This is a genomic window from Arenibacter sp. 6A1, from assembly GCF_012272855.1.
Classification (GTDB): domain Bacteria; phylum Bacteroidota; class Bacteroidia; order Flavobacteriales; family Flavobacteriaceae; genus Arenibacter.
Map to the genome: position 1 here is coordinate 115,343 of NZ_JAAXCQ010000006.1, position 57,671 is coordinate 173,013.

Here is a 57,671-nt window from a genome sequence, read left to right on the forward strand (position 1 = left end):
TGATGGTGCCAAAAACAAAATCTTTCATTAAAAAGGCTACAGTTGCGATGATCACTATCGCAAAAACAGATCTTATGATATGCCATCTTAATTCTTCTAAATGGTCTAAGAAAGACATTTCATTCGGGGTCTTCAATTTTTTTGTCATTATAATATGCCTTCGTTTATTAGGTTGTGCAAATGTACTATTCCTCTGTAATTATCGCCTTCCACGGCTAGTAATTGTGATATTCCCTTGTCTTGCATTAATTCCAGAGCCTTAACAGCCAATACATCGGTGGCTACGGTCTTGGGATTAGTGCTCATAATATCTTTAGCGGTCAAGCCGCTGATATTGTCATGTTTGTTCAACATACGACGGATATCGCCATCAGTGACCACGCCCACTATTTTATTGTCTTGCAATACCGCAGTAATGCCCAACATTTTTTCGGAAATTTCTACGATGACCGTTTTAACATCGGCATCGATATCTACTTGTGGTATCAAATTATTGCTGGCAATATCGGAAACTCTTAAATATAATTTTTTTCCTAAGGCACCACCAGGGTGGTACTTTGCAAAATCGTTACTGTCAAATCCTTTTAATTCCAATAGGCATATGGCCAAAGCGTCGCCCATTACTAATTGAGCCGTGGTACTCGAGGTAGGGGCCAAATTATTGGGGCAGGCTTCTTTTTCCACAAAAGTATTTAAGACAAAATCGGCCTGGTTGGCCAAAAATGATTCGCTATTACCGGTCATCCCTATTAATTTGTTGCCGCCATTTTTGATGAGGGGGACCAATACCTTGATTTCTGGGGTATTTCCGCTTTTAGAAATGCAGATAACCACATCTTGGTTTTGTATGGTGCCTAAATCCCCGTGAATGGCGTCCGCGGCATGCATAAAAATAGCAGGAGTGCCCGTAGAGTTTAGGGTCGCTACGATTTTGGACGCGATGATAGCGCTTTTTCCTATCCCAGAGATGATAACACGTCCCTGAGATTGGCGAATACACTCCACAGCACTGGAAAACTCCTCGTTTAAATAAGAAGCCAATTGATGTATTGCATTGGCCTCCGTTTCAATAGTTTTTTTAGCTGTAGCCAATATAGCTTTGGTGTCGCTCAAAGTAATTTATGATTAATGGTGATTTTTCTTTAAAGAAATCTTATATTTAGTGTACAAAATTACATAAACTTAAGTTTATAGAATATTTAAAATTTCAACAAATTTATTTATAATAAAAATTGGAGTTAAAGTTCCAAAACTTATTAAAGCATCTTATTTTTGCAGTTGCTGTAACATGAGTTTATAAAATGGTCAAGTACTGTATGGAATTAAATGAAATTGATTTACGTGTCTCTTTGAAAAAGTATTTTGGGTTCTCCCAATTTAAAGGCTTACAAGAACAGGTCGTTAAAACTATATTACAGGGAGAGAATACCTTTGTGATTATGCCAACCGGTGGAGGAAAATCGCTCTGTTACCAATTGCCTGCCCTGATGCAGGAAGGAACGGCCATTGTAGTGTCTCCCTTAATAGCCTTGATGAAAAACCAAGTAGATGCCATCCGTGGGTTGTCTTCGGAAATGGGGGTTGCTCATGTGTTGAACTCATCCTTGACTAAAACAGAGATAAAGCAGGTGAAAAAAGATATTAGTAGTGGCGTCACTAAGCTGTTGTATGTGGCACCAGAGTCGCTTACAAAGGAAGAGTACGTGGACTTCTTGCAAAAGGAAAAAATTTCTTTCGTAGCGGTAGATGAAGCGCATTGTATTTCAGAATGGGGTCACGATTTTAGACCCGAATATCGAAATTTAAAAGCGATTGTCAATAGGCTGGGAGATAATATACCCCTAATAGCCCTTACAGCTACCGCAACGCCAAAAGTTCAAGAAGATATCATTAAAAACTTGGGCATAAACGATGCTAAAATATTTTTAGCAAGTTTTAACAGGCCTAATTTGTACTATGAAGTACGACCAAAAACTCAAAATGTCGACAGTGATATTATTCGGTTCGTAAAACAAAATTCGGGGAAATCTGGAATTATTTATTGTTTAAGCAGAAAACGGGTCGAGGAGTTGGCACAAGTGTTACAGGTAAACGGGATTAGTGCGGTGCCTTATCATGCCGGTTTTGATGCTAAAACAAGGTCAAAGCACCAGGATATGTTCCTAATGGAAGACGTAGATGTCGTTGTAGCTACTATAGCCTTCGGAATGGGGATTGATAAACCCGATGTACGCTTTGTAATCCACCACGATATTCCCAAGAGTATAGAGAGCTATTATCAAGAAACTGGTAGAGCTGGAAGAGATGGGGGAGAAGGACATTGTTTAGCTTTTTACTCCTATAAGGATGTAGAAAAACTAGAGAAGTTCATGTCCGGGAAACCTGTGGCCGAACAAGAAATCGGCAACGCCCTATTGCAAGAAATAGTGGGATATGCCGAAACTTCAATCTCACGTAGAAAATTTATTTTACATTATTTTGGAGAGGAGTTTGATGAGGTGAATGGTGAAGGCGCCGATATGGATGACAATACCAGAAATCCTAAAGAAAAACACGAGGCCAAAGACAATGTCGTTAAATTGATCAGTGTCGTTAAAGGTACCAGTGAGAAATTTAAATCGAAAGAAATTGTCAAGGCCTTGACAGGGAAAGTAAACGCCTTGATTGCTTCCCATAAAACCGATGAAAAAGAATTCTTCGGTATCGGAAAAGATCGGGATAAAGGATATTGGATGGCCCTGATACGCCAAGTCTTGGTAGCTGGTTTACTTAAAAAAGAAATTGAACAATACGGAATACTACATCTTACGCCCAAAGGGGAAGAGTTTTTAAAAAATCCTACCTCATTTATGATGACCCGCGATCATGTGTATAACAAAGCGGCAGACGATGCTATCGTTAGTGCAGCAAAAACTGCAGGAGGTGTCGCCGATGATAAGTTGTTGAGGATTCTTAAGGATTTAAGAAAAAAGCAAGCGCAAAAATTAGGAGTGCCTCCCTTTGTAATCTTTCAAGATCCTTCCTTGGAAGATATGGCCTTGAAATATCCGATATCTATAGAAGAACTAGTGAATATTTATGGAGTAGGGGATGGGAAAGCTAAAAAATATGGTAAACCTTTTGTGGCCGAAATCGCTACCTATGTAGAAGAGAACGATATCCTAAGACCCGATGATTTGGTGGTGAAAAGTACAGGGGCCAATTCTGCCCTTAAACTTTATATCATTCAAAATGTCGATAGGAAATTGCCTTTGGACGATATTGCTTCGGCAAAAGGACTAGAATTGAATGAGCTTATAAAAGAAATGGAACAGATCGTTTTTAGTGGAACGAAATTGAATATAGATTATTGGATCGAAGAAATCTTGGATGAAGATCAGCAAGAAGAGATTCATGACTATTTCTTAGAAGCCACTACAGATGATTTACAGGTGGCCTTAAAAGAGTTCGACGGAGACTACGAAGAAGAAGAACTGAGACTATATCGCTTAAAGTTTATTAGCGAGGTAGCCAACTAACGGCTACCTTGATTGAAGTGAAGCTTTAATCGTCAAAATAATTTTAAAACAACCGCTCCTAATCGTAGGGGCGGTTTTGTTTTTAGGGGGTGTTGTTAAAATGTGTGACAGCTATAAACGCACAAGCCACTATCTTTTTAAGGTAGAACTGGTTTTTCTAATATTTCCAAGTGTATCTTTTCACTGTCCAAGCGAGCCGTTGCCCCAATAGGAAAGGTGAAGTTGTTGTCTATATGGCCAAAGGTCATGCCGTAAACCGCAGGAATTCCTAATGGTTTAATCCTATCCAAGATTACCTCCTTTAAGGTAAACTTATGGCGGTTTGGTGGGGTATCGCAACCGGCAAATACACCCATCACTATCCCAGAGGCCTTATAAAAGGTTTTGCTTTGCATTAATTGGGTCAACATTCGGTCTATGCGGTAGGGGGCTTCTTCTATTTCTTCTAGGCATATAATAGTATTGGTAAAATCTATCTCATGTGGGGTTCCCATAAGGGAAGTGACCAGGGTTAGACTTCCTCCTACCAATTTTCCGCTCGCTATTCCGGGAGTAATAGTATATCGGTCGTACTGCGGATGTCTGTATTTTTTTTCACCGCTCAAGTCCTTATTTTCCAATGCCTGAAATTCCAAAGGGGCCATGATTGCCTTTTGTAGTTGCGCTATACTGTACTCGTGGTTAAGCGTGCTTCCTACGGGGCCATGGAAAGTAATTAAGCCTGTTTTTTGGTTGATGGCGTTCAATAAGACTGTAATATCACTAAAGCCAATAAAGGCTTTGGGATTTTGTCTTATATTTTCGTAATCTATCAAATTCATAATCCGAGTGCATCCGTAACCTCCTCTGGCACAAAGGATGCCGTCGATATTGGGGTTGGAGAACATTTCATTAAGGTCCTTGATCCTTTCCTCGTCCGTATTGCTAAAATAACCATGATTCCCAATAATACGGTCAGTATGATAGGGGATAAACCCCATGCCGATCAGGGTAGCCTTGGCCTCTTCCAAAATCTCCGGCTTAACAGAGTATCCTGGGGCTACTAGTCCAATAGTATCGCCCTTTTTCAAGGCCTTTGCCCTAACAGGGGCTGTGTCCGGTCGATTTTCGGGGGTGGAAGTAGCGAATATGGTAGAGGGGAGTAGGCTAGCTACAGAAGCTCCCAAAGCTGTTTTAAAAAACTGTCTCCTTTTTTTCATGCTTGTAGTGTCAATGGGCTAAATTTACAACATTGCCCATAAAGATATGACTGTCAATTTAGCAGATTGATATTTACAACCGCGAGAAGGGTAGTTATAGGACGTCCGTTCTTATTTGGCGCTAGATTTTTTTAATTGTCTTTGGATTTTTTTGATGGCAGATTCTATGGATTTTTCTGGTTCAATAATATTGTATTCGCCCCAAAAATCAGGGTCCGAAAATCCAGAAGCCTCATCCGACATAATGATTGATGATTTTAATCGGTTTCTTGCTTTAGGAACTTCACCCGAAGGGTTTTCACTCCAGTCAGTAATAGCCATTTCTGCAGTTAAGGAATAAACGGAATTGAATAGCTTATCGTCCCAATTTATCTTAAACTCCAATAGTACATTGCTATAGCCATAATACCATTTTCCGTTTTTTTCGCGATAGTCTACTCTATAGGCTACATCGGTGGGCCATACCCTTGCCTTGGCAGGTTTTTTTCGGACAAAGAGTTTGGCCGCTTCGTCTTTGTTGGTAATATTTAATGAATATACGGCGTTGGTTAGAATTTTGTTTTCCGCGTCTATATATAGTTTTCCTTGATATAATTGGTCTTCAATAGTCTCTTTTTGCTTAAAATTGATAATGAAAATTAATTTGTCCTGTACCATGGTAGAACTAGATACCGTAAAATCATAATAGTCCAATGTTTCTTCGGTAAATATATATTGGGGATATTTTACCATGTCTACAAATAAGGTATTAAAGGGGCCGCCCTGAAGTTTTAGGGTAAGGGTGTCTAACTTGCTATAATCTGTACTTTTTCTGGACTTATACATTTCAACTACATCCTTGCGGTCATTAGTATAGGCTGCTTTGTATATAGTGACCACAGCTTCGGACAAGGAAACATTTTTTCTTCTCTTTTTAATCGTTTCCCTATAAAAGGCGGTCATAAGAGTTGGCTTGTCAAAATAATGGTCCCCTCTTTTTTTAAGGGTTTCCCGGACGAGGTTCGCGGCATTTTTTGGGATCGCAAGGCTCACTTCTCTAAGTTCGGTGATGGAGGTCTCTAAAGCTATTTTGTTTTTATCGGAGCTTAACTCTTCTAATGAAAGATGCTTGGTTTTATATCCTAAAAACGATACGATAAGGTTCTCTTTGGCCAGGGCCTTGGGAACCTTAAGAATAAATTCGCCCTCGGTATTGCTAACCGTGCTGATATTGGTGTTCTCAACGGTTAGGGAAGCAAATACTAAGGGTTTATTGGTTTCTCCATCTACGATTTTTCCTCTGTATTGATTGTAAAGGCTTTCTTGTTCCTGTAAATCCTGAACCAAAGGGGCAGCAGATAAAAAATGTGGAGCACTAATGAACAACAATATAAATATGGCTGTTAGTAAGGTGTTTTTCTTGTAGATATTGATCATGATTAGTTCCTTATTATTAATACAATTGGTCAATCAGTCAGCTTATTTCTAAGTTAATGATTTATAGGATGATATGCTATTGAATTAACGTTTTTAATTGAAGGGGGAGGCTTATGTGTTTGGTAGGTTTAACTTGTTAAACAGCATTAAAGGTGTGGCGTTTTTTGATGCATATTTAATTTTTTCGCGTTAGGGATCGCAGCGGCATCCCCGCAGCAGCGCAAGGGATATAGCGAAGAGCCCGCCCGACGCAGGAGGGAACGCCCTAAGAAAAAGATAAAGGCCACACGAAATTGGACTGCCTACCTAGGAAACAACCTTCCAAGGGCTTTTAGACTATTGGTTGAAAAATAGCGAAAGGTCCTAAAAAGGGAGGTGTTTTTTTAAATAGTAGGCGAAAATTAGAGAATATGGCTGATAGATCTAGGCTCTAGCGGCTGCTTTTCGCATGCGTTTAGGGCCAAGCCATAACCAAAACCCGGTGGCGGTAAAAAGAAATAGGGAAATGCCCATGATGGTAGAATATACAAGTTTAATGAGACCCGTTCCCGTATCTAGGAATTTATCTAGGATGGAGCCGTCGTGTAATTGCTCTATAAAATCGCCACGCCTTCTTTCTATATGTAGTAGTTTTCCAGTGGCACCATCGAGCTGTATGCCCCAATAGCCCTCCTCAAAAATGAATTTGACCATGCCCTTGTCCTTTTTAACATCTACACGGTCTAGGGCTAATGAATGGGTGCTGGAAATAGAGTCCTGGAAAATTTTAACGGCATTGGTGTGGAGATCGTCCAAGGGGAGCCAATCCTTAAGATCGGTGGAAATTCCCTGACGAGATTTGGACAATATTAAATCGCCACTGTGTTTTTTCCAGCCCAATAGTAAGCCCGAAATGGAGATGATAAAAAAGAAGACAAATAACAGTGCGCCCGACGTTCTGTGAATTTTTCTGAATGTTCTTAGAATTTTGGCCTGGTTTTGTCTTTTTTTTTGCACGGTGTATATATGGTTGTTGGCTATTATGAATTGGTTTGTTGGGAAATAAAAAGGGAATCCAAGTTATAGAACAATTGGATTCCCATAGGTAAGTACTTATTTTTTGCTTAGCTGAAACAGGTCTACTCTTCTGTCTCTAAGGTTTCGTACGCTTCCAAACTGATTGAGTTGTCTTAGAAGGTCCAAATCTACATCGACAATTAGGATCATTTCAGTATTTGGTGTGGTTTCTGCTTTCACCCCATTGGAAGGAAAAGCAAAGTCACAGGGGGTAAAAACCATGGATTGGGCATATTGAATATCCATATTATGAACCTTGGGCAAGTTCCCAACGCTTCCGGCGATGGCTACATAACATTCGTTTTCTATGGCTCTGGCCTGGGCGCAATGTCTAACTCTAGAAAAACCATTTTGAGTATCGGTAAGGAAGGGGACGAATAAAATATCCATGCCTTCATCTGCCAAAAGTCTGCTTAGTTCCGGAAACTCGGAATCATAACAGATAAGGACGCCTATCTTTCCACAATCGGTATCGATAATTTTAATCTCGGATCCTCCTTGCAAGCCCCACACTTTAGCCTCGTCCGGGGTGACATGGAGTTTTTCATAGCGTTCCTTGGTTCCGTCACGCTTACAGACATACCCTACATTATAGAGCATTCCGTTCTGGATTTCGGGCATGCTTCCGCTAATGATATTGATGTTATAGGAAATGGCCAATTCCGAGAACCTTTGTATAATGGTAGCGGTGTGCTTCGCAAGTTCCCGAATGGCATCGGGCTCGGACATATGATTGTTTTCGGCCATCAGAGGCGCATTGAAAAACTCGGGAAACAAGGCAAAATCCGAACGGTAGCCAGAAACGGCATCTATAAAGTATTCGGCCTGCTGCAATACCTCCTCTAAGTTTTTATACGGGCGCATTTGCCACTGTATGAGCCCCAAGCGTACGATCTTTTTGGTCGCCGTGGCATTTTTGTTCTTTTTCTCGTAATAAATATTGTTCCATTCCATCAGAACTGCATAGTCGTTGGAATCCGAATCTCCTTCCAAATAGTTCTTTAGGATTTTGCTGGGATGGAAATCGTTGGAAATCTGAAAATTTAGCACCGGGTCATGAATTTCCTTGCGCTTCACTTTTTCTATATAGGCCTTTGGAGACAAGGTGTCCATATATTTGTGATAGTTTGGTATTCTTCCCCCAAAAGCGACTCTTTTAAGGTTTAATCGTTCACACAATTCCTTTCTGTAATCGTATAATCTACGTCCTAGCCTAAGTCCTCTGAATTCGGGTTTTATAAAAACTTCTATACCATAAAGGGTGTCTCCGTCTGCAGTATGTGTGTTAAAAGTGTAGTTTCCCGTAATCTGCTCATAGGTGTGGTGGTCATCGAGCTTCTCGTAATCCAAGATAATAGAGAGGGCACATCCCGCAATTTGATCGTTTACCTTTATAACGACCTGGCCCTCGGGGAATTCGTTGATCAGAGTTTCAATCTGATTTTCTCTCCAATAAGCATTGGGCATAGAGCTGTAGGAGGCTATCATGACTTTTTTTAACTCTTGATAGTCGTCTAGACTCAAATAGGTTAATTCAACATTTTCAATATCTTCCATATTCATGATAATAGCCTTTAAAAGGGGGTGTTGCTGGTTGGTATACTGTTATTATTTGTGGTGGGTCTTTTGGGAGTCCGAAATTAAGTCGTCCAGGTCTTTAAGTTCCTTTTCGGTTAAATCGCGCCACTTTCCTACTGGGACATCCAATTCTATATTCATAATTCTTATCCGCTTTAGGGCCACTACATTATAGTTGAAGTATTCGCACATTCTTCGAATTTGGCGGTTTAGCCCTTGTGATAAGATAATTTTAAATTGGTATTTACTTATTTTTTCTAAATGGCATTTTCGAGTAACCCGATCTAAAATAGGGACCCCGTTGCTCATTTTTTCCAAAAAATCTTGTGTAATAGGTCTGTCAACCTCTACGATATATTCCTTTTCGTGATTGTTTCTTGCCCTAAGTATTTTATTGACAATATCGCCATCATTGGTCAAAAGAATAAGGCCTTCACTAGGTTTGTCCAATCGGCCAATAGGGAAAATACGACTGGGATAATTAATGTAATCTATAATATTGTCTTTTTCTACCCTTGTATCCGTAGTACAAACAATGCCCAAAGGCTTGTTAAAGGCTATATAAACGCGTTTATCTTTCTCTTCGGAAATAAGCTTCCCATCTACCCGGATTTCATCCGCAATGGTGATTTTTGTCCCCATTTCCGGAACCTTTCCATTAATGGTTACACGCCCCTGATCTATGAGTTTGTCTGCAGCCCTGCGGGAACAATACCCCATTTCGCTTAAAAACTTATTAATTCTTTTGCCCTCCTTCTCTTCCATATTTACACTCCTAATTCTCTATATATTGCGTTATCGGTTCTTGAACCTTTTAGCTGAAATGGTTCAGAAACTAATAGCAAATTTATGGCTTTTTTTGATTGGTTACGCTATTAAAAAATTACGGGTACGCCTGTAATTATGTCAAAATTATAAAGCCATAGCTGTCATAAATATCCAACCTAGTTCTTACTAGGAACTAGGTTGGATAGAAATGGTTTTATTTTTTTAAAGCATCTGAGTTCTCCATATAAACTTCCTTATTCATCTCCTGATTTAATTTTTCGAAGAACAGTATTTCCGCATAAAATTGCCAGTCAAAATTTAAGGATTGGTTGGCCAAATGAACGTGATGGTCCTGATCTAAAATATAGTTGTCTGGTTTTGATAAGATACGCGTTTTTCCATAAACCTCCTCTAATTCCCTTCTCAAGGATGTGAATGTTTTTTGCAATTCTTTTAAATTAGTAGCTGCCAGTGCTAATTGTTCTTGGTTCTCGGCATTGTCGTACGCTTGTAAGGCTAAAAGGATTTGTGGACTAAATTGGGCCAATTTGTTTACTTGCTCATAGACTTCTAAGTTATAAATGTTTCTTAGGGCTTTGGCTTTAGAGGCTTCAATTTTCTTAGCGATGCTATCCGTCGTTTGTTTTATTTCGGATGCTTGTTGTAGGCGCTCGGCATATTTTGTGCTCCAGGCACCTTTATTGTTTGGGTCTGGAAAATCTATGACTGCCTTCTCCAATGCGTTTTTCATAGAAGGAAGGTAATTGCGCTGATTGCCTTGGAGCAAAGCATTTTTCCAGAAGGCAACAGGTTGTTCAAGCTCGGTAATAAAACTGTTCTCTTCCCCAGCCATAGTGTAACCATATTGTCTATGTCTAATGGCAGTTTTTAAAGCATCCTTAGATTGTTTGTCTCCAGACCAACCGTATTCTGAAAAAGCCAAAATACCACGCATATATAATTCAAAATGTGGGGAATCGTCGTCCCATAAGGTCAATAATAATCCGTCAAGGCCACTTTTAATAGAACTCTCGGCAAAGGACCTGATATTTTCTATATTGCCGTCTTCTTGTGGCATGAGTACCCACCTGGTTTGTCCGGCAGTGGCTCCCATAACCTGTAAGTCGTGACTAGAAAACCATTGCATAGCCTTGATGTTTCCCAATGCTTGTGGCGAGTTATAGTTCCAACGCATATAGATACAGTTCTTTGGAAATAGGTCTAAAAACTCCAGTAGCTTATGCTCGTTTTCTTCCCAAACCTTGTCTACCTCTTCTTGGGTCAAATCCTTGTTAAACATGGGGCTATAAACATCTGCTTGTTGCAAGGGCATGTCGTCCCAGAAAATAGGGGTTCTTCCGTGTTCTTCGGCAAATTTGGCAACTTTATTTAACCAGGTCAACTGAAGTTTTAAGGCGGGTTCTTTGCTGCCCCTTCCTGTAGTGTGTACTTCATCGCCACCTACGTGTAAATACTTTCCGTGAGGAAAGGCTTCCATAGCGTCTAAATATAGGTCAAACTGTACCTCGTATGTTTTTGGGTCGAGCGGATTAAAAGCCCAGTCGCTTTCTAAGTTATCTCGAAGGTTTTTATATTCGTCGTGCTTTAAAATAAAAGAGGCGTGTCCCAGTCCTTGTACCAAAGGGCTGATTTCTATATGGCGCTCCTTGGCGTAATCGCTTAATTTTCGCCATTCCTCGATACTCCAAGCATCGGCAGAGGCCACCACAGGTTGCCGTTTGAATTTTAATTTGTCCTCTATTTCAATAATGATTCCATTAACCTTATAACCGGCTAGTTTGTCCATTAACTGATAGTAGTAATCTCTTTTTTCCAAATGATGTTTTACATCTAATTGTATAGATCTATACGCTAAGGCGGGGTAATCCGTAACCTTGCAAAGTGGAAGGTTTACCTTTTGGTCCCTAGCATCGATAAAGAGTTGTTCTAAGGTTTTAAAAGCATAAAAGAGTCCGGCTTTATCTTTACTGTTAATAATGATTTCGTTGTCCGTGATATTTAAAGTGTAGCCTTGAGGTTTCACACCAAGGGTTTCATCAATAGAGAATTTTAGCAGCGTAGGAGTACCGTCGGTCGTTTCCTTAAGAAGAATCAATTCCTTGTTAACAATAGGAAGTTCCGAAGAGGATGCTGCCTGATAGGTTAAGGGAGTGTCAAAGGAAATTGAACTTACCCCGTTAATTTCAAATTCTTGAGGTAAGGGTAAAATTTTAAAATCTCCTAATTTGTTTTCTTTTGGTGTGCACGAGAACATCAGAGCAACAATGGTCAAAAGATAAATGCAATTAATTTTGTTCATAATGGATTAATATTTGGTAATTAGAATTTCTGTCCGTAGGATTTTAACTCTTAAAAAGCTAGGATTTAGTTTTAAAACGACTGCTGAAGATACGTTCTTTTAAAAAAAGGAACAAAAACAATTTAATATTAGGCGATAAAGATTTGAAAACAAAAATGTAATCCATTAGCTATAAGATGTGCTTATACGCCAAATTGGCTTAAATGATGGTCTAGGTGTTTGTAACATAAATTGCTCCATTCTGTCTTGGTTAAAGGGCCAAAAGAATGCGATTCCTTTAAATGGAAGTGTGTTTCTCCAAGTTCTTGAGTCTTGATAAGGTAGTCGATAAGGCGTTTTTTTTCGGCTTCAAAATCCCTTTCGCCTGCAATTACAAATTGCGGAGCGGTTTTGGTGTTTTTTTTATAGGGCTTCTCATTAACGACCATAGGTTTTACTATAAGGGTAAGAATGAATCGCATGAATGAATTGGGCTTGGGATGTTTGTCGGTATAGATCATTTCGTAGGTGACGTTGCAATGAGCTAGCATTTGGCCTACATTCATTGTGCCCCAAAGGTTATTGCTTTGTGGACTAAGCAGCTGTATTCTATCGATTAATTCTGTAAGATCGTTTTTGTCAAAAACATTTTTCATAGTAAAGAGGATGGTAAGTTGTGAGTATAATGTTGGGCCAATCTGAAAACAAGCCGAGCTTTATATGTCCAATATAGGAGTGTATTTCTTTTGAAGGATAGGTGAGCAAGCTTATTCTGGGTAAAAAACCAAAAGAATTTTTTAGCCAAAGAGGAGTTTTATCAATTTTAGTTTGAAATTGGTATGGGGGTAATATTTTATACTGGGTTCTAACCAGGTGGGTTTGTCCAAGACGCCCTTGTAATGCGAAAAAGCTTTAAAGCCATACTCGCCATGGTACGATCCTATGCCGCTTTCGCCGACACCACCAAACCCCATATTGCTATTGGTAATATGCATAAGCGCATCATTTATGGCGCCTCCGCCAAAAGAAATTTCATTTAAGACCTTCTGCTTAGTTTTATTATCATTGGTAAAAACATAACAGGACAAAGGTTTAGGGCGCAATTTTATTTGTTGCAGAATGTCTTCTAAGTTGTCATATTCTAGAACGGGTAAAATAGGGCCGAAAATTTCGTCTTGCATGACCTTGTCCTCAAAGGTAACATCGGTCATAATCGTGGGCGATAATAGCCTGTTTTCTATGTCGTGTTTACCACCATAGAATAGCTTGTCCGTATCAATTAAAGCCAGCAGCCGTTCCAGGTTTTTTTGGTTGATGATCTGTACATAGTTATCGGCTTCGATCAAAAAATTGGATGCTTCGATTTCTTTTTTCGCCAATGCTAAGAATTCAGCTTTTTTCGAAGCATGGACCACCACATAATCTGGGGCTATACAGGTTTGGCCGGCATTTAAAAACTTGGCCCAAATAAGGCGTTTTACGGATACCTTTAGGTCGCAGTTTTCCGTGATAATGGCCGGACTTTTTCCACCGAGTTCCAAGGTAACCGGGATGAGGTTTTTAGCTGCTGCCTGGTAGACTATTTTGCCTACTTGTACGCTGCCCGTAAAGAATATTTTGTCGAATGCTTGTTTTAGCAGGGCTGAAGTTTCTGGGACACCTCCCTCAACGACCTTAAAGAATGAAGGGTCAAAATTTTCATTGATAAGTTTGGCCATCGCATTACTGGTGTGTATGGGCAGTTCGCTTGGTTTTAATATAACCGTGTTTCCCGCAGCAATAGCGGCAATGGCCGGAGCAAGGGAAAGTTGGTAGGGATAGTTCCAAGCCCCAATGATAAGGGTTACGCCTAAGGGCTCGGGAATGATATACGATTTGGCGGGAAAATTGGCCAGATTGGTCTTTACCCTTTTAACGGCCGACCACTTTTTAACCTTTTTTATGGCTTGCTGTATATCGTGATAAAGCAAACTTAACTCAGCCGTATAGTTCTCAAAGGCCGATTTTTTAAAATCGGCATAGATAGCCCGATGCAAGACTTCTTCATTGGCCTTGAGTAAGGATTGCAATTTTTTTAACTGTGCTATTCTAAAGCGAATGTCCTTGGAGGCGTTGGTGTTGAAGAATGTTTTTTGTAAGTCTACTAGTTCTTGCATCTTGTTTCTTGTTACACTGTGATCTTATGGTTATTGAATTGAAATTTAGCGTTTTATTTTTATTGAACCATGAATAGGGCGTTTACAAAGAATAGTTTGCCATTTTCCCAAAACCCTCTAAATACCGGATTGTCTACCATGTATATAATTTGTCCTCTTCCATATTCTTCTACGCCAAAAACAAGGGTGTTTCCAATTTTTTTCTTGGCTTCGCTCCCTGCAAAACCAGAAACTGGCTGCGGGTCGTTCTCCAAATAAACCACGGTGCCGCGATCCAAATATTCATAGGCATCCTGCCCGAGTTTTAAACTGAAGTAGGTGTCGTCATACCCATAGGCCAAAGGATGGGTGTGGTCTACCTTGGTTTTAAAAATGGCGCCAGTAATCATGTTTTTAATCCCTTCTCGTTCTGTTGCGGCGTACGGCAGTAGCGTAGCTGTGCTGTCTGTTTTGTAATCTCTTTCTTGTATTTGAAATCCATCGTCGCCCTTAAAGGCATTAATGGCACCTTCCATGGCAATGATTTTACCGCCATTTTGAACATACTCCTTTAAATTGGCCAACAGCTCTTGATCTATAAAACTACTGTAATTACCATTGGGTAAAATAAGAATATCATAGGCAGATAAATTAATGCCTTTAAAATAATCGGCGTCTAGTACAGCAATGGGATATTCTAATTGTTGCTCAAAAAAGTGCCAAACTTCACCAAATTGTAGCGTGTTTGTAGGTGCTCCCGATAGCACCGCTACTTTGTTGTGCGGAATCATAGAAACAGAGCTAGAGCCAAAATCTTTCCCTTTTTCTACCCATGAAGTATTGCTTGCCGCCAAGTTTATGTGATGCTTTTGAGCAATCTCGGTGAGGGATTTAAGAAAGTTGGGGTTTGATTTGTTGTCGGCGCGATTGATGATTAAACTTCCTCTTCTGAACTCTTTTCCCTCTATTGTAAAAGGCTCCTTGGCATGGCGTACCCGTATTTTGTTTTTAAGAAGATCGCTTAAGAATCGGGCATCGTTCATACTGCTCCAATCCGTTAAATAGGCGAGTGCATTTTCAGGGAGGGTTTTATTTGATATAGGTATGTTCCAATTATCTACAGCATCGGCTGAAACCTTGCTTTCTGAAGCAATAGCGTCCAATCCATAGGCATAGGGTAGGGACCAAGCCGTAATGTCATAAGTAAGGGAGTCACTTAGTTTGGTGTTTGGTTCCATCAATACCTTAACCAAGGTTCCTTTGGTCTGGTCGGTCGAAATCACCATGCTATTAGAGGTGGTTTTGTGAGTAGAAGTCTTTCCATTACGGTAATCATATCCTTTTACAGATCCAGATTTGGCACGGCCATAGGTAATTTCATGTTGGTTTAATAGGTGGGCAAGGGCGTTCATTTTATCGTCATCGCCACTTAAAACATAGCTCTTGTATTTGAAATTTTTATGCTGGTAGAATTTCTTAAACTCTTCGTTTAATACCTTGCTATGGTTGGCGGCTACTTCTACGGTTGATAGGCCCGTAGTGATATGGTGAATCATCCGATCCTTTAAGGTTAAGACATCGCCTATGCTAGTAGTTATCCCTAGTCCGGCACGTCCGCTGCCGCCCTGTTCGTAGGTCATGCCAATTCCCCCATTGTAGGTAGGGTAGGTGTCTCCATAACTAGGGTATAAGAGGTCAAAAACCTCCTTTGTAAAATAAAACCATCCTTGGGCATCAAAGTATTTGGCGTGGTTATTGCCTACGGTTTCTTGAAACGCTCGCTGAAAATCGGTCACCACTTCGTGAAAGGGTTCGGCCGCAGGAGCAAAGAAATAAGGGTTATCTACCCCTTGTTCGTGAAAATCGACATGGATGTGCGGCAACCATTGGTTGTAAAGCTTAATCCTTTGTTGGCTCTCTATTTGGGTGAGCCATGCCCAATCTCGGTTAAGATCGAACATATAATGGTTGGGACGCCCATTTAGCCAGCCTTCATGGTGTTCCTTACTATTTGGGTCTATGTTAAAAGGAGTGTTTTTATATTGATAGTACCAATTGACATAGCGGTCGCGTCCATCAGGGTTTATACAAGGATCCATAATAACCACGGTGTTCTCTAAATAAGAGGTATTGGTAGTCAATAGCTCATAGATAGTCTGCATGGCTGCCTCAGTACTAGTGCTTTCATTGCCGTGTACATTATAGCTCAACCAAACAATGGACTTATTCGCGTTCCCTTGCCCTTGGGTGGCTTTTAAGTGTTCTGACCGTATGCTTTCTAGATTTTCGATGTTTTCGGCCGAAGAAATATAGGCCAATAGCAAAGGTCGTCGTTCATTGGTTTTACCGTATTCTATTAATTTTACCCTATCCGATGCGTTTTTAGAAATATGATTGAAGTACGCAACAACCTCGTGGTGACGTGTAAATTCGGATCCCAGTTCATACCCTAAAAATTCGGAAGGGGAACTGATGGTTTGAGAAATTCCGAATGTTGAGATAAAAAGGATAAGGACAATGAATAGATTTTTCATGTTAATTTTCTTGATAGACTTTTTATCAAAACTAAGAAATATAAGTGATAACAAAACTAAGGGTAGGGAGAAAGCTACACCTTTCTTACTATGGAGTGTTTATGTATAAAACACTGTAAGACAATGGTTGGAAGTCTTGGGGAGTCATAAGGTATGGATAATTAAACTTCTTAACGTATTTTTAGGCTTTCAAAAAAGGGATAATTTTACCTTTACGCGACAATTAGTAACGTTTCCATTAAATGAGCATGACCCAAAACTGGTCCCAAATACCAATGAAGAAATGCGAATTACATATGACCGTTAAAAAACAAGAAATATCTGCATATGAAAGTTAAAGGCATACCTTTTAAAAACACTGGCTATTTTTCCGATTTAATATGTGATTATCTAAATGGGAAAGAAGCTTTGTCTCCATTTTATAATAGGCAGCCTACCTTAGCACAGTTTAAGGAACAGATAAAAGAGAAGAACAGTTTTTCACAAAACAACAGGGATGTTTTGCACGATGCGCTTATTGGGCAGTACGCAAACACCCAGACTTCTGCAGATACAGCAACTAATATCTCTTTGCTCAAAGCACCCTCTACTTTTACGGTGGTTACCGGGCACCAGTTGAATTTGTTCACCGGACCCTTGTATTTCCTATATAAAATTATATCGACCATTAATCTAGCGAAGGAATTAAAGCGCGATAATCCCGAATATAATTTTGTGCCCATTTATTGGATGGCTACCGAAGACCACGATTTCGAAGAAATCAACTATTTTAATTTTAGGGGAAAGAAATTACAGTGGAATAAAAAATCTTCTGGAGCAGTAGGGGTTTTGGAAACCGATGGTTTGGAAGCAATATTAGAGGCCTTTTCCAATGAAATAGGGAATAGCCATCATGCTAATAAGTTAAAGGAAATGTTCCAAAAGGCCTATCTGGAGCATAATACCCTAACGGATGCTACCCGCTTTTTGGCCAATGAGCTCTTTGGAGAGTATGGCTTGGTGATTTTGGATGGTGACGATAGAGCATTGAAGCAGTTAATGGTGCCCTATATAAAGAAGGATTTGCTGGCAAAAACCTCCTTCGAAAACGTAAAGACGACCATAGAAAAACTTCAGGCCTTACCAGAAAATTATGGGATACAGGTAAACCCTAGGGAGATAAATTACTTTTATATAAAGGATGGTCTCCGGGAGCGGATTATAGAACAATCAGGAAGATTTTATGTGAATGATACCAAAATAGAATTCTCCCAAGACGAAATTCTAACAGAACTTAACAATCACCCCGAGCGGTTTTCGCCAAATGTAATCTGTAGGCCCTTATTTCAAGAGGTGATATTGCCAAACCTTTGCTATATCGGTGGTGGGGGAGAACTGGCGTATTGGTTAGAACTAAAAGAGGCCTTTTCGGCCATGGAAGTGCCTTTTCCAATATTATTGTTGCGTAACTCGGCCTTGGTGATTACAGAGAAGCAATTTGGAAAACTAGAGCGAATGGGAATTTCCTTAACCGATATATTTCTAAAACAGAGCAGTTTTATCAATAAAAAAATCCGGGAAATTTCGAATATCGATATCGATTTTACTCCACAAAAAAATCTCCTAAAAGAACAGTTTACAGGAATGTACGAACTGGCAGCTCAAACAGACCCTTCCTTCACTGGAGCCGTAAAAGCTCAGGAAATTAAACAATTGAAGGGATTAGAACACTTGGAGAAGCGGTTGTTGAAAGCCCAAAAGCGAAAATTGGAAGATCAGGTGAAACGTATGACGGCACTTCAGAACGAACTTTTTCCTAACAAATCCCTGCAAGAGCGGAACCTTAATTTTTCTGAACTGTACCTAGAATATGGTCAAGAGTTGATTCCAGTCCTAATGAACGCCCTACAGCCATTGTCTGGTGAGTTTTCTATCGTAATAATGGATTAAATTTATGCTGAGCTTCACTTAAATCTAGTGTTGAGCTTAATTTTATTAGGGTAAATTATTAATTGTCGGTGTTACTGTAAGCATATCGGAGTATTAGTTTGTGTTTGGGCTTCTAAAATTTTTCAAAAAGTTATCTTTGGTGAAAACTCAACGAATCCATGCATAAAGTAGATTTTGAAATGGTGGAAATGACCTTAGATGTCATGAAATACGCCATCGGTAGAATAACGCATCCTTCACCAGAATTAGGAAAACCCAAAAAAGAAACGGAATTAAAGGCTTTGGTAGGTGAAACCATTACTGAAGCGGGAATTGGAGGAGAAAAAGCTTTTCAATTGTTCAAGGATGTGTTGGTAAAAGCCACCGTTCCTATAGATCACCCACGACACTTGGCCTTTGTACCGGCCTCCCCGACAAGGGCAGCAGTGATGTTCGATTTGGTAACCTCGGCTTCCAGTATCCATGGAGCCTATTGGATGGAGGGTGCCGGAGGTATCTTCTGTGAGAATGAAGCGATGAAATGGTTGGTGTCCCTTACCGGAATGCCCAAGGGGGCTTTCGGAGTTTTTACGAGCGGCGGTACCGCGGCCAATCTTTCGGCAATGGTAACGGCAAGGGAGAACTGGCGTAAAAATCCAAAACACCAAAACGAAAAAGGCTTGATCATAACCTCAAGCGGGGCCCATTCTTCGGTAAAATCAATGGCAAAAGTGATCGATTGCGATGTGCTTTTGGTAGAAACCGAAGAGGAGATGACAGCTGTGGCTTTGCAAGAGAAAATAACCTCCCTAGACCCACAACAACGACATAGGTTATTTGCCGTGGTGGGAACAGGCGGGACTACAAATGCAGGGATCATCGATGATTTGTCCGGGATCGCCGCGATTTGTGAACAGGAAAACCTTTGGTTTCATGTCGATGCCGCCTATGGAGGTGGTGCTTTGGCCTCTACTTCTAGCAAACATTTGTTTAACGGAATAGAAAGGGCAGATAGTATTACTATTGATCCCCATAAATGGCTCTTTTCCCCATATGATTGTGGGGCCATATTGTATAAAAACCCTGAACTCGCCAAGGAAGCCCATGCACAAGAAGGTTCTTATTTGGATATTTTTAAAGATGAGGGCGCACACGGATTTAATCCATCCGATTACCAGATTCAATTAACACGACGGGTAAGGGGCTTGCCGCTTTGGTTCTCCTTGGCCATGCATGGGACCGACAAATATGCCTGGGCCGTAGATAAGGGAATCGAATTAGCTAATTTAGCAGGGAAACTTATCCAAGAACACCCTTTGGTAGAACTGGTCAGAGAACCTAGTCTGTCTTGTGTTTTATTCCGTAGAAAAGGATGGTCGCCCTCGGATTATACCAACTGGACCTATAAAAACCATAGAGAAGGTTTTGCCTTGGTAACCCCTACCAAATATAAAAAGGACGGAGTGTACGAAACCGTAGCACGGTTTTGTTTTATCAATCCAGATACCAAAGAAGAAGATATTACCATGATTTTGGCGTCAATGGAGGCGTAAAGAATATACAAATATGGGGGGAGTGGGTTTAAGGAACGATAAACTCCCCCTCCCAATGGGTTTCGGTCCTGGAAAAGCGAACACGGATATGGTTGGGTTGGGCCAATTGTAAATACTCCATTTTAAAAGGAATGATCTCCACAGTGCAAAAATGATTTTCATCGTTTAAAAACTCAAGATTCTGAGGGTTTGTAAGGGCGCTGCCAGGGGCCATGCTGGTGGTATATGCTTTTTTGGCAGCTGGGGTTATGGTAGACCAAAATTGCGCTTTTGTCCCTTCGTCGTCCTTATAAGTGGCAATGCCTTCTATTTTTAACTGTAGCATTTTTGCGGGGTTGTAAAAAAGGAGGCTTACTTTTTTGTTTTCTTTGATATGGGTGATTTTTTTGGAACGCTTATCCGTAAAGAAAGTGAGTGTTAAGTCCTTGCTTACTTTCCGCAATACGACCGTGCGCAATCGGGCAACCTGATCTAGGCCGACTGTGGCGAAAGTGAAATATCGGAATGGATGGTTTGCTTCCGTTGGTCCCTTTTGTAGTTCGTCCTTAATTTGCTCAAAAAAATGACTTGTCATCCTTGGAAAATTTTAATGTATATAAAGGTAAAAATAAAAGTTGGTGCGAGGCATATCATAGACTGGCTTTCTGAGGAGAAATTAAAGGCCTGCTAAAGCGAAAAAAGGAAAGATCAAAGTAGGTGTTTTGATTATTGGCGGCGGCGATTTGACGGTGTTGCACTATTTTTTCTGATTATGAAGTGCATGATCGGCATTATTGTGAGAATTTTTTTGCTGAAAAGATCTTTAAAAGCCCTAAAAAACAGTGGTATTAACATATAATTAAAAATTAACTTCCTATGTTTGTTGGTTTTAATACTTAATAGCAAAAAAAATGCTAAAGATATTTTTACAAAATTTTCAAATGACTATTTTTGCCCATGCAAAATAACGTCCTCATATTAGATTTTGGTTCCCAGTATACTCAACTCATAGCTAGAAGGGTTAGGGAGCTTAATATTTTCTGCGAAATAAAACCATTTAACCACCTGCCCGAAGACTTGTCGGCGTATAAGGCGGTAATCCTTTCGGGATCTCCATTTTCTGTTAGAGCCGAAGATGCCCCTCATCCGGACTTGTCCCAAATAAAGGGAAAAAAGCCATTGTTGGCCGTTTGTTATGGCGCACAATATTTGGCCCATTTTAATGGTGGTAATGTAGCACCTTCCAATACTAGGGAATACGGAAGGGCAAAATTGTCTTTTGTGGAAGATAACGAGCCTTTTTTCAACGGAATATCCGTAGGTAGTCAGGTATGGATGAGTCATAGCGATACCATTAAAAGCTTGCCTACAGGCGCTAAAAAATTAGCCAGTACGCACGATGTAGAAAATGCAGCCTACAGAATTGAAGGCGAAGATACATATGCTATTCAATTTCACCCAGAAGTGTATCATTCTACAGACGGGAAACAATTGTTAGAAAATTTCTTGGTTACTATAGCCGGCGTAGCTCAAAGCTGGACACCAGATTCTTTCGTAGAAACTACGGTTGCCGAGTTGAAGGAAAAAATCGGTAATGAAAAGGTAATCCTTGGTTTGTCTGGTGGAGTAGATTCTACTGTGGCTGCCGTGTTGTTGCACAAGGCCATCGGGAAAAATTTACACTGTATTTTTGTAAATAACGGCTTGTTGCGTAAAAATGAGTTCCAAGGCGTATTGGATCAATACGAAGGAATGGGACTAAATGTGAAAGGTGTAGACGCTTCGGCACGCTTTTTGGAGAACTTGGCAGGAGAAAGTGATCCAGAGAAAAAAAGAAAAGCCATTGGAAGAGTCTTTATCGAAGTCTTCGATGACGAATCGCACTTGGTGGAAGATGCACAATGGTTGGCGCAAGGAACAATCTATCCAGATGTGATAGAATCTGTTTCGGCAACCGGAGGCCCATCGGCAACAATTAAGAGCCATCATAACGTTGGTGGTTTGCCAGATTATATGAAATTAAAGGTCGTAGAGCCTTTGCGAATGTTATTTAAGGATGAGGTTCGTAGAGTAGGTGCTAGTTTAGGCATAGATCCAGAACTTTTAGGGAGACACCCTTTCCCAGGTCCTGGTTTGGCTATTCGTATCTTGGGCGATATTACCGCTGAAAAAGTTGCTATTCTACAAGAAGTTGATGCTATTTTTATCAATGGATTGAAAGAATGGGGACTTTATGATAAAGTTTGGCAGGCAGGAGCAATGCTTCTTCCTGTAAACAGTGTAGGAGTTATGGGCGATGAACGTACCTATGAAAAATGTGTAGCATTACGTGCGGTAGAAAGTACCGATGGGATGACTGCAGATTGGGTGAATTTGCCATATGAGTTTTTACAGAAAACATCGAACGATATTATCAATAAGGTAAGAGGGGTCAATAGAGTTGTTTATGATATAAGCTCTAAACCACCGGCTACCATTGAATGGGAATAAATACGATGTGGGTAAAACCAAAACAAACAATTCCTTTTTAGAAGGAATTGTTTGTTTATGGAGGTCTGTAAGAATTAGGACCGGAGCATTTTTAGCTTCTCGGATTTTAATTAGATTAGTGTTCTTATAATTTTTTAAATAAAAACGTGTGAAAATTTACAGGAAAACATTTTTGTCAACGGTGCTCGTATTGTTGTTGAGTGGTAGTCTTTTTGCTCAGGAATTTAAGACCCATGCCGTAAAACAAGGCGAAACATTAGAAAGTATTGCCAAACAATACAAGGTGTCGCAGGAGTCAATATTAAAATTAAATAGGGAAATCCAAAGAGGTGGAGCTGTTAAGGCCAATACCATTTTAGTAATTCCTGTTAGTAATGAGCCTGTGACAAATGTGGTTTCTGTGCGTTCTATGTTACAAGAAATTACAGGGAAGGAAAAGGCCGAAAAACAAAAAGTTCCCGTAGGTTTTTATACACACAAAACCCGTAGAAAGGAAACCTTGTATGGTATCTCTAAGAAATACAAGGTATCCGAAGACGATTTAAAGCGCTACAATACGGAATTGTATTCTATTCAGTTGAAAAAAGGAATGGAATTAAGAATTCCTAAATTTCGTAGCGAAACCTCAAAAGAACAGCAGATTAATGAGGCCGACTATGAGATTTATACCGTACAGCCCAAAGAAACACGCTGGAGTATAGCTCATAAATACGGGATTACAATTGATAGTTTATTGGTGTTAAACCCTGTGTTGTCCAAGACTTCCAACTATATTGCCGGTGGTCAACAATTGTTGCTTCCTAAAATAGGTACCGAAGGGGCAAAAGCTCAAAGTCCACAAAAATATATATGGTACACCGTACCGGCAAAACAAACATTTTACAGCCTTGAGAAAAAGTTTGGAATAGCGTCTAACGATATTATTGCTCTAAATCCCGAAATAAAGGAAAGAGGAGGCTTAAAGGAAGGAATGGTGTTGCGCATTCCTGATAAATCGTCTGAAATAGCTACTGGGGTTACCACGGAAAATTTTATATTTTACGAGGTTAAAGCCAAGGAAACACAGTTTTCCCTTTCTAGGAAATTAGGGATTGGGTATGGCGAACTGCTTGCCCTGAACCCCGATTTAAAGGATGGGCTGAAAGAAGGAATGATCTTAAAATTACCGAAAACCCAAACGGGTGATTTCGATGTTAGAAACGCTCTTATTTTAGATAAAATATCTTTGTTAGACAGTATTCATTCAGGGAATAGGGCCAAATTACTTTATTTGTTGCCTTTCAGATTAGATCGTTTAAATGTCTCTGATAAGGAAAGCACTATGTTGGCCATAGAAAACAGAAAAGATGTCAACTATAGTCTCGGACTGTATTCAGGAGCTATGGTGGCGTTGGATTCTATCGCTAAATTAGGAGTTTCTGTCGATGTAAAGACCATTGATACGCAGTTAGATGCGACGCATGTTAGAGGGGTGTTGCAGAGGGAAAATTTAAATGGTGTTTCGGCTGTATTTGGTCCTTTGGAACCAAAAATGTTGAATGAGGTTGCTGCCCAAGTGGCGTCTTATAATATACCGGTCATTGCGCCTTTGGCAGATGGTGCCGCTCAAAGTCCCGCTAATGTGTTTTTTGCCATGCCTTCCGAAAAGGTGTTGCGAGAGCAAATGCTTGCTTATATCGCAAGGGTGAAGACTAATGAGAACATCATTATTATTGCAGATCAAAAAAATAAAGGCATAGAACAAGTTTTAGTAAGTAAATTTCCACAGGCTAAGACCGTGGTCCTAAAAGACGATCGTACCCTGAGTATAGATAAGTTGAATCAAATGTTCGCCTTGGATCGTGAGAACTGGATTTTCCTGGAAACAGATCAGGCAAATTTGGTGTACCATGTAGGTTCTGTATTGAATTCTTCGATCAGTAAGGATGTAAAATTAAGGTTGTTTACCACGAATAAGAACAAAGCTTTTGATGCAGAAGTGGTTTCCTATTCCCATTTGTCCAATCTTAGGTTTACCTATCCTTCGGCGTCTAGGGAAGTTACATCTAACGGATTTATAGCAGCCTACAAGAAGCGGTTTGGCGCCGAACCCGATGCCTTTGCGGTACGTGGTTTTGACCTGACCATGGATATTCTTTTAAAAATTGCTTATAAAAATGACTTTATCGGAGCCACCAATACCATTGGGGAGACTAGTTATACTGGGAATAAATTTAATTTTGTGAAAGAATTCAATTCGGGTTATTTTAACAAAGGCGGGTATATCCTAGGTTTCGATAAGATGCGTATTGTAGAAATAAAAGAGTAGTTTAGTTCTACAGGATAAGAAGATAGTTTACTATTTCTTAAGGGGAATATTTAGGGCGTTCCCTCCTTCGTCGGTCGGGCACTTGGCTATATCCCTTGCGCTGCTGCGGGGATGCCGCCGCGGTCCCTAACGCAAAAATTTAGCAGTGTGTTATACTGCCTATAAAAAAAGGAGCATTTTGCTCCTTTTTTTTATAGACTGACTTTTTAAATATCACAGATAGTGACCCCTTCTTTTAAGGCGGCAATTTTATCGGGCCAAGTAGGGATAAATTCCTGGGCCACATATCCCTTATAGCCGGTTTTATGAATAGCCTTCATAATGGCAGGGTAGTTTAATTCCTGACTGTCGTTAATTTCATTTCTTCCAGGGTTTCCTCCGGTGTGGTAATGTCCAATATAAGCATGGTTTTCTTGTATGGTCCTAATAATATCCCCTTCCATAATTTGCATATGGTATATATCGTATAGAAGTTTAAAATTATCAGACCCCAGTCTCTTGCAGAGCGCAACGCCCCATTCGGTCTTATCGCACATATAATCTTCGTGGTCTACCTTGGCATTTAGTAACTCCATATGTATAATTACACCATGTTGTTCGGCCAGGGGAAGGATCTGTTGTAATCCTTGTACACAATGTTCTAATCCTTCCTTGTCATTCATACCTCTCCGGTTTCCACTAAAACAAATAAGGTTGGTATATCCTGCATGGGCCACCTTAGGAATCATCTTGGTGTAATTGGCGATCAGGGTTTCATGGTATTTAGGATCGCACCATCCCTCGGTAAGGCTAATTTCGGCCCCATTGCACATAGCGCTATCAATGTTGTATTTTTTCAGTAAAGGCCAATCCTTTTCGCCAATTAAATCAATACCCTTTATTCCAAGTCCATTCAAAGAAATTAAAAAATCTTCTAGGGGAATGCTGTCGTAACACCAATAACATACACTTTGGTTGATATTGTATTTTAAGAGGTTTTCTGTTTTTGGTTTCATTATATTTCTGTTTTTTAGGTAAATATGGCAACAGAAACCACAGTCACTGTGCCAGTAAAGGTGTTGTTTTTTATATTAAATGTATTTTTTACATGAATAAAGATACTAGAATTGGAATTAAGGCGGAGTGCTTCGAAAAAAAAATAATGGAAGCCAATGTTGGCAATACGTTTATTTCTGTCAAAAATTGATAGGGTTACTAAGGTGTAGTTAGTATATTTGAAGATATATTTAATAATGAATATCACTCCAGATTACAAGCAGTTAATTGAGTTGGCACATTATAGGATGCCTTTTGGGAAGTATAAGGGCAGGTATTTGGTAGAGCTTCCAGAGCCGTATTTGATATGGTTTCAACAGAGTGGATTTCCACCAGGGAAGCTTGGGCTCTTATTAAGATCTATGTTGGAAATTAAAATAAATGGGCTGGAAGGTTTAATTCGAAAAATTCAAAAAGATTTTCCCAAGTAATATCGGTAAATTGTACTAGTAATTCGTATTTTTGCTCGCGTTACGAATTCAACCTAACGCTTCATGTCACAAACGAAATATATTTTTGTAACCGGTGGGGTTACTTCTTCTCTTGGAAAAGGGATAATAGCAGCCTCTCTTGCCAAATTATTACAGGCCAGAGGTTATAAAACAACTATCCAGAAATTAGACCCGTATATCAATGTTGATCCGGGAACTTTAAATCCTTATGAACATGGCGAATGCTATGTAACCGAAGATGGTGCCGAAACCGACTTGGATTTAGGTCATTACGAGCGGTTCTTAAACGTAAGAACCTCCCAAGCTAACAATGTTACAACTGGAAGAATTTACCAAAGCGTTATTGAAAAAGAACGAAGAGGCGAGTTTTTAGGTAAAACCGTTCAGGTTGTACCTCACATTACCAATGAAATAAAGGAACGTATTCAGCTTTTGGGAAAAAGTGGCGAATACGATATTGTTATTACCGAAATTGGTGGTACTGTCGGAGATATTGAATCTTTGCCTTATATCGAATCTGTACGTCAACTTTTATGGGAGCTGGGCGATAACAATGCGATTGTTATTCACCTAACCCTTGTCCCATATTTGTCTGCTGCAGGGGAGTTAAAAACAAAACCTACCCAGCATTCCGTAAAAACTTTAATGGAGAGCGGAATAAAGGCCGACATTTTAGTGTGTAGAACAGAGCATGAGATCTCTGATGAGATCAAAGGAAAGCTAGCCCTTTTCTGTAATGTTAAAAGAGAGGCTGTGATTCAGTCTATCGATGCTTCTACGATATACGATGTGCCACTTCTTATGCAAGAAGAAGGCCTGGATACGGTGACGCTTAAAAAATTGGACCTACCAGATAATGTTGTTCCGGACCTTACCAAATGGAACCAGTTTTTGGAATGGCATAAAAACCCTAAGAACGAAGTAACTATCGGTCTTATTGGAAAGTATGTAGAATTACAGGATTCTTATAAGTCAATCTTGGAGTCCTTTATACATGCAGGTGCTGTAAACCAAGTAAAGGTAAAGGTAAAATCTATTCACTCCGAGCACCTTACGGTTAAGAACGTAGCTGGTAAAATGGCAGGATTAGACGGTATTCTTGTCGCTCCTGGTTTTGGAGAGCGTGGTATCGAAGGAAAAATAAAAGCCGTACAGTTTGCTAGAGAAAATAAGATTCCATTCTTAGGAATTTGTTTGGGAATGCAAATGGCCGTGATAGAATATTCGAGAAATGTACTTGGACTAACCGAGGCCTGTTCAACCGAAATGAAACCGAACACTCCCTATCCTGTAATCAGTATTATGGAAGAGCAAAAGAGTATCACCGATAAAGGAGGTACTATGCGTCTTGGAGCTTGGGATTGTCATTTAGAAGACGGTACCTTGGTTCAGAAGGTGTACGATGGGGCTTCAGAAATCTCAGAAAGACATCGTCATAGATACGAGTTTAACAACGAGTTTAAAAAACAGTTGGAGGAAGCAGGTCTAAAAGCCTCTGGAATCAATAAGAAAACTGGATTGGTAGAAATTGTAGAAGTACCTGCCCACCCTTGGTTTGTAGGAGTACAATACCATCCAGAATACAAGAGTACGGTAGATAACCCACATCCGTTGTTTGTAAGCTTCGTAAAGGCTGCTTTAGAATATCAACAACAATAAACTTACGCCACTTTGGCATAAAGTTTACAATTGGGCATATATTTGCACATTATTTAGACCTATTGAAAGCCTGTTCTTAGTGGAGTGCTTCTTCAATAGGTCTCATAAAATTATAAATTAGATGGAAGAAAAGAAGTTAGATATTAATTCCATAATCGGCTTTGTGCTGATTTTCGGGATTCTTATTTTTATGTTTTGGCAAAATCAGCCAACCCCTGAAGAGCTTGAAGCCCAAAAGGCTAAACAAGAACAATTGCAAGCTGCGAAAAAAGCAGAGGAGGCCGCAGGGGAATTTAAAATCGCTGAGCCTAAAGAAATAAATCTACAGGATTCTACGGCAATAGCCAATTACAAAAGTGCTATTGGAGCATTTGGCTTTACAGCTCCGTCCAATGAGACTACCATATTAGAAAATGACTTGGTATACTTAGAGATAAGTAATAAAGGTGGACAGATCATTGAAGCAAAGATGAAGGAATTTGTGACCTACGATTCTATTCCTGTTTATCTTGTCAAGGATGGTAATGCCAATTTTGGACTTACTTTTACCACTACGGACAATAGATTGTTAAATACAAATGATCTGTATTTTGAGCCTACCCTTACTACCGTTGGTGATAACCAAGTGCTTTCTATGAAAGCAAAGGTGGCTTCTGATAAGTTTTTGGAATATCGTTACGAAATGAAATCCGATGAGTATTTGGTCGGATTTACGGTGCGTTCCCAAGGGTTGAACCAGGTGATCAATAATACCAATCCTATTAAATTAGATTGGAAACTTAAGGCAATACGCCACTCTAAAAGTATTCAGTACGAAAACCGTTATACTAGGCTAACCTACAACCACGATGACGGTAAAATTAGTAAATTATCGGAGGGAAGTGAAGATGAGGAATTAGAGAAAGATGTTAAATGGTTGTCGTACAGACAGCATTTTTTCAGCTCTATTCTTACAACAGATGAAGCTTTTGAGTCCGCCAAGCTAAATTCTATCAATTTGGTAGAAGATGATAGCAAAACCCAAGGGTATACCAAAGAATTTGCTGCCGAAGTACCTCTAAAACTAAAAGGAGGAGAACTAGCTTATAATTTTAATTGGTTCTATGGTCCTACCGATGTAAAGGTGTTGGCACAATATAAAGAACTGGGACTCGAAGATTCTATCCCATTTGGATGGGGAATATTTGGATGGATTAACAGATATATCTTTACCCCTTTATATGCCTTGTTAAGTTCGTTCTTACCATTTGGTATTGCTATTGTAGTAATGACTATTTTGGTTAGATTGTTAATGTCTCCAGTAACTTATAAATCATACTTGTCGCAGGCCAAGATGAAGGTTTTAAAGCCCGAAATCACGGAATTGAACGAAAAGTTCAAGGACAATGCCATGAAAAAACAGCAAGAGACCATGAAATTGTATAATAAGGCCGGAGTAAGCCCTATGAGCGGTTGTGTACCTGCTTTGTTGCAGATGCCGATTTTCTACGCCTTGTTTATGTTTTTCCCCACCTCTTTTGCATTGAGACAAAAGTCGTTCCTATGGGCAGAAGATCTTTCTTCTTATGATGCTATTGCTCAATTGCCTTTTACAATACCATTTTACGGAGATCATATTAGTTTGTTCCCTATCCTGGCTTCCGTGGCTATCTTCTTTTATATGATGATGACTACAGGGCAGAATATGCCTACCCAACCGGGAATGCCAAATATGAAATTTATACTGTATTTGTCTCCATTAATGATGTTGGTTTTCTTTAACAACTATGCAAGTGGATTGAGTTTGTATTATTTTGTATCCAACTTAATTACCATCTTTATAATGTTGGCTATTAAGAATTTTATTTTGGACGAGGATAAAATTCATGCTCAGATTCAGGAGAACAAAAAGAAACCTAAAAAAGAGAATAAATTTCAGCGTAAAATGAGAGAGATGATGGAACAGGCTGAAGAACAAAAAAAACTAGGTAAGAAATAATTCAAGAAACTTGAACTTCTTATAAAAGTTAAGCTCCTTAATGCGCATCGGAAGATTTGCTTTAAGGAGCTTTTTTTTACCTAGGTTTAGTTTGGTAACATTTGGGATTACAAATATTGTCAATCTGTAGGGAGCATTAAACTAATAGTTGTCTACGCTTACTTTTTGTATGTTAGGGAGTATACATTTGTGGTTTAAGGATCATGGAAAATAAAAGCCCCTTGGTAAGTTTGGTACCAAGGGGCTTTTGTAATTAGTAAGGAAACAATTTAAGGAACATCTTACAGAGATGCCACAAAATCTAGTGCCGATTGCGGCAGCAACACCTTATCTATTACATGAACGACTCCGTTGGAGGCATCTATATCTACGGCAGTAATATTGGCGTCTGTGTCCGAGGCGTCTCCTATTACAAAGGTATCCCCAGTAGCGATTACTTCAATGCTATTACCCGTAAATGCAGTTTCGACACTCCCTTCGGCTAGCGCATGAGAAAATACTTCTACAGGAAGCACATGATACAATAGAATATCTCTAAGAAGATCTTTTTCTTCTTGAGTATCAAAATCGCTCAAGCTGTTATAATTGTCTCCCAAGGCGGCCAACAAAGCGGTAAAGGCCGCGTTGGTAGGGGCAAATACAGTATAGGTGCCCTCGGCGCTCAAGGTTTCTACCAAGTCGGCATCGGCCTGTTGCAAAGCAGCTACCAAAACACTTAAATCATCGGTGGCTACCGCTAGTTCCACAATGGTCTTGGCGTTCAAGGAGGCTACAAAGTCTATGGCTGACTGAGGTAGCAACACTTTATCTATTAGGTGAACTACTCCATTAGAAGCATCGACATCCACAGCAGTAATGTTGGCGTCGGTGTCCGAGGCATCTCCTATTACAAAGGTTTCCCCAGAAGCGATCACATCTATACTATTGCCGGTAAAGGCCGTTGCAACACTTCCTTCAGAAAGCGCAGAGGAAAATACTTCTATAGGAAGCACATGGTACAATAGAATATCTCTAAGAAGGTCTTTTTCTTCTTGAGTATCAAAATCTTGTAAACTGTTATACTCGTCTCCCAGGGCAGCAAGCAAGGCTGTAAATGCCGCGTTGGTAGGGGCAAAAACGGTATAAGTGCCCTCGGCGCTCAAGGTTTCAACCAAACCGGCATCGGCCTGTTGCAGAGCAGCTACCAAAACACTTAAATCATCGGTGGCTACCGCTAGTTCTACAATAGTCTTGGCATTCAAGGAGGCTACAAAGTCTATGGCCGACTGCGGTAGTAGTACCTTGTCAATGGTATGGGCTACACCGTTAGTAGCCAAAATATCAGTGGCAGTAATATTTGCGTCTGTATCAGAGGCGTCTCCTATTACAAAGGTATCGCCAGAAGCAATCACTTCAATACTATTATTGACATAGGCGGTAGCTACCATCCCTGGCGCCAAATCAGCAGCCAATACCTGTACAGGAAGAACGTGGTATAGCAATATGTCTTTCAATAACATGATTTCGGCTTCCGTGTCAAAATCATCCAAACTATTGTAATCATCACCAAGTACATTTAATAAAGCCACAAAAGCATCATCGGTTGGGGCAAAAACGGTAAAGGGACCGTCACCACTTAATGTAGTTGCTAAATCGGCTTTAATAACCGCTGCTTCTAAAATGGATAGACTTTCAGTGGCTACTACAATTTCTACAAGGTTATTGGTGGGCTCTTCTTCATTTAAGGCGTCCAAAACGCTTTGCGGAACCAATACCTTATCTATAATATGTACAATACCATTGTTAGCGACAATATCGGCAGAAATAACTTTGGCATCCGTATCGGTTGCATCATCTATAAATATGTCAGTACTGATACCTACGGTAAGTTTTTCGCCCTGAACGGTCGTCAGTTCTTGGCCATTGGTTAGGATGGATGAATCTGCGGCTGCGCCAGCAATAACATGATAGGTCAGGATTTCTGCCAACAAGGCTCTTTTTTCATCGGTATCAAAATCCTCCAAACTATTATAATCGTCTAAACTCGCCAAGAGAGCGTCAAAAGCTTCATTGGTGGGAGCAAATACGGTAAAGGGCCCTTCGCCACTTAAGGTAGCGACTAAATCGTTGGCAGTGCTCTCGTCTGCCTTTAGCAAAGCTTTCACTAATAGGTTTAGTGAAGACGCGCCTTGAGCTGTTTGTACTATGTTTTTAGTTTGTGGAAAGTCGGTGTTGGCATTGTCGTCATTGTCGCAAGAGAAGACTAGTAACGCCATGAGCATTAAGGAAACAGCTTTGAGTAATCCAAATAAATTTTTCATGAGATTGTTTTTAAAGGTTTACAATATATATTGTTTAATAAAATCGAGGGAATGTTAAACAAAAATAATAATAAATAAAACAACAACGATAGTGTTTGATAATAAATATTTTATAACTGACTAAAAATTAACATTATATGGGTGTTTTTTAAGATATGTGAGGGTGTTTTTTGCAAAACGTGTGCTAGTTGGAAGGGAAAGAAGGTACTTATGATTGCTAACGACAAGTGTATGGAAAATGGATAGAAGATATTTTTTAGGGTATTCAAGTTCCATTTTTGTATTTTTGCATATTGTATTTGCTACAATATAACAAATATGTCTAGGGGCCAGCAGGAGTGTTATTTTTATTGATCACCATGAAAATCAGGAAATTATAAAGAGCTTCGGCAAAGGGCTTGGGCAATATAAATATTATAAATAAATAGATGAAAAAAGTTGTTGTCGGTCTTTCGGGGGGCGTAGATTCTAGTGTTACTGCATATCTTTTGCAGCAACAGGGCTATGAGGTGATTGGGCTTTTTATGAAGAATTGGCACGATGATTCCGTGACAATATCCAATGAATGTCCATGGTTGGAAGATAGTAATGATGCACTTATAGTAGCCGAAAAGTTAGGTATTCCCTTTCAAACCGTAGATTTAAGTGAACAATATCAGGAACGTATTGTAGATTATATGTTTAAGGAGTACGAAAAGGGGAGGACTCCCAATCCGGACGTACTTTGCAATAGGGAAATAAAATTCGATGTTTTTATGAAGATAGCCCTGCAACTGGGAGCCGATTATGTGGCGACAGGTCATTATTGCAGAAAGGGTGTTATTGTTCATGAAGATGGTTCTGAAACCTATCAGTTATTGGCAGGAGCCGATAATAATAAGGATCAGTCTTATTTCCTTTGCCAACTTTCCCAAGAGCAGTTGGCCAAAACATTGTTTCCTATTGGGGAACTTTTAAAGCCCGAGGTTCGTAAAATTGCAGCAGAAAATGACTTGATCACGGCTGATAAGAAAGATTCTCAAGGGCTGTGTTTTATAGGAAAGGTTCGGTTGCCCGATTTTTTACAGCAAAAATTAAAGCCTAAAAAAGGAGTCATTGTAGAGGTGCCAGCTGTAAACGAACTATATCACCATACCGTTCCTTCTTTTGCAGGAAAGGAAGAAGAATTGGCCTTTTATGCAGAAAAACCTACCTATCAGCTTAGCGATGGAAAAGTGGTGGGCGAGCATCAAGGAGCTCATTATTTTACGAAAGGTCAGCGAAAAGGATTGGACGTAGGAGGAACCAAAGAACCCTTATTTGTGATAGAAACCGATGTAGCTGAAAATGTGATCTATACGGGCCAGGGAAAAAGTCACCCAGGGCTGTATCGCAGAACCTTGTTCGTGGGTAATGATGAACTGCATTGGGTACGTAAGGACTTGGCATTGGATATAGATGAGACCATGGAAGTAATGGCTAGGATTAGATACCGACAGCCGCTACAGAAGGCCACCCTATATAAGGTGAATGGTGGATTGTATGTGGATTTTGACGAAAAACAGTCGGCTATTACCGAAGGTCAATTTGTAGCTTGGTACATAAAAGATGAACTCATAGGCTCTGGAGTAATCTCCTAATTACGAGAAGTACCCTGTCAATGTCAAGGTGTTATGGTTCAATTTAGTTGCGTAGAAAATTGACTAGTAGTCGGTAGATGGCAAGAATATAAGAACTGCTGTTTAAGAAACATAAACTTATAGAAACAGCCCGTTTACAAGGTGTTAAGAGAATAATTTTTATTCCTTGACCTTTTATAAACGGGCTGTTTTTTTTTGCGTTAGGGACCGCGGCGGCATCCCCGTAGCAGAGCGAGGGATATAGCCAAGGGCCTGCCCGACGAAGGAGGGAACGCCCAAAGCATAGACCATCAAATATAGAAAAACCCTGACCTTGCTATTGTCCTCCAATACTTGCCGATCTTAATACTATTACAGCGTTCCATACTAAAAACCTATCGTTTTCCAGATAGGGAATGTGTTTTTTAGCGGTTGTAATCCAAAGTAGGAAACCGTATCTTGGAATCCACAAAAGTTGAAGTCAAGGCTTAATTTTCGAAGAATATTTTAGGAGTGCGTCTCCTAATATTGAGCCATGGGATAGCTTTATGGAAGGTTTAAATTTAGCAAGAACAGATGGAAAATAGGATTACAAAACTTTTCGGTATTCAGTATCCGATAGTACAGGCAGGTATGGTTTGGGCAAGTGGATGGCGATTGGCCTCTGCAGTATCCAATGCTGGAGGCTTGGGTATTATCGGGGCCGGTTCTATGTATCCGGAGGTGTTGCGAGAGCATATTCTAAAATGTCAAAAAGCAACGGACAAGCCATTTGGGGTCAATATCCCCATGTTATATCCGGATATTGATAAATTGATGGAAATTATTGTAGCATTAGGGGTTAAGATTGTTTTTACATCGGCAGGAAACCCGAAGACCTGGACCTCCTTTTTAAAAGAAAAAGGCATTACCGTGGTGCATGTGGTAAGCAGTGTCAAGTTTGCCCAAAAGGCGCAAGAAGCAGGGGTAGATGCGATTGTGGCCGAAGGTTTTGAGGCTGGTGGGCATAACGGACGGGACGAAACAACAACCATGACCCTTATTCCTGCCGTCAAAGAAAAGATTTCTATTCCTTTAATCGCCGCTGGAGGTATTGCTACCGGGGCCGCGATGTTGGCGGCCATGGTGCTTGGTGCCGATGGGGTGCAGGTAGGAAGTAGGTTTGTTGCCAGTGAGGAAGCTTCGTCTCATCCCTCATTTAAACAAAAAGTGGTAGAGGCAGGGGAAGGAGATACGCAGCTGACGCTAAAGGAATTGGCGCCTGTAAGACTTTTGAAAAATAAATTTTATCAAGATATTCAACAACTCTATGCCAAAGGACCTTCTGTGGAAGAACTAAAGGCTTTATTGGGGCGTGCTCGTGCCAAAAAAGGAATGTTCGAAGGGGATATGGAAGAGGGGGAACTAGAAATTGGTCAGGTTGCCGCTTTAATCCACAATATTAAACCCGCAGCAGGGATTGTAGCGGATATGATGGCAGAGTTTTCATCGGCAAAAAATAATGTTCTAATGCTTTAATATCGTTGGTATTCCTTGTGATGGGCTAGTTTTTTCACGAATCTATGTCGGTTGCAATACACGAACGGTAACCAGTAATTGCCCAATATGGCGTTGACTGTGTTCTGCGGCGTGAAATAAAAGACCCAGTACCGTAGAAGGCAATTTTTTTCGACCGACGGTTCGGGGCAGAGTGAGTTCCGACTCTGGTAGTTGTTGGAAAAATAAAAGCGCTTCTTCTACCTTTTTATCAAAATTGCTTACCAGATCGGCAAGGGTTATTTGTGGGTTTGGATCGCCTTCTTGTCTTAGATACTGAAATTGTTGTTCGGAGAGCGATTTCTCTTGTGCATAGCTAAGCATCCGGTCCAAGACCCCGGTGATATGCTGCATATGAAATCCTACCGAGGCACAACCGGAAGGTTTTTCCCAAAGTAAACTGTCCGGGAAATCGGTGGTGTATTTGCCGAGTTCTTCCCTAGATTGCAGCAAAGCATGGGCTGCTGGTTGTAATACGGCAGGAATCCCGTCAAGGGGACCCCTAAGCCAAAATTCGGGCTGTTGTGGAATGGGGGTTTTGGTCATAGGGATTATTGAGAATCTATAGCGGCTAGTATTTTTTGGACAAGGTTCTTGGCTTTGTCTGCTTCCGTAAGCTGGACATAAATTTCTAGATCTCCCTGCATTGGAGAAGCAAAGCCGGCCAGCCGTCCTGATTCCGACTCGTCTTTTACTATCGGATTGATCCCGGATAGTTTTAATTCTGCTATAATCCGACTTGCAATAATAAAATTGCCGGAAAAAATATGGTTGTAATCGGAATTCATAGGTTGCTGTTTTAATCTGCGAGGATCTTCCCTTATAAATGTACAAAAAATTACAGGTCTCCAAAACTAAAAACTCCGTCTTACACAAGTATAGTAGGTAGAATGGAATACTTTTCCTTTTTATGAAATCTATGGTGGGCTATATATTATAGCTGCTCTTGGTCTATAGGCTACTTGCTTTACGCTAAAGAGTAGGGAATGCTTTTAGAGTAATCCTCTTGCTTTTATTTCCAGATACTTGTTAATCGTATCGATGGTCAGGTTTTCGGGTTTGGTGAGGATGGTTTGTATCCCGTGTTTCCGCAATTCGTTTACGATCAATTTCTTTTCATAAACGAATTTTTCAGCGATCGTTTTTTCAAATATTTGATGGGTAGTTTGTGCTTTTTCATTCATAAAAGCTGTCAGGGCCGAGTTTTCGAAAAAAATAACCACCAATAAATGTTGTTTTGAAATCCCTTGCAAATAAGGGAGCTGCCTTTGTAAGGCGTCCAAGGTTTCAAAATTTGTATAGAGGAGTAATAAACTTCGGTGAGTAAGACGTCGCTTAATTTGGGCGTATAGTCTACCGTAATCGCTCTCGACAAAGTTGGTTTTTAAATTGTACAAGGTCTCTAGAATAAGATTCATTTGCGAACTGCGTCTTTCGGCTACCACTACATTTTCTATGGTATAGCTAAAGGCAAACATACCGGCTTTATCTTGCTTTTTTAGGGCAATATTAGAGATAACTAAGGTGGCGTTTATGGCATAGTCCAATAAGCTTAGCCCCTCAAAAGGCATCTTCATAATCCGACCCTTGTCGATAACCGAATAAATGGGCTGCGATTTTTCGTCCTGATATTGGTTCACCATCAACTGACCTTTTTTGGCGGTCGCCTTCCAATTGATGTTTCGTATGTCATCGCCCTGGACATAATCTTTAATATGCTCAAATTCCATCGTATGGCCTATACGTCTTATTTTTTTTAAGCCGTGCTCAAAAAGGCGGTTCGAAAATGCCAATAATCCATATTTGCGCAATTGTAAAAAAGAGGGGTAAACAGCTAGTTGTTGTTCCTTGTTAAAAGGAAATTTTTTAGAAACCAATCCAATAGGCGATTTCGCAAAGACATTTAGGAAACCGAAGGTGTATACACCTCTTTCCGTAGGACGTAGAGAGTAGGTGAATGTTTTATGTTCGCCCTTTTTAAGGCTTGTTTTTATTTTAAAATCACGTTTTTGAAACTGATGGGGAATTTCATCCAAGACTTTTATTTCAGCCGTAAAAAGAAATGAATTGGAAAGTGATACTTTAACTTCGTTTTCATCACCGTTAGACAATTTTTCGGGCACTAATCGGCTAGCATCAACACCTCCTTTAGAGCCAAAAAGCAATAGAATATCTGTAAGTAGGAATACTAGGAATACATAACACAGTAGCTTTATAGCTCCAAAAACATCCGGTATCAGATAGGAGGTCAAAAAGCCAAGGACAAGGCCAGTCAATACCAAAAAACATCGACCTTCTAAATAGAGGTTTTTAAAGAGCTGTTTCATTCTTAAGACAATGGTATTGGAGGTTGTTCATAAATTGTATAATTAAGGCAGCGTATAAGCAAAGGTTTTTTTGCCGAGGTATGGCGGAAAACGTTATCTATATTGTTACTGCGGAGACTATCTAGGGACTTCTATGGTTTCTAAAATTTGTTTTACCACCTTGTCCGTAGTAAAACCTTCCATTTCTCGTTCTGGTGTCAACAAAATACGATGCCCAAGAATCGGGACTGCTACTTTTTTTATATCATCTGGTGTAACAAAATCGCGTCCGTTGATGGCGGCCATTGCTTTTGAAGCGTCCATAATGGCTATAGAAGCTCTAGGGGAAGCTCCTAAATATAAGTTGGCATTGGTCCTAGTATTGTTGACAATACCTGCAATATACCGCATAAGATTGTTCTCTAGAACAATCTTATGTATGGTGGCTTGGTAATTTTCAATCGCTTCGGCCGAGAGAATTGACGAAATAAGGCTTCCACTGTGCTGGTTCTTTTGATGGTGCTTGCTTTCCAAGATTTGGATCTCTTCTTCCAGGGAAGGATAGTTGACCTTTATTTTAAAAAGGAAACGATCTAATTGTGCTTCTGGCAAACGATAGGTGCCTTCCTGCTCAATAGGATTTTGGGTAGCAAATACCAGAAAAGGCAACTTCATGGTATAGGTATTGCTATCAATGGTAATTTGGCGTTCGGCCATAGCTTCGAAAAGGGCAGCTTGAGTCTTTGCCGGGGCACGGTTTATCTCATCGATTAAAATAATATTAGAAAACAAAGGGCCCTTTTTAAACTCGAACTCCGAGGTCTTTACATTAAAAACAGAAGTGCCCAAAATATCACTGGGCATCAAATCTGGGGTAAACTGTATACGGCTAAAGGCTACATTCATGGTTTTGGCCAATAGTTTTGCCGTTTCGGTTTTTGCAACGCCCGGAACACCTTCAATTAAAGAGTGTCCATTGGCAAGAATAGAAATAATCAAGAATTCGATCATGTCTTGCTGTCCAATAATAACCTTGCCTAACTCCGACTTTATCTTTTCTACCGAGGTTTGCAAATGACTGAGATCAATTCTGCTTTTAAACTCTAGTGAATTTTTATCTTGTTGCTGTTGTGCTTCTTCCATAGGTTATTTCTTAAAAGTGCTTGTTTTTTTATGCAAAGCAATTAGATCTTCTTCGCTATGCTTGGTTTTCAGTTTTAGTTGCTTTAAAAACTCTAGGACTTCCTTTGTTTCTTTTAGGGGTTTGCCTGATTTTGCCGATAATTCTTTGGCAGTTTTATCCGATAGGTCGTCCGTGTTAATGTAATAATGGGTACGGAGATATGCTAAAAAGTAATTGATTTTCTTAGCGATCAAGTCGCTGTAATCTTTGTGTTCAAAATATAGGGAGCCGATGGTTTTTGCAAATTCTATAGAAGAGTTTTCTAATGGCTCTATTACCGGAATAATGCGTTGTTCTCGCTTAGCCCTAAAAATAACAAATAACAGTATTCCTATAATACTTGTATAATATCCCCATTTTAATGCAGATTGACTCAAAATAAAGCGCAAGGGAGAGTCTATAATTTTACGGCCTGCTTTTTTATAATTGTCCCAATAGATAGGGTTGTTTTTTAAGTAAGAGAGGCTAAAGGAAACATAATCTTCATTTCCCCTAAGCATATAATAATTGGTAAATGCCTGGGGGGCAGTGCAGAGGTAAAAGTTGCCCTGGCCATATGGCACCCTAATAAAATTTGGACTTTTTGTTTTCAAACCGTTTGAAACATCATCTAGTAGCGAAGAGGCTTTTTTCTTAGGCTCAATATAGCCTAGGATACTGGTTTTTAAACTGTCTACAGCCGTAAAGTAGGTATGGTTTAGCCCCTTAGAATACAAATGCTTTTTAGTAGGAAAGGCAGGGTTGGTATGGCTTAATAATACCGTGTCTTCTAGAACTGAATAAGACGTTTTTACCTTTATTTTCAGCGTATCAGACAAGTAGGAATCAAAACTTGTGGCAGCTATAAAAGCGTCGTTTCCTTGATGTACATAGTGTAATAACTGCTTTGCTTCCTGCTTGTCGAACACCACTACATCGTTGATGACGATATAATTGGACATTGTTGATGAGTCCCTTTTCCGTAATATCGGATAGATGCTTTCTTCGACAAGGGTAATCGCTTCGTTGGGGAATAATTGTGATAATTCCTTAAAAAGAACATAGCCGCCAAAAGGTATTTTGTCCATGGCAGAATAGGAAGGCTTCCAATCAATAGGTCTAGGACGGCTTATTTCTATAGCGATAATCGCTAGGAGAACCGCAAAAAAAATACCTATTATTATTTTAGAACGCTTATCCACGATTGTTTACAATTTTATTAAAACTCATAAATTTTAGACTCGCGGCCTCATAATTAATGGCATCTATCTGCTGTTCTCCATACCAGATATAATCGTAGAGATAGGATATCTCCTTAAAGATCAATTGTAATTGGGGACTTTTAATTTCTTGTTGGTATTCTAGGTTAGTTTTATCGGCATGCCAGGCTATAACGTCTTTTTGCGATAAGTTTTTTAGAGACTTCAAATGATGGTAACGGATGGCGAGTCGGTAGTTTTTCTGACCCAAGGCCTCTCCTATGAGCAGATCCAAGTCTAAATTTTCCAATTCTTCCTCGGAAAGGTTAAGGTCTATGATCGGTGTCGTTTTTTTGTTAAATAGAGATCTTAGGTTTTCCCTAATCAAGAATCTAATGACCAAATAAATGGCCAATAGCCCTAAAAATAAGTAAATGATGATTTCTAATAAGATGAGTACATTGGCAGGGAGTGTTATGCCAAAAAAGTTCTCCATTGTAGTGCTAATCCATTGAAGTGCCCTCATTAAGAAATTTTCGGAAACTCCTTCCTTACTGTCGTATTCAAAGGCATTCCCCGAATATTTTTCATTGAAATCATCTCCAAAAGACCGTATTTGTATAGGCGAATGAAGATCTTCTGCCAAGGCAATAGTGTCCGTATTCTGTTGGGAGTACCCAAAGAAATAAATGCAAAAGCAAAAAAAGGCGTGGATATATTTTATCACTGGTCTGTGTTTCCGATTTGATCTATTTTGTTTCTGGTATTTATATTATATGTCTTTTCGTGTAAAGAGAAATAAAGTAATCCATTCACAAATTGTGACAGACATTGTACATAAACAGTAATAATTAAAAAGAAACAAGTACCCAAGGTGTAGAGGATGGTAGGGACAAGAGAACTAAGCTCAACCTCATTTTGAATCACATGAAAGGTGTACACTCCTACGATTACACTAGGAATCATTAGGATGATCATAAATAAAATGGTGATGAGCAATCCAAGGATGAAATTTACACCAATAGCCTTCCAGAAGTTTTGGGTAATCAAATTCCACCCTTCTCCAAGGGCATCCACTACATTTTTGTCTTCTTTGAGCATCACAAAAAAGGAAACTCCAACCCATGCCATTAAAAAGTATTGGGCGATATATTGAAAAAACATGCCTATAATGGGGATGAAGGTCAAAAATATGATTAGAATCATAAATCCAAAAAAGAGCAACATCAATGTTAAAATAAAGGAGATAATTTTTCCTAGCTTGTTTTTTACGGTATCCCAAACATCTCCTTTTTTAAAATCTTGCCCTTTTTGTTCTTCATATTTGATCATATAGGCAGTGCTTAAACTATAATTTAATACGGCTACCATTATAAAGATGACAAAAAACAACAGGCCGCCAACGATAAAATAAAGCGAATATGCGGCCTCGCTATTGCCAAACGAGGATAGGAGGGAATTATCGTTGGAAGTAATAATTCCAATAACTCCCGAGACTAACAGGTAGCTCACGAGTAAAAGGCCTATTAAAAAAATACCGTTATAGCTCAAAAATATATTGGTGAATTTTTTGAGATTTTGCTTAAAAAACTCGAAATAGAGCGAGATGATTTCTCCAAAATCACGATCTATTCTAAGTTCTATAAACTTTTTAGGCTGGTCTTTGGTCATGTTTTTGCTGTAATAGGATTGGATATAAAATGTAATAAAAAATAACGAATACTAGGGAACTGCCAATGATTAAAAATGCCAACCAAGAAGGCATATGTGAGTAGCGGGTAATAAAACCTTCAATAAACCCTGCTATGATAAAAAATGGAATGGTGCTGACGACTACTTTTAGTCCGTCCTTGGCACCTTTCATAAAGGAAATTCGCCTAGAATATGTTTTTGGGAATAAGATGCTATTTCCCATAATAAGGCCAGCACAACCCGCTATGATAATAACCGATATTTCGATGGTTCCATGTAACCATATTTGCTTATTGGCCTGTAAAAAAACATCTTGGGTATAGAAAAAAGTAATAAAGGACCCCAACATGACACCATTACTAAATAAAATATAGGCGGTGCCAAGACTGGTTATGACCCCAAAAGAAAAGGCTAGGAAGGCTACTCTGATATTGTTTATTGTGATTCCCAAAAAAGAACCAATTTCACTCCCTCCCTTATAAATGGCCGTAGGATCGCCTTTGGCAATATTGTTCAAGGTCTCATTTACATAGGCATCACCCAAAATTAACCTCACAAAACTGTCATCATTCAAAACAGATAAACTGCCGATCGCGGTAGCTACAGCAAAAATTAAAAAGGCGAATCCTAATGTTTTATGATATTGCCGAAAAAACAAGGGGAATTCCGTTGTCCAAAAATCCAGGATCCTATGACGACTTTCTTTTTTGTTTTTATAAATCCTCTGATGGGCTTGAGAGGCCAAAGAATTTAAATATAATAGGGTCTTGCTTTCTGGGTAATAGGTCTGTGCGTAGGCTAAGTCATTGGTAAGTTGGATGTAGCCGCTGGCAAGCTGGTCTGGATCAATTTTGGTATTAAAGTGAATAGCCTTTTCAAATGCTATCCATTTTTCCTTATTTTGCTTTACAAAAGCAGCTTCACGCATAGTGGGATTGTCCTTTAAAAAATAAAAATAGCACTAATATGTCCAACCTTCAAATCAATACCACACAAAATGTTCCCCTGGATTATAAAATAGTTGGGGTTGGAGAGCGTATTATCGCCTTTTTAATAGATGGTTTTGTGCTTTATCTGTATGCGGTATTGGTGCAATTTATCGGAAAGGGGATAGGATATGTCTTTGAAGATAACTGGACCCAAATTGGTTTGGTGAGTTTGATTTTTTTGCCCGCCATGTTCTATAGTCTAGTAATGCATAGTTTATTCAATGGCCGAACTATAGGGAAAATGTTATTAAAAATGCGAGTGGTACGCTTAGACGGAACCCCGGTTCATTGGTCCAATTTATTGGTCCGTTGGATGCTGAGGTTAGTCGATATTTGGTTGTTTTTTGGGTCTGTAGGATTGTTGACCATTTTATTTTCCGATAAAAAACAACGCTTGGGTGATGCTGCGGCCGGAACAGTGGTTATCAGTACTAAAAACCACACAAAGGTTTCCCATACCATCTTGGAAGAAATAGAAGAAACCTATGTCCCTCAGTTTGCAAATGTTATCGTACTATCCGATAAAGATGTTAGATTAATAAAAGAAACCCTTTATATTGCGAAAAAAAGTGGCGATCATAAAACGCTAAATATCTTAAGGAACAAAGTAGAGAGTATTTTGAATACAAATTCCGATTTATACGACATCCCCTATATAGATACTGTTTTAAAAGATTATAACTATTTCACTCAAAAGCTATAACCTATGTTTTATTTTTTTATTGATGTATTAGGAATTATAGCCTTTTCTATTTCAGGGGTTTTGGTGGCCATGGAAAAAAAACTCGATCCTTTTGGCGTTTTTATCATTGCATTCGTCACTTCAGTGGGTGGCGGTACACTAAGAGATGTGCTGTTAGGAGCTACGCCCGTATTTTGGTTAAAGGAGATGGTTTATATTATCGTCATTACGGTGACTGTAATTTTCGCTATTATATTTAGGGATAAATTAAAATATGTAAGAACATCACTGTTTTTGTTCGATACCATAGGTATAGGCCTCTATACGTTGGTAGGGATAGAAAAAGGGCTAAATGTTGGACTGGTGCCAGTGATGTGTGTAGCCTTGGGAACTATGACCGCTTGTTTTGGTGGTGTTACCAGGGATATTCTTTGCAACGAAATTCCAGTTATCTTTAGAAAGGAAATTTACGCAACAGCTTGTATTATTGGTGGATTTAGTTACTTCTTAATTATTCAATTTCCTATTGAGGTTACTTATGCGAATATTATGGCCATTTGCATAGTAATCGGCATACGATTGCTGGCGGTAAAATTTAACATTGCGCTACCCAATATTTATCGAATCGCTAAGAAAAAGTAAGAGCATTGCCTATTCTCAGGGAAGTAAACCTACCTTGCTTTCCTCATTAGAAACTCTTTCTAAGGGATATGTACCACGGTTATTTTATAACCTCGGCCTTTAAGATATAAATGTTTTTTGAGGGCCAATCACCATTGTCGACCGGCTGTCGGTTTATCTCGTCTACCACATCCATGCCTTCTATTACTTTTCCAAAGGGAGTATAACTGCCATCGAGATGGTAGGAGCCGGGTTTGGTAACCACGATAAAAAACTCGTAAGGCGAGGCAAGTTTATGTGGATTGTTTACTTCACTGCTAGGCATTGATATGGTGCCCCTATGGTGTTTATGTCCTTTTTTGGCATCGGGAGGTAAAAGGTAACGTCCTATTTCTCCTCTTTTTTTGGCTGTTTCCAAATTATCGGCATTGCCACCTTGGATGATGAAGTTTTTTACGACCCTGTGAAAATAAGTGTTGTTAAAATACCCCTGTTTGGTGAGGTATATAAAATTGGCCTTGTGATAGGGAACATTGTCGAATAATTGTATCACAATAGATCCAAAGCTAGTAGTTAACTTCACCTTGTCTTCCTTCAAGGTTTTGCTGTAATTAAAGAAAAATTCTATCGCATTTTCCTCGGTAAGCTTAAAAGGTTCTTCTTCCTCGACCACAGGGGGAGGCAGGGAGTCGGGTTTACTTAAGGTGTCGGCTTTAACTTTGGTCTCGGTAATATTTGTTGTTTTTGTAGCCGATGACTCTTTACAGCTTAGTAGCAAGAGGCTAAAGATAAATAATAAGGAAAGGGCAATTCTTGTCAGTGTCATTCAAGTTAAATTAATAATTTGTAAGGAAGAACATATCCTGGAACTTCCTTTTTTATAGCTTATTTTTTGGCGTTAAATGATAGTTTCAAGCATTTGGTTGCTTGTTTTTACTTAATTTGCTGAAAATTACAAAAAAAATAACAGTGTGAATTTTGATGACTTTTCAGATAGAATTTCAAAAATAGAAAATCTACCGCTTCCTGGAAGGGCTTCGCATTATAAAATGACCCCTTTAATGAGAATTAGGGAATTGGAATCGGAAGCATTCATAAAGAAAAACCCCAAACAGGCCGCGGTTATGGCCTTGTTTTATCCCAGCCTAAAGCACGAGGCTAATCTTTTGCTAATTCTTAGAAACACCTATAAGGGGGTACATAGCGCTCAAATTGCCCTTCCCGGAGGTAAATTGGAAAAGGGCGATGCCAACTTATTGGCTACAGCATTAAGGGAAACTCAAGAAGAAGTAGGGGCGGTGCCAGAAAGAATAAAGGTTATTAAATCATTATCCGAAATTTATATTCCACCTAGTAATTTTGAGGTACAACCCTTCCTAGGTTTGTATAGAAAGGAACAGCCTTTTTTGTTGCAGGCCGAGGAAGTGGCTGCCTTGGTAGAAGTGTCTGTGACAGATTTTATGGATGATAGTAAGGTGGTGCAAAGGAGAATTACTACTTCCTATGCTCAGAATATTCCCGTTCCCGCATTTAATTTTATGGGGTATACCGTATGGGGAGCAACAGCTATGATGCTTAGCGAAATTAAAGAATTATTAAAACAGGTGTTATAAAATATAAATAGTGAATTGTATGGTGTGTATAGTTCTGATAATACAGTAAAATTATACTAGCTTATGCCTATAAGAACATTTTGTAAATTTCCAAGCGGTGTCTAAGATACTTATTTTGTAATTTTGGCCTTAAACCTAAAAAAACATATGGGCTTATTTAAGAAAAACCCTTTCGGACATAATTTGTTTATTAAAAAATGGCTTATACGTATTCTTGCCCTTTTAACACATAAAAGATACCGAGGATTTAATACCTTAGAAATTGAAGGGTCGGATATAATTAGAAATCTGCCTTCAGAAAATGTGTTGTTCGTCAGTAACCACCAAACCTATTTTGCCGACGTAGTGGCTATGTTTCACGTATTTAATGCCAGTTTAAGTGGACGGGAAGATTCTTTGAAAAATCTCGGCTATATATGGCAGCCCAAGCTAAATATGTACTACGTAGCAGCGGCCGAAACCATGAAGAAAAGTCTGTTGACTAAAATTATGGCCTATGCAGGATCGGTAAGTGTAGAGCGTACGTGGAGAGCGGAAGGCAAGGAAGTAAAGCGTCAAGTGAAAATGAGCGATATTACTAATATCGGTACCGCCTTAAATGATGGATGGGTAATTACCTTTCCTCAGGGAACCACTACGCCATGGAAACCCTTAAGAAAAGGAACCTCGCATATAATAAAGAAATATAGACCAGTGGTGGTGCCTGTTGTAATCGATGGTTTCAGACGTTCTTTTGACAAAAAAGGACTTCGCATAAAAAAGAAAGGGATTTTGCAATCTATGGTAATTAAAGAGCCCTTGAATATTGACTATGATAATGAATCTTTTGATTCAATCTTAGAAAAATTGGAATATGCCATAGAACAACACCCTTCCTTTTTAAAGGTGATTTCCAAGGCAGATTTAATGGCCCTGGAAGAGGAAAATAAACAACGTAGGTTTAGAGCCTAAACATCGATATCTTGAAGCTCCTTAAAATTCTTAAGGAGCTTTTTTAATAGAATGCCGTAGAGTAAGAAGTAGATAAAACCCATGACTAGGGTAACTACAAAGCCCAAGATAACTATAGATATGGATAAGGAAACCTTTAGTTTTTCGGGGTTTAACTGCTCTATAGCGTAGCTGTTTCCTAAAACAGACATTGGGTCTTCATTTAAATAAATGCCCCCAGCCATTACTAAAAAGGATATTAAAATTAGAGACAGACAAAAGATGACATAGTACTTTACAGTCTTTCTTGTTTTTAAAATATTCTTCATCAGTTGTTTGGCGTCGTCCAATGCAGAAATTTCCTTGTAGCGTTTGTAGAATTGGAATATAAAATAGAGAACTATGGTGTATTGTAGTACCGTGGAAAATACCAAATAGTTACCTAGGCCCAAATCCTTCCACACCGCCAAGCTTTTAGACATAGCGGGTAAAAAATATATTAAGTGCGGTACTAAAAACTCAATTATACTGATGTAAAATATCCATTTAACAATAGAGGAAGATCTTTTCCATAACATCGTATAAATTTCCTTATAGCTTAACTTGGGGAGTTGCTCCCCCTTTTTTTGCCAATCCTTTTTTAATAACTCCAGCTCGTCCATGGTTTCTTAAGGATTAAGAATTGTTCTTAATTTATGTTTAATTCTATTCATTTTTACACGGGCATTTACTTCGGTAATTCCTAAAGTTTCTGCTATTTCCGAATAATTCTTGTCTTCTAAATACAGAAAAACTAAAGCTTTGTCTATATCTCCCAATTGCTTTAGAGCATTGTATAGTAGCTTTAATTGTTGTTCTTGAGCATCATCATATTGGTCTGCCGTAATCTTAAAAATAACCGACTCATAATCTTGGGTAGGGACACTCTTCTTAGATTTTCTATATAGGGTTATCGCCGTATTTAGAGCCACGCGGTACATCCAAGTACTAAATTTGGAGTCGCCTCTAAATTTGGGGTAGGCCTTCCATAATTGAATGGTGATTTCCTGAAAAAGATCATTATGAGAATCTCGGTCATTGGTATATAAAGTACATACCTTATGAACAATGTTCTGATGCCGCTCTAGTTCGGTAACAAATTGATGTTCTAAATCTTTGGTCAAGTTGGTGTTTATAGAGATTTTCTGATTAGTAGTCAATTTAATGGTTTTGTTACAGAAAAAGTATGGGTTTTATAGATAATTATACATTTTACTTTTGTTAGTTCATAGGGCCATTGGGAGGTGCCTTGGTTAAACTTAGCAAAGCTGTAGAGAAGCCTTGTGTAAAACCTTGATATTCTTACTGTAAACATAAAAAATATTCTTTTTCATTGGTATCGACTGAATGTTTATTTTAGTAGTACAATCCTTATATATGAATATACCACAGTCTAGTTTTCCCAGAGTAGTAATTATTGGTGGTGGTTTTGCCGGAATAGCGCTGGCCAAAAAATTGAGCAAGAAGGAGGTACAAGTGGTACTGATCGACAAACATAACTATCATGCCTTTCAACCTTTGTTGTATCAAGTGTCTACAGGCGGACTAGAGCCTGACTCTATAGCATACCCTATTCGGAAGATATTAAAGGACTTTCCTAATTTTTTCTTCCGCTTGGCCAAGGTTGAAGAAATAAGGACCGAAGGGCATTTGGTGTTGACCAATATAGGAAATATAGCGTACGATTATTTGGTGATGGCTACGGGAGCGGAGACCAATTATTATGGTAATACTGAGATAGAAACCAATAGTATGGCCATGAAATCTATTCCTCAGTCCTTAAACCTAAGGAGTCTTATCCTAGAAAATTTTGAACAGGCACTCTTAACCGATCAATACCATGAAAGGGATGCCTTAATGAATTTTGTCATTGTAGGCGCTGGCCCTACCGGTGTAGAATTGGCCGGGGCCTTGGCAGAAATAAAGAAAGGGATTTTACCCAAGGATTATCCGGATTTAGACACTAGAAGGGTGCAAATTAACCTTATACAATCAGGCGATCGTATTTTAAAGGAGATGAGTGTGCAAGCTTCGGAAAAGGCCGAAGGCTTTTTGGAGGGATTGGGTGTACAAATATGGAAAAACATGAGGGTAACCGGCTTCAATGGAAAAACCGTCACAACCAATACCGGGGAAAGTTTTGAAACGGCTACCCTTGTTTGGGCGGCAGGAGTGAAAGGGGTAGGGGTTAAGGGGTTGGATGCTAAAGAGTTGTTGGTGGGCGGAAATAGATTGAAGGTAAATACCTATAATCAAGTAATAGGACATAATAATATTTTTGCCATTGGCGATGTCGCCTGTATGCAAACAAAGGAAGCTCCCAACGGACATCCTATGATGGCACAGCCCGCCATGCAACAGGGAAAACAATTGGGGGAAAACCTAGTAGCTTTATTGGAAAACAAGCCATTAAAACCTTTTAGGTACAAGGATAAGGGAAGTATGGCAACCGTAGGAAGGAACAAGGCGGTGGTAGATATGGAAAATTTTAAGTTCCAAGGTGTATTTGCTTGGTATGTGTGGATGTTTGTACACCTATTTTTCCTCATAGGATTTAGAAACCGGATGGTGGTTTTTGTAAATTGGGTGTATAACTATGTGCGCTTCGATAGGGAAGCGCGACTCATTATACGGCCCTTTAACAAAGATTATAAAATGTTTAAGGACTAAGAAACTCTCCCTGATCCTTATGTAAGGTTTTTAAGGGTTTAATAATTGTTCCTAGGGTGGTAATATTCCATTACTTTCGTTAAATCTTTCCGGTTTAAATGCATGTATATTTCTGTAGTAGTAATGCTTTCATGGCCCAGCATTTGTTGGATAGCCCTTAAATCTGCTCCGTTTTGTAACAAATGGGTCGCAAAGGAATGTCTAAAGGTATGCGGACAAATGGTTTTCTTTAAGCCAATGACTACCGCCAATCGTTTTACAATAGTAAATATCATGGCCCGGGTAAGTTGTTTTCCCCTTCGGTTTAAAAATAAAATATCTTCATGGCCTTTCTGTATATTTAAATCTAAACGGGTGTTCTCCTTATAAAGGTTGATATATTTTTTGTTGATTTCGCTAATGGGTACAAACCGCTGCTTTTTCCCTTTTCCGGTAACCTTGATAAAATCTTCTTCAAAATAAAGGTCCGATATTTTTAAATCTATTAGCTCCGAAACCCTTAATCCACATCCGTAAAGAGTTTCCAATATAGCCATGTTACGCTCGCCTTCCTGCTTAGAAAGGTCAATGGCCTTAATTAAGGCATCAATTTCTTCCTTGGATAAGGTGTCTGGTAACTTGCGGCCAACCTTGGGCGATTCTATTAAATCCATAGGACTATCCTTGCGATAATCCTCAAATACTAGATAGTTAAAAAAACTCTTTAATCCAGATATTATTCTAGATTGTGACCGTGGATTTAAAGTTAACGATACCTTGTAAATAAACTGTTGAATGGTAGCTGGTGTAATGTCTAGAGGTGATTCCGAAAGTTTGTGGTGCTCTAGGAATTGAATCAGTTTTTCTATGTCCAAGGTGTAATTGGATATAGAATTTAAAGAGAGTCCCCGCTCAATCTTCATATAATGTTGGTAATCTTTTACTGCCTGATGCCATTTCATGGGTTAAATATAAAATAGATTTTGTGTGTATTGTGTGTTGAGATACAATAATTAGTTGTTTGCAACACATCTCTTTAGTTTAACAACATATTTTGTAGTACTATTCTTATTCGCTCTATATTTATGGCTAAACTATAAATCAATTTAAAATTTTATTATGAGAAAAGTATTATTGATTGCAGTGTTGGCATTGTTTGGGTTTAGTGTTAGTGCACAAGAAGGATTTAAAGTTGGGGTCATTGCTGGCTTGCCGGTAGGTGATGCAGCAGACTTATCTAGTTTTAATCTTGGACTGGATGTAGTATATCATTGGGAGGTTTCCGATAGCTTTAGGCTAGGTGTTGCTACTGGTTTTACCAACGCTTTTGGAAAAGAAATGACTTTTAATGATGGTGGAAGTTCCTTTACGATAGACATGGACGATGTTCAGTTTTTGCCAATTGCGGTATCCGGAAGGGTGCTGGCAACAGAAGAATTATCTATAGGTGCAGATCTGGGGTATGCTGTGGGTATTAATGAATTTAATGATGGTGGATTTTATTACCGCCCTATAATAGGTTATAATGTTGGTGAAAAAACTGAATTAAATTTTTCGTATTCCGGTGTTAGTCTAGATGGCGGGTCCTGGTCTACGATTAATTTGGGTGTTTTATTTACGTTATAATATAAAATATAGCCCCTATAGTTGAAGTCCGAATAACTCGGTGACCAATAGTAGGGGCGATATAAAAGATTGAGAATTATATGTTTAAATTGTGTAATTCGTCATCACAAGAAAAATAAGGGAAATCGCGTTTTCTCTAAGAAGGAAGAGGACTAAGGAATACTTTTTAGTCCTCTTTTTTTTATGGAATACAATTTCTTACTTTTATCGCATGAAGATTATAATTATTAACGGTCCCAATCTTAACCTTTTGGGGAAAAGGGAGCCCGAAGTTTACGGAAAAACTACATTTGAGGAATATTTTGCTTCCTTGCAATTTAAATTCACAAGCCTGCAATTAGAGTATTATCAGTCTAATATAGAAGGTGAAATTATCAACAAATTGCATGAATGCGGTTTTGATGGCTACGATGGTATTGTGCTCAATGCAGGGGCGTATACGCATACTTCCATAGGAATTGGCGATGCCGTTAAAGGCATAGAAACTCCTGTGGTGGAAGTCCATATCAGCAATACTTTTGGACGCGAAGAGTTTAGACATGTATCTTATATTTCACCTGTTGCCAAAGGCGTTATTTTAGGTTTTGGATTAAAAAGTTATGATTTGGCCATTCATAGTCTATCGTAATGAAAAAGGCCTATTTTAATTGGAGCAGCGGTAAGGATTCTTGTTTGGCATTATATAAGTCCCTGAAAGAGGGTACGTATACAATATCTAAACTAGTAACAACTGTAAATACAGATTTTCACCGGGTATCCATGCACGGTTTAAAAACCATCTTACTAGAAAAGCAGGCAGCTTCAATAGGAATTCCGTTGTTACAAGTAGGGCTTCAAGGAAATATTAGCATGAAGGCCTACGAGCTTAAAATGAATGAATTGCTCTCAGAACTCAAATCCGATGGGTACCAATATGGGTTTTTTGGGGATATTTATTTAGAAGATCTACGGGCTTATCGGGAACAGAAATTAGTAGAATTTGGCGTGAAGGCTGTTTTTCCTCTTTGGAAACAAGATCCTAAAACCTTGATGTCAGAGTTTTTAAAAGCCGGTTTTAAGGCGGTTACGGTTTGTGTAAATGCCAAATATTTGGACAGCTCCTTTTGTGGGAGGCTCGTTGACGAAAGTTTTATAAACGATTTGCCTGCCAATGTAGATATAGCCGGAGAGAACGGGGAATTCCACACCTTTGTGTTTGATGGGCCTATTTTTAAGGCACCAGTCACTTTTGAGATAGGGGAAAAGGTCCTTAGAACCTATCATCCCTCGGGAGATGATGACGATTGTTTTTCCAAGGATACTTCTTGGGATAACTCGTTTTGGTACTGTGACCTTTTGCCTATTTGATAATTATTGTACTACTGCGGTGGGTTTTAAATACTTTTTATCGATGTAAAAAGTCCCAAATGGCAATAGAGAGGCAATAAATAGGATTGTAAATGTTTTAAATCCCCATTTCTTTTCCGATGTCAATAAGACTGCCAATACAACATAGGCAATGAATAAAAAACCATGTGCGTACCCAATAAAAATATTTGGTTCTGGCATTTGGGCCAAATATTTTAAAGGCATTCCAAGACCAAATAGCATTAAATAAGAGATGCCTTCTAAAATGGCGGTAATTCTAAAAATTTTTAACATCGGTAAGGGGTTTAAAAATAAAATAAAGGCTTGCGCTAGGTGTTTATAAACATGCGCAAGCCTTACTAAAATATTATAGGTGAATAACTTCTCCGTAAGCATCTGCTACAGCCTCCATCACCGCTTCACTCATGGTTGGGTGTGGATGAACTGCCTTCAAGATCTCATGTCCGGTAGTTTCCAATTTACGGGCTACAACAGCCTCGGCAATCATATCGGTAACGCCGGCACCAATCATATGGCATCCTAACCATTCACCGTATTTAGCATCGAAAATAACTTTTACAAATCCGTCCTTTGCACCAGAAGCACTTGCTTTACCACTGGCAGAAAACGGGAATTTTCCAACTTTTATCTCGTATCCTTTTTCTATAGCTTGTTTTTCGGTAAGTCCAACAGAAGCAATCTCGGGAGAGCAATAGGTACAACCTGGGATATTGCCGTAATCTAAAGGCTCTACGTGTAAATCTGCCAATTTTTCAACACAAAGAATTCCTTCTGCAGAAGCAACGTGGGCCAAGGCCTGTCCTGGAGTAACATCGCCAATAGCATAATATCCTGGGATGTTTGTTTGGTAGTAATCGTTCACTAAAATTTTGTCCCTATCGGTAGCTATACCAACATCTTCTAAGCCGATGTTTTCAATGTTTGTCTTAATTCCAACTGCAGATAAAACGATATCGGCTTCTAAGGTAATTTCACCTTTGGCCGTTTTTACGGTAGCGACAACACCTTCTCCTGAGGTATCTACCTTCGTAACCTCGGCAGAAGTCATGATTTTGATCCCTGTTTTCTTAAGGCTACGCTCTAGTTGTTTAGAAACTTCCTCGTCCTCAACAGGAACAACATTTGGCAAAAATTCCACTACGGTTACTTCGGTACCCATAGCATTATAGAAATAGGCAAATTCAATACCAATGGCACCACTACCTACTACAATCATCTTCTTAGGTTGGTTTTCCAAGGTCATGGCCTGTCTGTACCCAATAATTTTTTTACCGTCTTGTGGTAAACTCGGCAATTCTCTACTACGTGCTCCAGTAGCAATGATGATATTGTTGGCTGAATATTCGGTTTCCTTGCCATCGGCACTTTTTACGCTAACTTTTTTACCTGGTTTTAAGGTTCCATATCCATTGATGACTTCGATTTTATTCTTTTTCATCAAAAACTGAACCCCTTTACTCATGCCATCGGCAACATTACGGCTACGTTTTACAACCGCATCAAAGTCCTTGTCTACGTTGTCTGCCTTTAGGCCGTAATCGCTGGCATGTTGTAAATATTCAAAAACTTGAGCCGATTTCAATAGTGCTTTTGTAGGTATACACCCCCAATTTAAACATACGCCTCCAAGGTTCTCTTTTTCTATAATTGCGGTTTTAAAACCCAATTGAGAAGCTCTAATTGCTGTTACATAGCCACCTGGGCCACTACCTAGTACAATGATATCGAAATTGCTCATTTATATATTTTTTTTGATGTCTTAAATTATGAAGTCGCAAAGTTACAAAACCATACTGAATTCCGATTGATGCTGTTTTAAATTAATTGTAATTAAAAAAGAAGCGCAGGCCCACTCGGCTGTCCTGCTCTAGAAGATGCTTTTTCCTAGGCAAGTGGGAAGTAGATGACCAAAGAATGCTTTTTTAGCGCTAAGTGCTGGTGGCGGTTTTCTCTAATGAATTCTTATGGGATGATTTTTATCCCAAATTACGTTTCGGGAATAGGTATTTAGTTTTCGGGTACAAATTTTAAGGCAGCACCATTGATACAATGCCGTTCTCCCGTTGTTTTTCTTGGGCCATCGTTAAAAACATGGCCTAAATGTCCACCGCATACAGCACAGTGTTCTTCGGTTCTTATCATTCCTAGCTTATTGTCCGTCTTAAAGGCAACATTGCCCTTAATTTCCCTATCAAAACTAGGCCATCCAGTTCCCGAATCGTATTTGTGTTCGCTTTTAAAGAGGTGGGTGCCACAACCGGCGCAAACATAGACGCCTTTTTCTTTATTATGTAGTAGTTCGCTCGATCCGGCCGTTTCGGTGCCCGCCTTCCGCAATACATAAAACTGAATATCTGTGAGCTGTTTGCGCCATTCCGCTTCTGTTTTTGTGACCTTATACTGCGTAGCCTTAGCGGTATTGTTTGACTCTACATTTTCTTTTTCCTGAGAATTTCCTTTGCACCCTATAAATAAAATACAAATGATTAGTATTAATTTGTTCATGATATGAGATTTTTTGAAGATTCGATCCGCACTCCTTTGTAATGTTAATTGCAGCATTAAAATAAGTACGTAATTTACCAGTAAAAGGTTTGCTTAAAAAAATAAACCCCTGAAGCTCAACAGCAATAGGGGTTTAGGTAATTAGTTTAATAATGCTGATTTACTGCACAGTAAAACGCGGTACGTCCTCATTCTTAATCCCTATGGTTTTCATGACTGCATTTATATTGGATTTGTCCATTTTGGCTGCAGCAAATTCGCTTGGCAGAATAACAATTCGGAACAATTGGTTGTCCGTAAAGTCAGGATTTAAGTTGGATAGATTAAAATTTCCATCGATAAAAATTTCTACATCTTTATAAGTATGGGCATTGCTATATTGTATGGTGCCACTCGGTAAAAAGAAATTCTGAGGAATAAGGCTCCAGGCATCTGCGCTAGAGTTATCTTGGAACTCAATAGTGCCATCGTATCTATAAACCAATACAGCATCAGATTCAAAGACTTCAAAACTGGTAAAGTCCGAAAAGGTAATAAGGTAAGAATACAAGTTGTTTCCCGCATCGTAATCAAAGTCAATATTATCTACTTCAAAAACTTGAGCTTGGATAGCGTCTTGGCCGTCTTGCCCGTCTTCACCGTTCAATCCATCAAAACCTGGAGGGCCTGCCGGGCCTTCACAAGAAATAATAAATAAAGATATAAACGCGCCGAGTAGTAGAGTGATTTTTTTCATAATGAGTATTTTTAAGGGTTGAAGAATAATTGTTGGTATAATTATTTCAAAAAGCGTTCCACTTTTTAAATAACGGCTTAAAAGTACTGTTTGTTGTTAAAAGTTAAAGCGGTTAAGTCCGATAATTTAATCAAAGTTGTTTAATATTGTAGTAAATAACATAACCATGACTAAAGTAATACCCCATAGTATATTTTCTGAATTTGATATTAATCTTTTTAAGTCAGGAAAACACTTCAAACTATATGAAAAATTAGGATCTCATCCTCTTGAGGTAAATGGAGTTAAAGGTACTTATTTTGCGGTTTGGGCACCGTCTGCAAGGTCGGTCGCTGTTGTTGGCGATTTTAACCATTGGAACGAGGCAGAACATCACTTGCATGTCCGTTGGGATGGCAGTGGTATTTGGGAAGGTTTTGTTCCCGAACTAGGGGTGGGAACATTGTATAAATATCTTATCCACTCTAGTAACCATGGCGTTGTTACTGAAAAGGCAGACCCATTTGCCAAAAGTTGCGAGCATCCACCAAAAACGGCCTCTATTGTCTCTGAAGCTACTCACCAATGGAATGACAAGACTTGGATGGCAACGAGAAAAGATAAAAATGCCCTGGACAAACCTTACGCTGTTTATGAGGTTCATTTGGGTTCATGGAAGCGAAAGGGCGATAATGAGTTTTTAACCTATACCGAGTTTGCCGATGAATTGGTGGCCTATGTAAAAGAAATGAATTTTACCCATGTAGAGTTTATGCCTATTATGGAATATCCCTACGATCCGTCTTGGGGGTATCAGCTTACCGGTTATTTTGCGCCTACCTCTAGATTTGGGTCTCCAGAAGACTTAAAGCTCTTGATTGATAAAATGCACCAAAACGATATAGGGGTCATCCTAGACTGGGTGCCTTCCCATTTTCCTGAGGATGCCCATGGATTAGGATTCTTTGATGGTTCTCATCTTTTTGAGCACCCAGATCGTAGAAAAGGATACCACCCCGATTGGAAGAGTTTAATCTTTAATTATGGTAGAAACGAAGTAAGGGCGTTTTTGATCAGTAATGCCATGTATTGGTTAGATCAATACCACGTCGATGCCTTACGGGTCGATGCCGTAGCCTCTATGTTGTATTTGGACTACTCAAGGGAAGAAGGGGAGTGGGAGCCAAATATTTATGGAAACAACGAAAATTTAGACGCTATTTCTTTTTTGAAGGAACTCAACGAAACCCTATATGCCAATTTTGAAGGAATTCAGATGATCGCAGAAGAATCTACCTCTTTCCCAATGGTAACTAAGCCAGTGAACATGGGTGGACTAGGATTTGGTATGAAATGGATGATGGGATGGATGCACGATACCCTGGAATATTTTAAGAAGGAAGCAATCTATAGAAAACATCATCAAAACGATTTGACCTTTAGTGCTACATATGCCTTTTCCGAAAATTTCATGCTCCCTTTCTCTCATGATGAGGTGGTTTATGGCAAAAAATCTTTGTTGTATAGAATGCCAGGCGATGAATGGCAGCAATTTGCCAACCTGAGATTGTTGTTCGGTTATATGTACACCCATCCAGGAACAAATTTAATTTTTATGGGTGGCGAATTTGGGCAGACAGCAGAGTGGAATTTTCAGAAGAGTTTGGACTGGCACTTATTGCAATATGATTATCATTCCGGTATACAACAATTGGTGAAGGATTTAAATAAACTCTATCAATCCTATCCAGCTCTGTATGAAAAACAATTTAGTCAGGATGGATTTCAATGGATAGATTACGGAGATCATGAAAACTCTGTTCTTACCTATGTTAGAAAAGGACACAATCCTGATAAAGAAATTATAATAGCCTGTAATTTTACCCCCGTGCCAAGAAAAAAATATAGAATGGGAGTCACAAAATCCGGTTCCCTAAAAGAAATATTCAATACGGACGATAAAAAATATGGGGGTTCTGGTATGAAAAATAAGACACTAAAAGTCAGTGATATTTCTTGGCACGGCTTGGATAATTCCGTTGAAATAACGATTCCGCCTTTAGGAATGGTGGTTTTTGAATAAAACCTCTGAAGCCTAAAGTGTAAGTAATAATTGTTGTCGATTGCATTTCGTAGATTGTTTCGAATATGCTTTTTTTGTAATGCAAAAAATTAACGGAATATGATTACCAATACTGAGCTTGAATATAAAGGGAATTTATATCCGAATGACATAGTTGACTTCCGCAGGGATGCCGAAAAATTATACTTTACAA

Annotated in this window: 50 protein-coding genes (2 of these 50 running past the window's edge); 20 read left to right on the forward strand and 30 right to left on the reverse strand. The window is 39.2% G+C overall.

Annotation, left to right across the window (positions count from 1 at the left end; all coding sequences use genetic code 11):
* Both tatC and HCG49_RS07060 read right to left on the reverse strand, forming a co-directional pair.
* A protein-coding gene (gene tatC / locus HCG49_RS07055) for a twin-arginine translocase subunit TatC (protein ID WP_168468832.1) crosses the window boundary here: on the reverse strand, nt 1-148 show its start. The gene continues 692 nt to the left of window position 1, outside the view; 148 of the gene's 840 nt are visible here — the first part of the coding sequence; its start codon is at nt 146-148; its stop codon lies off the left edge, out of view.
* Nucleotides 148-1,113 carry an SIS domain-containing protein gene (locus tag HCG49_RS07060; RefSeq protein WP_168468833.1) on the reverse strand — a complete coding sequence of 322 codons (966 nt, stop codon included), beginning with the start codon at nt 1,111-1,113 and terminating at the stop codon, nt 148-150. The genes tatC and HCG49_RS07060 overlap by 1 nt, the downstream gene beginning before the upstream one ends.
* Before the next feature lie 203 nt (nt 1,114-1,316).
* On the opposite strand from HCG49_RS07060, the gene recQ reads away from it, so the two are divergent.
* Nucleotides 1,317-3,518 carry a DNA helicase RecQ gene (recQ, locus tag HCG49_RS07065; RefSeq protein ID WP_168468834.1) on the forward strand — a complete coding sequence of 734 codons (2,202 nt, stop codon included), beginning with the start codon at nt 1,317-1,319 and terminating at the stop codon, nt 3,516-3,518.
* Between the two features lie 137 nt (nt 3,519-3,655).
* On the opposite strand, the gene HCG49_RS07070 is transcribed toward recQ, so the two are convergent.
* The 9 genes from HCG49_RS07070 to HCG49_RS07110 form a co-directional block, all read right to left on the reverse strand.
* A complete protein-coding gene (locus HCG49_RS07070) occupies nt 3,656-4,717 on the reverse strand; it encodes an LD-carboxypeptidase (RefSeq protein ID WP_168468835.1) in 1,062 nt (353 codons plus the stop codon).
* A gap of 111 nt (nt 4,718-4,828) precedes the next feature.
* Nucleotides 4,829-6,133: a carboxypeptidase-like regulatory domain-containing protein gene (locus HCG49_RS07075; RefSeq protein WP_168468836.1), complete on the reverse strand. Its 1,305-nt coding sequence runs from the start codon at nt 6,131-6,133 to the stop codon at nt 4,829-4,831.
* A gap of 423 nt (nt 6,134-6,556) precedes the next feature.
* Entirely contained in the window at nt 6,557-7,129 is a 573-nt protein-coding gene (locus tag HCG49_RS07080) for a PepSY domain-containing protein (protein ID WP_168468837.1), read from the reverse strand.
* A 96-nt stretch (nt 7,130-7,225) separates the two neighbouring features.
* The gene (locus HCG49_RS07085) at nt 7,226-8,752 is read right to left on the reverse strand and encodes a carbon-nitrogen hydrolase family protein (protein ID WP_168468838.1); all 1,527 of its coding nucleotides are present in this window, start codon (nt 8,750-8,752) and stop codon (nt 7,226-7,228) included.
* Nucleotides 8,753-8,797: 45 nt separating this feature from the next.
* On the reverse strand, nt 8,798-9,532 hold the full coding sequence (gene rluF, locus HCG49_RS07090) for a 23S rRNA pseudouridine(2604) synthase RluF (RefSeq protein WP_168468839.1): 735 nt from the start codon (nt 9,530-9,532) through the stop codon (nt 8,798-8,800).
* Between the two features lie 217 nt (nt 9,533-9,749).
* A complete protein-coding gene (locus HCG49_RS07095) occupies nt 9,750-11,855 on the reverse strand; it encodes a family 20 glycosylhydrolase (protein ID WP_168468840.1) in 2,106 nt (701 codons plus the stop codon).
* 182 nt (nt 11,856-12,037) lie between these two features.
* Entirely contained in the window at nt 12,038-12,490 is a 453-nt protein-coding gene (locus tag HCG49_RS07100; protein WP_168468841.1) for a DUF1569 domain-containing protein, read from the reverse strand.
* Between the two features lie 141 nt (nt 12,491-12,631).
* Nucleotides 12,632-13,990: an aldehyde dehydrogenase gene (locus HCG49_RS07105; RefSeq protein WP_168468842.1), complete on the reverse strand. Its 1,359-nt coding sequence runs from the start codon at nt 13,988-13,990 to the stop codon at nt 12,632-12,634.
* A 59-nt stretch (nt 13,991-14,049) separates the two neighbouring features.
* Nucleotides 14,050-16,503 (reverse strand): M14 family metallopeptidase, encoded by a 2,454-nt coding sequence (locus HCG49_RS07110; protein ID WP_168468843.1) that lies wholly within the window; start codon nt 16,501-16,503, stop codon nt 14,050-14,052.
* A gap of 327 nt (nt 16,504-16,830) precedes the next feature.
* Here HCG49_RS07110 and bshC point away from each other — a divergent pair, with 327 nt between their 5' ends.
* Both bshC and HCG49_RS07120 read left to right on the forward strand, forming a co-directional pair.
* The gene (bshC, locus tag HCG49_RS07115) at nt 16,831-18,432 is read left to right on the forward strand and encodes a bacillithiol biosynthesis cysteine-adding enzyme BshC (RefSeq protein WP_168468844.1); all 1,602 of its coding nucleotides are present in this window, start codon (nt 16,831-16,833) and stop codon (nt 18,430-18,432) included.
* A 158-nt stretch (nt 18,433-18,590) separates the two neighbouring features.
* Nucleotides 18,591-19,964 carry a pyridoxal phosphate-dependent decarboxylase family protein gene (locus tag HCG49_RS07120; protein ID WP_168468845.1) on the forward strand — a complete coding sequence of 458 codons (1,374 nt, stop codon included), beginning with the start codon at nt 18,591-18,593 and terminating at the stop codon, nt 19,962-19,964.
* A gap of 28 nt (nt 19,965-19,992) precedes the next feature.
* Here the strand turns inward: HCG49_RS07120 and HCG49_RS07125 are convergent, their stop codons facing one another.
* Nucleotides 19,993-20,538: a pyridoxamine 5'-phosphate oxidase family protein gene (locus tag HCG49_RS07125; protein ID WP_168468846.1), complete on the reverse strand. Its 546-nt coding sequence runs from the start codon at nt 20,536-20,538 to the stop codon at nt 19,993-19,995.
* Between the two features lie 362 nt (nt 20,539-20,900).
* On the opposite strand from HCG49_RS07125, the gene guaA reads away from it, so the two are divergent.
* Nucleotides 20,901-22,433, forward strand: a complete 1,533-nt coding sequence (gene guaA / locus HCG49_RS07130) for a glutamine-hydrolyzing GMP synthase (protein ID WP_168468847.1) — start codon at nt 20,901-20,903, stop codon at nt 22,431-22,433.
* A gap of 148 nt (nt 22,434-22,581) precedes the next feature.
* Nucleotides 22,582-24,741: a LysM peptidoglycan-binding domain-containing protein gene (locus tag HCG49_RS07135; RefSeq protein WP_168468848.1), complete on the forward strand. Its 2,160-nt coding sequence runs from the start codon at nt 22,582-22,584 to the stop codon at nt 24,739-24,741.
* 206 nt (nt 24,742-24,947) lie between these two features.
* Here the strand turns inward: HCG49_RS07135 and HCG49_RS07140 are convergent, their stop codons facing one another.
* Nucleotides 24,948-25,736, reverse strand: coding sequence for a hydroxypyruvate isomerase family protein (locus HCG49_RS07140; RefSeq protein ID WP_168468849.1), 789 nt, complete (start codon nt 25,734-25,736; stop codon nt 24,948-24,950).
* Nucleotides 25,737-25,973: 237 nt separating this feature from the next.
* Here HCG49_RS07140 and HCG49_RS07145 point away from each other — a divergent pair, with 237 nt between their 5' ends.
* The 3 genes from HCG49_RS07145 (at nt 25,974) to yidC (ending at nt 29,865) form a co-directional block, all read left to right on the forward strand.
* The gene (locus HCG49_RS07145) at nt 25,974-26,207 is read left to right on the forward strand and encodes a DUF3820 family protein (protein ID WP_168468850.1); all 234 of its coding nucleotides are present in this window, start codon (nt 25,974-25,976) and stop codon (nt 26,205-26,207) included.
* A 63-nt stretch (nt 26,208-26,270) separates the two neighbouring features.
* On the forward strand, nt 26,271-27,887 hold the full coding sequence (locus tag HCG49_RS07150) for a CTP synthase (protein ID WP_168468851.1): 1,617 nt from the start codon (nt 26,271-26,273) through the stop codon (nt 27,885-27,887).
* Nucleotides 27,888-28,008: 121 nt separating this feature from the next.
* On the forward strand, nt 28,009-29,865 hold the full coding sequence (gene yidC, locus HCG49_RS07155; protein ID WP_168468852.1) for a membrane protein insertase YidC: 1,857 nt from the start codon (nt 28,009-28,011) through the stop codon (nt 29,863-29,865).
* Between the two features lie 281 nt (nt 29,866-30,146).
* Here the strand turns inward: yidC and HCG49_RS07160 are convergent, their stop codons facing one another.
* The gene (locus HCG49_RS07160; RefSeq protein WP_168468853.1) at nt 30,147-32,165 is read right to left on the reverse strand and encodes a fasciclin domain-containing protein; all 2,019 of its coding nucleotides are present in this window, start codon (nt 32,163-32,165) and stop codon (nt 30,147-30,149) included.
* 428 nt (nt 32,166-32,593) lie between these two features.
* Here HCG49_RS07160 and mnmA point away from each other — a divergent pair, with 428 nt between their 5' ends.
* Nucleotides 32,594-33,784 carry a tRNA 2-thiouridine(34) synthase MnmA gene (gene mnmA, locus HCG49_RS07165; protein WP_168468854.1) on the forward strand — a complete coding sequence of 397 codons (1,191 nt, stop codon included), beginning with the start codon at nt 32,594-32,596 and terminating at the stop codon, nt 33,782-33,784.
* Nucleotides 33,785-34,339: 555 nt separating this feature from the next.
* Entirely contained in the window at nt 34,340-35,281 is a 942-nt protein-coding gene (locus HCG49_RS07170; protein ID WP_168468855.1) for an NAD(P)H-dependent flavin oxidoreductase, read from the forward strand.
* A 42-nt stretch (nt 35,282-35,323) separates the two neighbouring features.
* Here HCG49_RS07170 and HCG49_RS07175 read toward each other — a convergent pair whose 3' ends face one another.
* The 8 genes from HCG49_RS07175 to HCG49_RS07210 all read right to left on the reverse strand — a co-directional run bounded on the left by HCG49_RS07175 (nt 35,324) and on the right by HCG49_RS07210 (nt 42,586).
* Nucleotides 35,324-35,845: a DinB family protein gene (locus HCG49_RS07175; RefSeq protein ID WP_168468856.1), complete on the reverse strand. Its 522-nt coding sequence runs from the start codon at nt 35,843-35,845 to the stop codon at nt 35,324-35,326.
* A gap of 5 nt (nt 35,846-35,850) precedes the next feature.
* On the reverse strand, nt 35,851-36,087 hold the full coding sequence (locus tag HCG49_RS07180; protein WP_168468857.1) for a DUF2007 domain-containing protein: 237 nt from the start codon (nt 36,085-36,087) through the stop codon (nt 35,851-35,853).
* Nucleotides 36,088-36,291: 204 nt separating this feature from the next.
* On the reverse strand, nt 36,292-37,626 hold the full coding sequence (locus HCG49_RS07185; RefSeq protein ID WP_168468858.1) for a DUF58 domain-containing protein: 1,335 nt from the start codon (nt 37,624-37,626) through the stop codon (nt 36,292-36,294).
* Between the two features lie 117 nt (nt 37,627-37,743).
* Entirely contained in the window at nt 37,744-38,748 is a 1,005-nt protein-coding gene (locus tag HCG49_RS07190; RefSeq protein ID WP_168468859.1) for an AAA family ATPase, read from the reverse strand.
* 3 nt (nt 38,749-38,751) lie between these two features.
* Nucleotides 38,752-39,969, reverse strand: coding sequence for a DUF4350 domain-containing protein (locus HCG49_RS07195; protein WP_168468860.1), 1,218 nt, complete (start codon nt 39,967-39,969; stop codon nt 38,752-38,754).
* Complete coding sequence (locus tag HCG49_RS07200) at nt 39,962-40,693, reverse strand: hypothetical protein (RefSeq protein WP_168468861.1); 732 nt, start codon at nt 40,691-40,693, stop codon at nt 39,962-39,964. Before HCG49_RS07200 ends, HCG49_RS07195 begins: the two co-directional genes overlap by 8 nt.
* Nucleotides 40,690-41,637 (reverse strand): hypothetical protein, encoded by a 948-nt coding sequence (locus HCG49_RS07205; protein WP_168468862.1) that lies wholly within the window; start codon nt 41,635-41,637, stop codon nt 40,690-40,692. The genes HCG49_RS07200 and HCG49_RS07205 overlap by 4 nt, the downstream gene beginning before the upstream one ends.
* Entirely contained in the window at nt 41,618-42,586 is a 969-nt protein-coding gene (locus HCG49_RS07210; protein ID WP_168468863.1) for a stage II sporulation protein M, read from the reverse strand. Before HCG49_RS07210 ends, HCG49_RS07205 begins: the two co-directional genes overlap by 20 nt.
* Before the next feature lie 38 nt (nt 42,587-42,624).
* Here HCG49_RS07210 and HCG49_RS07215 point away from each other — a divergent pair, with 38 nt between their 5' ends.
* Both HCG49_RS07215 and HCG49_RS07220 read left to right on the forward strand, forming a co-directional pair.
* Complete coding sequence (locus HCG49_RS07215) at nt 42,625-43,350, forward strand: RDD family protein (protein ID WP_168468864.1); 726 nt, start codon at nt 42,625-42,627, stop codon at nt 43,348-43,350.
* Between the two features lie 3 nt (nt 43,351-43,353).
* Nucleotides 43,354-43,971, forward strand: coding sequence for a trimeric intracellular cation channel family protein (locus tag HCG49_RS07220; protein ID WP_168468865.1), 618 nt, complete (start codon nt 43,354-43,356; stop codon nt 43,969-43,971).
* A gap of 79 nt (nt 43,972-44,050) precedes the next feature.
* Here HCG49_RS07220 and HCG49_RS07225 read toward each other — a convergent pair whose 3' ends face one another.
* Nucleotides 44,051-44,776: a peptidylprolyl isomerase gene (locus HCG49_RS07225; RefSeq protein WP_168468866.1), complete on the reverse strand. Its 726-nt coding sequence runs from the start codon at nt 44,774-44,776 to the stop codon at nt 44,051-44,053.
* Between the two features lie 145 nt (nt 44,777-44,921).
* On the opposite strand from HCG49_RS07225, the gene HCG49_RS07230 reads away from it, so the two are divergent.
* Nucleotides 44,922-45,563: an NUDIX hydrolase gene (locus HCG49_RS07230; protein ID WP_168468867.1), complete on the forward strand. Its 642-nt coding sequence runs from the start codon at nt 44,922-44,924 to the stop codon at nt 45,561-45,563.
* Nucleotides 45,564-45,710: 147 nt separating this feature from the next.
* The gene (locus tag HCG49_RS07235) at nt 45,711-46,514 is read left to right on the forward strand and encodes a lysophospholipid acyltransferase family protein (protein ID WP_168468868.1); all 804 of its coding nucleotides are present in this window, start codon (nt 45,711-45,713) and stop codon (nt 46,512-46,514) included.
* Here the strand turns inward: HCG49_RS07235 and HCG49_RS07240 are convergent.
* Complete coding sequence (locus tag HCG49_RS07240) at nt 46,511-47,155, reverse strand: hypothetical protein (RefSeq protein ID WP_168468869.1); 645 nt, start codon at nt 47,153-47,155, stop codon at nt 46,511-46,513. The genes HCG49_RS07235 and HCG49_RS07240 overlap by 4 nt on opposite strands.
* 6 nt (nt 47,156-47,161) lie before the next feature.
* Nucleotides 47,162-47,656 (reverse strand): RNA polymerase sigma factor, encoded by a 495-nt coding sequence (locus tag HCG49_RS07245; RefSeq protein ID WP_168468946.1) that lies wholly within the window; start codon nt 47,654-47,656, stop codon nt 47,162-47,164.
* Nucleotides 47,657-47,909: 253 nt separating this feature from the next.
* Here HCG49_RS07245 and HCG49_RS07250 point away from each other — a divergent pair, with 253 nt between their 5' ends.
* A complete protein-coding gene (locus tag HCG49_RS07250; RefSeq protein ID WP_168468870.1) occupies nt 47,910-49,202 on the forward strand; it encodes an NAD(P)/FAD-dependent oxidoreductase in 1,293 nt (430 codons plus the stop codon).
* 38 nt (nt 49,203-49,240) lie between these two features.
* Here the strand turns inward: HCG49_RS07250 and HCG49_RS07255 are convergent, their stop codons facing one another.
* Entirely contained in the window at nt 49,241-50,143 is a 903-nt protein-coding gene (locus tag HCG49_RS07255) for a site-specific tyrosine recombinase (protein ID WP_168468871.1), read from the reverse strand.
* Nucleotides 50,144-50,300: 157 nt separating this feature from the next.
* On the opposite strand from HCG49_RS07255, the gene HCG49_RS07260 reads away from it, so the two are divergent.
* The 3 genes from HCG49_RS07260 (at nt 50,301) to HCG49_RS07270 (ending at nt 52,154) form a co-directional block, all read left to right on the forward strand.
* A complete protein-coding gene (locus HCG49_RS07260) occupies nt 50,301-50,807 on the forward strand; it encodes a hypothetical protein (RefSeq protein ID WP_168468872.1) in 507 nt (168 codons plus the stop codon).
* A 211-nt stretch (nt 50,808-51,018) separates the two neighbouring features.
* The gene (gene aroQ / locus HCG49_RS07265) at nt 51,019-51,435 is read left to right on the forward strand and encodes a type II 3-dehydroquinate dehydratase (RefSeq protein ID WP_168468873.1); all 417 of its coding nucleotides are present in this window, start codon (nt 51,019-51,021) and stop codon (nt 51,433-51,435) included.
* Nucleotides 51,435-52,154, forward strand: coding sequence for a diphthine--ammonia ligase (locus tag HCG49_RS07270; RefSeq protein WP_168468874.1), 720 nt, complete (start codon nt 51,435-51,437; stop codon nt 52,152-52,154). Before aroQ ends, HCG49_RS07270 begins: the two co-directional genes overlap by 1 nt.
* Nucleotides 52,155-52,157: 3 nt before the next feature.
* Here the strand turns inward: HCG49_RS07270 and HCG49_RS07275 are convergent, their stop codons facing one another.
* The 4 genes from HCG49_RS07275 to HCG49_RS07290 form a co-directional block, all read right to left on the reverse strand.
* Complete coding sequence (locus tag HCG49_RS07275; protein ID WP_168468875.1) at nt 52,158-52,448, reverse strand: DUF3817 domain-containing protein; 291 nt, start codon at nt 52,446-52,448, stop codon at nt 52,158-52,160.
* Nucleotides 52,449-52,521: 73 nt separating this feature from the next.
* Nucleotides 52,522-53,913, reverse strand: a complete 1,392-nt coding sequence (gene lpdA, locus HCG49_RS07280; RefSeq protein WP_168468876.1) for a dihydrolipoyl dehydrogenase — start codon at nt 53,911-53,913, stop codon at nt 52,522-52,524.
* 269 nt (nt 53,914-54,182) lie between these two features.
* Nucleotides 54,183-54,680 (reverse strand): peptide-methionine (R)-S-oxide reductase MsrB, encoded by a 498-nt coding sequence (gene msrB / locus HCG49_RS07285; RefSeq protein ID WP_168468877.1) that lies wholly within the window; start codon nt 54,678-54,680, stop codon nt 54,183-54,185.
* 160 nt (nt 54,681-54,840) lie between these two features.
* The gene (locus tag HCG49_RS07290) at nt 54,841-55,416 is read right to left on the reverse strand and encodes a collagen-like protein (protein ID WP_168468878.1); all 576 of its coding nucleotides are present in this window, start codon (nt 55,414-55,416) and stop codon (nt 54,841-54,843) included.
* A 166-nt stretch (nt 55,417-55,582) separates the two neighbouring features.
* On the opposite strand from HCG49_RS07290, the gene glgB reads away from it, so the two are divergent.
* Nucleotides 55,583-57,478 carry a 1,4-alpha-glucan branching protein GlgB gene (gene glgB, locus HCG49_RS07295; RefSeq protein WP_168468879.1) on the forward strand — a complete coding sequence of 632 codons (1,896 nt, stop codon included), beginning with the start codon at nt 55,583-55,585 and terminating at the stop codon, nt 57,476-57,478.
* A 99-nt stretch (nt 57,479-57,577) separates the two neighbouring features.
* Nucleotides 57,578-57,671 carry the start of a glycoside hydrolase family 31 protein gene (locus tag HCG49_RS07300; protein ID WP_168468880.1) on the forward strand. Its footprint extends 2,306 nt past the window's final position, so 94 of the gene's 2,400 nt are visible here — the first part of the coding sequence; it begins with the start codon at nt 57,578-57,580; its stop codon lies beyond the right edge, outside the window.

What these genes read in the sequence shown, in the direction of transcription:
- HCG49_RS07150 (WP_168468851.1), top strand. Translation starts at nt 26,271, where the DNA reads ATGTCACAAACGAAATATATTTTTGTAACCGGTGGGGTTACTTCTTCT.
- lpdA (WP_168468876.1), bottom strand. Translation starts at nt 53,913, where the DNA reads ATGAGCAATTTCGATATCATTGTACTAGGTAGTGGCCCAGGTGGCTAT.
- rluF (WP_168468839.1), bottom strand. Translation starts at nt 9,532, where the DNA reads ATGGAAGAGAAGGAGGGCAAAAGAATTAATAAGTTTTTAAGCGAAATG.
- HCG49_RS07250 (WP_168468870.1), top strand. Translation starts at nt 47,910, where the DNA reads ATGAATATACCACAGTCTAGTTTTCCCAGAGTAGTAATTATTGGTGGT.
- HCG49_RS07095 (WP_168468840.1), bottom strand. Translation starts at nt 11,855, where the DNA reads ATGAACAAAATTAATTGCATTTATCTTTTGACCATTGTTGCTCTGATG.
- msrB (WP_168468877.1), bottom strand. Translation starts at nt 54,680, where the DNA reads ATGAACAAATTAATACTAATCATTTGTATTTTATTTATAGGGTGCAAA.
- HCG49_RS07100 (WP_168468841.1), bottom strand. Translation starts at nt 12,490, where the DNA reads ATGAAAAATGTTTTTGACAAAAACGATCTTACAGAATTAATCGATAGA.
- HCG49_RS07140 (WP_168468849.1), bottom strand. Translation starts at nt 25,736, where the DNA reads ATGAAACCAAAAACAGAAAACCTCTTAAAATACAATATCAACCAAAGT.
- HCG49_RS07185 (WP_168468858.1), bottom strand. Translation starts at nt 37,626, where the DNA reads ATGAAACAGCTCTTTAAAAACCTCTATTTAGAAGGTCGATGTTTTTTG.
- HCG49_RS07125 (WP_168468846.1), bottom strand. Translation starts at nt 20,538, where the DNA reads ATGACAAGTCATTTTTTTGAGCAAATTAAGGACGAACTACAAAAGGGA.
- HCG49_RS07120 (WP_168468845.1), top strand. Translation starts at nt 18,591, where the DNA reads ATGCATAAAGTAGATTTTGAAATGGTGGAAATGACCTTAGATGTCATG.
- HCG49_RS07170 (WP_168468855.1), top strand. Translation starts at nt 34,340, where the DNA reads ATGGAAAATAGGATTACAAAACTTTTCGGTATTCAGTATCCGATAGTA.
- HCG49_RS07205 (WP_168468862.1), bottom strand. Translation starts at nt 41,637, where the DNA reads ATGACCAAAGACCAGCCTAAAAAGTTTATAGAACTTAGAATAGATCGT.
- HCG49_RS07260 (WP_168468872.1), top strand. Translation starts at nt 50,301, where the DNA reads ATGAGAAAAGTATTATTGATTGCAGTGTTGGCATTGTTTGGGTTTAGT.
- HCG49_RS07225 (WP_168468866.1), bottom strand. Translation starts at nt 44,776, where the DNA reads ATGACACTGACAAGAATTGCCCTTTCCTTATTATTTATCTTTAGCCTC.
- HCG49_RS07290 (WP_168468878.1), bottom strand. Translation starts at nt 55,416, where the DNA reads ATGAAAAAAATCACTCTACTACTCGGCGCGTTTATATCTTTATTTATT.
- HCG49_RS07235 (WP_168468868.1), top strand. Translation starts at nt 45,711, where the DNA reads ATGGGCTTATTTAAGAAAAACCCTTTCGGACATAATTTGTTTATTAAA.
- HCG49_RS07190 (WP_168468859.1), bottom strand. Translation starts at nt 38,748, where the DNA reads ATGGAAGAAGCACAACAGCAACAAGATAAAAATTCACTAGAGTTTAAA.
- HCG49_RS07110 (WP_168468843.1), bottom strand. Translation starts at nt 16,503, where the DNA reads ATGAAAAATCTATTCATTGTCCTTATCCTTTTTATCTCAACATTCGGA.
- HCG49_RS07210 (WP_168468863.1), bottom strand. Translation starts at nt 42,586, where the DNA reads ATGCGTGAAGCTGCTTTTGTAAAGCAAAATAAGGAAAAATGGATAGCA.
- glgB (WP_168468879.1), top strand. Translation starts at nt 55,583, where the DNA reads ATGACTAAAGTAATACCCCATAGTATATTTTCTGAATTTGATATTAAT.
- HCG49_RS07275 (WP_168468875.1), bottom strand. Translation starts at nt 52,448, where the DNA reads ATGTTAAAAATTTTTAGAATTACCGCCATTTTAGAAGGCATCTCTTAT.
- HCG49_RS07145 (WP_168468850.1), top strand. Translation starts at nt 25,974, where the DNA reads ATGAATATCACTCCAGATTACAAGCAGTTAATTGAGTTGGCACATTAT.
- HCG49_RS07270 (WP_168468874.1), top strand. Translation starts at nt 51,435, where the DNA reads ATGAAAAAGGCCTATTTTAATTGGAGCAGCGGTAAGGATTCTTGTTTG.
- HCG49_RS07160 (WP_168468853.1), bottom strand. Translation starts at nt 32,165, where the DNA reads ATGAAAAATTTATTTGGATTACTCAAAGCTGTTTCCTTAATGCTCATG.
- aroQ (WP_168468873.1), top strand. Translation starts at nt 51,019, where the DNA reads ATGAAGATTATAATTATTAACGGTCCCAATCTTAACCTTTTGGGGAAA.
- HCG49_RS07175 (WP_168468856.1), bottom strand. Translation starts at nt 35,845, where the DNA reads ATGACCAAAACCCCCATTCCACAACAGCCCGAATTTTGGCTTAGGGGT.
- bshC (WP_168468844.1), top strand. Translation starts at nt 16,831, where the DNA reads ATGAAAGTTAAAGGCATACCTTTTAAAAACACTGGCTATTTTTCCGAT.
- HCG49_RS07105 (WP_168468842.1), bottom strand. Translation starts at nt 13,990, where the DNA reads ATGCAAGAACTAGTAGACTTACAAAAAACATTCTTCAACACCAACGCC.
- HCG49_RS07220 (WP_168468865.1), top strand. Translation starts at nt 43,354, where the DNA reads ATGTTTTATTTTTTTATTGATGTATTAGGAATTATAGCCTTTTCTATT.
- HCG49_RS07240 (WP_168468869.1), bottom strand. Translation starts at nt 47,155, where the DNA reads ATGGACGAGCTGGAGTTATTAAAAAAGGATTGGCAAAAAAAGGGGGAG.
- guaA (WP_168468847.1), top strand. Translation starts at nt 20,901, where the DNA reads ATGCAAAATAACGTCCTCATATTAGATTTTGGTTCCCAGTATACTCAA.
- HCG49_RS07255 (WP_168468871.1), bottom strand. Translation starts at nt 50,143, where the DNA reads ATGAAATGGCATCAGGCAGTAAAAGATTACCAACATTATATGAAGATT.
- HCG49_RS07180 (WP_168468857.1), bottom strand. Translation starts at nt 36,087, where the DNA reads ATGAATTCCGATTACAACCATATTTTTTCCGGCAATTTTATTATTGCA.
- HCG49_RS07070 (WP_168468835.1), bottom strand. Translation starts at nt 4,717, where the DNA reads ATGAAAAAAAGGAGACAGTTTTTTAAAACAGCTTTGGGAGCTTCTGTA.
- yidC (WP_168468852.1), top strand. Translation starts at nt 28,009, where the DNA reads ATGGAAGAAAAGAAGTTAGATATTAATTCCATAATCGGCTTTGTGCTG.
- HCG49_RS07075 (WP_168468836.1), bottom strand. Translation starts at nt 6,133, where the DNA reads ATGATCAATATCTACAAGAAAAACACCTTACTAACAGCCATATTTATA.
- HCG49_RS07085 (WP_168468838.1), bottom strand. Translation starts at nt 8,752, where the DNA reads ATGAATATGGAAGATATTGAAAATGTTGAATTAACCTATTTGAGTCTA.
- recQ (WP_168468834.1), top strand. Translation starts at nt 1,317, where the DNA reads ATGGAATTAAATGAAATTGATTTACGTGTCTCTTTGAAAAAGTATTTT.
- HCG49_RS07215 (WP_168468864.1), top strand. Translation starts at nt 42,625, where the DNA reads ATGTCCAACCTTCAAATCAATACCACACAAAATGTTCCCCTGGATTAT.
- mnmA (WP_168468854.1), top strand. Translation starts at nt 32,594, where the DNA reads ATGAAAAAAGTTGTTGTCGGTCTTTCGGGGGGCGTAGATTCTAGTGTT.